Genomic DNA, 57,671 nt, shown 5'->3' with positions numbered 1-57,671 from the left:
ACGGAACACCTTTCTCCATTCCAGACATGATGGACGCGCCGCGACCATTGCCGGTCACCCCGGACACGAGCGCCGGGCCGGTGCTGGTGGCCTTGCCTCTGGAGCCTCCGGGAGGTGTCGGCTTCGATCCGGCACACGCAGCCGCCTCGGGAGCACGCTATCACGGGCGGGTCGTTTCGGTGCGTGACGCCGTCCAGGGCGGTTCAGATCCTGAAGAAATCGAGATCGCCCGTCCGCAGGCGCTGCTGCTTGCACCCGGCAAGTCGGTCGGTGGCTACACAGCCTTGCCGATAGCCGACCTCAAGGGGGTTCGAGCCGATGGTGGCGTCTCTCTGGACGAGACCTTCCTGCCGCCGACACTGATTACCGGCGCGGTGGCCTGGTATCGGCAATTGCTTCTGGAAGTTGTCACAGGCCTCGAGCAGATCGCCGAGGCGCATGGCAAGATGGTCATGGGCGGGCCTGGGCGCAGCGTCGAAGATCTGCTGATGCTCAATCTCGCCAATGCGGCGCGTCCGCGGCTCGCCCACATGCTGGCGCAGGATGTCTTCCATCCGGCCGAGCTTTACCTGGAACTTGCCGGGCTCGCTGGTTCGATGGCGACCTACGGATCGAGCGCGCGGCGCCTGGGCGAATTACCCGCTTACGATCACATGGCGCCAGGCCCCGCCTATTCGGCGCTGGCGGATGCGCTGCGCTCGCTCATCCTCAGCCTGCGTTACATCGAGCCTAAATCGCGTGCGCTGCCTGTCATGCGGCATTCGACCAATGTCTGGAAAATCCGCATCGACAACCCGAAGCTGCTGGTGGCCAGCCGGATCGTCATCCGGGTCGGTTCGGAGCTGTCGGAGGACGCGCTGCGCAAGATATTCGTCAATCAGGCGACTGTCGGCTCGGCCGACCAGTTCGAGGGCCTGTGGAAATCGCGATTGCCCGGCATTCCGCTGAAACCGCTTCATTCCCAGCCGCGCGAGATCCCCTACGATGGCGATCGGCTGTGCCTCGAGCTGGACCAGAAAAGCGAGCATTGGGCCTCGCTGCTCGATGCTCCCGGCTTTGTCATCGGCGTTTCGGGCGTGTTGCCAAGCGAGCCGCAGGTGGACTGCTATTCGGTGAACAGGTGAGATCATGAGCCGCGATGATCCGTTCGGACTGTCGGATGATCGCGAACGCACCCGCATACGACTGACCGGCGCGCCGATGCCGCGACCGATGGCGCCGCTGTTGCCGGGGGCGGTGGTAAAGCGGTCTCGGACCCACCCGAACGCGCTTGTCAACGCATTCGCACCCTTGCTCGAGTTCGCTCCCGAGCTCGAGAGTGCGCTGCCGCCGGAGAATCCGGAAACGTTGCGCACCCGATTGCTCGAAGAACTGGTTCGGGCACGCGACATGGCAATGTCGACGGGATCCTCGATGGAGAGGGCCGACCAGGCAGCCTGGATCGTGGCGGCGTTGCTCGATGATCTGGCTCTGAACACGCCCTGGGGTGGGGCCAGCGCCTGGCCTCGGCAGCCGCTTGTGGTCATGCTGCGTGGCGATGTCGATGCCGGCACGCAGTTCTTCACGCGTCTCGACGAACTGGAACGCCATCCCAACCGCGATCGCGAATTGCTGGAACTGCAGTATGATTGCATGGCGCTCGGTTTCCGCGGCAAATATCGCGTGCCTGGGCGATCAGGCGACCGTTCGCTCAATGCCGTTCGCGTGGCGGCGGCACGCTTCCTGCGCGATGCCGACGCTGAAGGCGCGCCACTGTCGCCAAACTGGAAGGGCGTGATCGCATCCGACGAGCCGCAGCGCTTCATCGTTCCGATCTGGGTCATGGCGCTCGGTGCGGCGGTTGTTTCCACAGCGATCCATATCGGGCTCTCGATGGGACTGAGCAGCCAGGCGGTCGAGCTTTCCGCACTTGTGCGCACCTTGCCGCCGCCTGCACGCGGCGACATCAGCCGTACGTCGCCCAAGGTCGAGGCCCCGCCGCCGGAGAAAGTGGATTTTGCGCTGTTGCCGGAATTTCAGGCCGGTGCACCGGCCGACCTCAGATCCGCCCTCAGCGGCACCGAGAGCGTCTCGCTGGCCAAGCTGATCATCCAGGCCTCCAACCCCGAACTGTTCCAGTCGTCGCGGCCACAACTGACCGAAGGCTTCGAGCCTCTGATCGGTTCGATCGCCAAGGTGATCCTCGCCAATCAGGAGCTGATCGGAAACATCACGGTGATCGGTCATACGGACGGCGTTCCTCTGCAAAAGACCAATCCGCTGTCGACCAACCAGCGGCTGTCCGAGGCTCGCGCCCAGACGATTGCCGACATGCTGGTCCAGAACGGAGTGCCACGGGACCGCGTCCATTCCGAGGGCCGCGCGGCCACCGATCCAGTGGCCAGCGACAGCACGCGCCAGGGGCGAGCCTTGAACCGCCGCGCCGAGGTGCTTGTCGAAAAGAGGCTGTGAGATGTTCATCCTGCGCTTCCTCTGGGCGGTTCTGACATCGCGCTGGCTGTGGACGCTGATCGGCATCACGCTGCTTTCCCTGGTCATCTGGGTGTTCGGTCCGATCGTCAGGGTCGGTGCCTACGAACCGTTCGCCTCTGAAAATGTGCGCATCGTCATCATCGCGCTGCTGGTCATCTTCTGGCTGATCTGGCTGATCGTCGCCCAGCGCCGGGCGATCCGCGCCAACCGCCTGTTCGTCGCCGACATTGCCGCGCCCGCGGTGGAAAAGCCGCTGAGCCCCGGCGAAGAGAACGTCGCTGCCGTGGGTGCCAAGTTCGCCGAGGTGATGGCCGAACTGAAGCGCCGCAAGCTGGGCGGCCGCAAGTTTCTGCGCGACATGCCGTGGTATGTGATCGTCGGGCCGCCGGCCACCGGCAAGACCACGGCTCTGCGGCAGTCCGGACTGAATTTTCCGATCGACCTCACCGACGACCTGCAAGGGGTCGGCGGCACCCGCAACTGCGACTGGTTCTTTTCCGAAAACGCGGTTCTGATCGATACCGCCGGCCGCTATGTGCAGCAGGAGAGCCAGCCCGATGTGGACGCGGCGGAATGGCTGGGCTTCCTCGACCTTTTGAAGAAGCATCGCGGCCGCCGCGCGCTCAACGGCGTCATCGTGGCGCTTTCGATCGACGTGCTTTCGGAGGGCGACGAAGCCATCAAGGCGCACGGCCGCAAGATCCGCCGCCGGTTGGCCGAGCTCAACGACCGGCTCGAAATCCGCCTTCCGGTCTATCTGATGCTGACCAAGGCCGATCTGATCAAGGGTTTCGAAGCCTTCTTCGGCGGTCTGTCCACCGCCTCGCGCGAGCAGGTGTGGGGAACGACCTTCGCGCTGGATGCGCGCGTGGATGCCAAGACCATCGAACGCGAAATTTCGACGCTGGCGACGGAGCTGGAGCGGCGGCTGGTGCCGCGCCTGGAGGATGAGGAAAAACTCGCCGCCCGTGCAGAGATCTTCCGGTTTCCTGCCCAACTCGCAAGCCTGTCCGAACCGATCCAGGTGCTGGTCGAGGCGATGTTCGGCGAAAGCCGGTATGAAGAGGCTGCATGGCTGCGCGGCCTCTACCTGACGTCGGCGACTCAGGAAGGGGCGCCTATCGACCGACTGACCGCGGCGCTGTCGTCGTCTTTCGGTCTTCCGCCACGGCGGGTCCTGCCCGCACCAAGGGTCGAGAAACGCAGCTTCTTCCTGAAGAACCTGCTCACCGAAGTCATCTTCAAGGAAGCAGGCCTGGGTACGTTCGACCCGCTGGCGCAACGCCGCCGCGCCTGGATCTGGCGGGGCGCGGCGGCTGCCTGTGCCACAGCGGGCTTGCTGGCCAGTGCGGTGTTTGCCTGGTCCTACTACGACAACCGCAATGCGATCTCGGCCCAGGCAAGCCAGTTCGAAGCGCTGCAGACGCCGTTGACCTCGGCTGCCGCAAACCCGGCATCGGTGCAGCAGCCTGCCATCGACGGCGCGCTCGAGGCAATGGACGCGGTCTCAAATGCCCGGACAGCACCGCCGGCCGCTGTCCAGGATCTGCTAGGGCCATCGGCCTCGGCGGAACTGGTGCGGGCTCAGACCGACACCTACGATCACGCCTTGCGCAACGTGCTTGAGCCGCACATGGTGGCCCTTCTCGAGGCCACCATGTGGCGGCAGATCCGCGATCCGGATTTCATGCTCGGCGCTCTCAAGACCTATCGTATGATGACGGGTCTGTCGCAGATGGATCCCGACTACACCCAGAACTGGTGGGTCAACAGCCTTCCCGAATTCGCGGCCGCAGCACCATTTCCAACCGCCGATGCCGAAGAGCATCAGCTTGCGGCCATCCGCCGGATGACGGTCGACGAAAGCTATATCGAGCCCGACCAGGCGCTGGTTGCCGAAGCGCTGAAAACGGTATGCACGATTTCATTGCCGGCGCGTGCCTACAAGCAATTGCTGGCCGATCCGGTAGTGGCCGGGCTCAAAGAATGGATTCCGGCGAATTTCGCCGGTCCCAACGGCGCCAAGGTTTTTGCGCGTCGCTCCGGCAAGACGCTTCGCGTCGGCATTTCGGGAGCATTCACCTATGCAGGCTTCCATGACGCCGTTCTCGACCGGATCGAGGATGTGGCAGCACAAGCGGCGCTGGATCGGGCGGTCTTCGCCGGGGGCTGCTCCGAGAACTCCGAAACGTCCGTGTCGGCGCTGTCCGAGGACATCCTGAAGCTCTACTACGACGACTATATCGCACAGTGGGACAGCTTCCTGCGCGATATGAGGCTGGCGCCGTTGAGCGACCTCAATGTCGCCAGTGAGAATCTGAAGGATCTTTCCAGCGCCGATTCAGCGCTGAAACGCCTGCTCACGGCGGTCGTTCAGGAGACCGAGCTTACCCGGTCCGATGAAGCGCCGGCCGACGACAAGGCGGCGGCCAAGGGCGGCTCGAAACTGCTCGGCAAACTCGGCAAGCTCGGCAAGATCGTCAAAACGGGGGCAAAGCTGCTTCCACGCGCGGGCTCAGCTGACGAGGTGGATCTTACCGGCAACCTGGTGGCCGAACACTTCAAGCCGCTCAAAGGTGCTATTGCCGAGGTCGACGGCCAGCCGCCAGCACTCGACGCCGCGGTGGTGGCTTTGACGGCGCTGTCCAACGTTTTGCAGACGGTCACGGCCAATCCCGATCCCCAGGATGCCATCAAGAAGCAAGGCGGCCTCGCCGAACTGACGGGGGCGGTCGCAAGGCAAGCGCAAATCCTGCCCGACCCGGTCGACGACTGGCTCGGCGGTGTCGCCGGCGACACCAGCGGGTTGACGCAAAAGGCGGTCACCTCGGAGCTCAACGCCATCTGGCGCGCCGACATCCTGCCCTTCTGCCAGGCGGCGCTCAACGACCGCTATCCGTTCAGTCCCGAAAGCGCGGTGGACGTCAATGTCCGCGACTTCGCCCGCCTGTTCGGACCGGCGGGCCTGATCGACGCGTTCACCAACGACCATTTGATCAGCTATGTCGACACCGCCAGCCAGCCGTGGAAATGGCGTGCCGATTTCGGCCTCGACCCTTCGGCGCTGGCGGCTTTCGAGCAGGCCAGGCGGATACGCGACGATCTCTTTCCCGGCGGTACAGGACCGGTGATGAGCTTCACGCTGGAACCCAAGGACCTGTCTCCGAACGTCACGCGCGTAACGCTCAATCTCGATGGCCAGACCCTCGTCTACTTCAACAACGCGACGCGGCCGCAACCGATGACCTGGCCCGGCAAGGACGGCACCGGGGTCATCTCGCTCGCCTTCCAGCCCATCGATGGTTCGCCCGAAATCATGCTCAACGAGACCGGCAGCTGGGCGTGGCTGAGGATGCTGCGCAGCGGCCGATTCACTGGAACCTCGCTGTCCGATGTCTACAGCCTGCGGCTGGGCACGAAAGGCATGTACGCCGATTTCGAGCTCAAGGCCGCCAGCGTCGAAAACCCTTACAACCTGCAAATGTTCAAGAAATTCTCATGTCCGCCGCAGATATGAGCACCGGCTTCTTCGGCAAGATTCCGGCGACCGGAGATTTTGTCGCCGCGAACTTGCCGCGAGCGTTCATCGACCGCTGGGACCGGTGGATGTCGATGGAACTGCGCGAGAGGCCAGACGAGGGGGAATTGGATTCGCGTGTCTGGCGCTTCATCGTCAAGGGCGGCATTTTCGGCGACCAGCCCTGTGCCGGCGTCTGGCGCATGAGCGAGGATCGCGTCGGCCGCCGTTATCCGTTCGCCATCGTCCGGCTTGGGGCCCCGCCGGAGCCGGGCGACCCGTGGTACGATGCAGTGGCCTCGCTTCTTCAGAACTGCGTCGACAACTACTGGGCGCAGACCCGGCTGGCCGAAAGCCTTCAGATTTTGCCACCTCCGGGCGCCGCCGCCGCGACCGACAAGATCGCATTCTGGAGCGACGACTGGGAGGTCAGGGAGTTCGGCTTCGCCGACATCCACGACCTTGCTCAAAATGCCCTGCCCGCGATGCGCGGCATCGCCGGAGACGGCGGGGTCCTGAGCCATGGGTAACACGGTCTACGCCGAAAAGATGGGCTTCTTCCACCAGGCAAGCGGCGGCAAGGGCGTCGCGCCGGGCGACGTCTGCCTCAGCCCGCCGCCGCCGCCAGCGGGACCGGTGCCGGTTCCATATGTCAACATGCTTTCGGCCAGCGATCTCATCAAAGGCAGCAAGAGCGTCAAGGTGCAGGGAACACCGACGGCGCTGGAGAACTCTTCCGAAGTGGCGCTGAGTACGGGCAACGAAGCGGCCACGCCTGGACTTGGCGCCGGCGTGGTCACCCATCGCATCAAGGGTAAGGGCTCGTTCAAGCTCTGGTCGTTCACGGTCAAGGTCGAGGGCAAGGGAGTCTGCCGCCACGGCGATCCGATGGAGCAGAATACCGCGAGCCCGCTGCCGAACACGGTCGACGTGTCCGCCATGGTCGACTTCTCGGTGGTGCTGGGCAAGGACGCGATGAAGGAAGACTGCCCGCGCGACTACAAGTACTCGGAGGACTATACCCCCACGACCGAGACCCAGCGCGCTTCCGTGCAGGGGCAGACCTGCTGGCAGTGCAAGAAGGACCGCGCCAACATCCTTCGTCGGGCTTCAGGCCCAGCCAAGGACAAGGCGCTGAAGGACATTGACAAGAAAATCAAAAGGCAGACTGACGGCAAGGTCACGATGATCGCCGATCACCAGCCGCCGCAGAAGACCGCGTGGGAGATGGGAGCGTGCCACGATCCGGGCAGCTTCGCCCAGCGGATGCGCGACCTTCCGTGCCAGCCGCATTGTCATGCTCACAGCATGGAGCAGTCCCAGGATATGCGCGCACTGGATCGCCGCGAGCTTTACGATGCGATGAACAAGCACATTGGCGGCCTGGGCATATAGAGATATGAAATGATCTCGATAACGTATCAAGACATCTATGATCGTTGGACAGACGAGTTGAAGATCGTCGTGCCACCATTGCTGGAATGGTGGCATGACCTTCGTGCGCAGGAAGTCAACAGGGAGCTTGTCGACGCCCGCTGGCCGGCGGGACCAGCGAGTCACCCTCGGGTCATTGCCCTGTTTCGGAAGTACTACTTCGAAACGACGCGACTGAACGACTTGCTTTCGGGCGGCGGGCCGGAGCCCGGGAGGAGCGAGATGTGGGGCTCCGAGGCCAAGCAGTTGTCCGAAGGGAGCGAGGGGGACGGGCCGGTCCCACCCGTGACGTTGCTCCTCTCCTGGCTGGGCGACACCGAGCCCGAGCTGGCGGACTTCATGAGGCCGTTCGACTTCATTCCCATCGGGGAAGATCCGGAATTCGAGGAGTCCTGAGCGATGGCACTGCTCGTCAACCACAACATCCAGAACGGGACCTACCGGCTGCTGCGCGCGCCCGGTGACGTCCGAGGCCGCGCGGAAGGGACGGCGCCGGGGACCGGCTCGGCTGGACATCGCAGCCTGTTCGCCGCCTATCTGCTCGATTTCGTGGACGTGTTCGCTGTCGCGTCCGAGACATGGAACGCGAGTGTCGAGGAGCGCATGGAGACCGGCCTGCCGATGGGCGAGGCAATCCTCCGAACGATCGAGGCCAAGGGGCTTGCCGGCCCCGCCGGCCACCCGAGGGTGGTCTGGCTCGTGCGCAAGTACTGGCTCGCGTGCGACAAGGAAAACCGGCGTTCCGCGTCGAGTGCGGTGCCTCCCGAAGTGTTACTTCTCGAGTGGCTGATCCAGGGCGGCCATGACGACTATGCGACGCTGCTGACCGCGATGCCCTACTGGCCGATCGGCCTCGACGAACACGGCAATTGGTGCTGAGCGATGGCGTTCGCGGTCGGGATCGAGAATCGCACGCCGTTCGCCACCGCAACACATGTGCAACTCGACGCCGACGGCCAGGAAGTCCTGGTCGTCATGTTCTCGGCAAGCTTCGATGCGCTCGACGGCGCACCGGCACTGGACGTCTGCGAAGACCAGATGCCGGTCGCGCTCTGGGATATCCCGTTCGGCGATCCAGCCAATTCCTCCAATCGCTACGAAGCCGATATTGCGCCGCATAAGCCGGCCGCCGAAATCCTTGTCAACGGTTCGGCGCACGCGCCGAACCGCCGTCCGGTGGCGGAGATGCAGGTCGGTTTCCGCGTCGGTGGCTTGCAAAAGGTGCTCAACGTTGTCGGAGACCGCATCTACGATGCCGGCGGCTACAGTGCGCCGGCCCTGTTCCGAACCATGCCGATCGTTTACGAGCGCGCCTATGGTGGGACGCTGCCAGATGGCCGGCTTGACCGACGCAACCCGGTCGGCGTCGGCTATCACCATGCCTCGTCCGCCGATCCGGCAGTGCGAACACAAGCCCCGAATGTCACCTACCCCGCCGAACCTTATCTCAGTCCCTCCGATCGGCCCAGACCGGCCAGCTTCGGCCCGCTCGGGCGGGGTTGGATGCCGAGACTGCCGCTCGCGGGCACCTACGACCAAGCCTGGATCGACACGCAGTGGCCACTGCCTCCCGGGGATTTCGATCCGCGCTACAATCTGTGCGCCCCGGCGGACCAGCACCTGCCGGCAATCCATGGCGGTGAGACTGTCACGATCATCGGCATGACACCGAACGGCCGCTGGGACTTCCGCCTGCCGCGCATCGTTGCGCCTGTGCGGCTGATCTATGACGACCGGGTCGAGGAACGTCCGTTTGCCGCGGACACGGTGATTGTCGAGCCGGATCTGTGGCGCGTCACACTGAAAGCGCGCTTTTCACACGTGACAAAACGGAACACGCCGGCGCTGCGGGAAATCGTCTTCGGCCATGTCACGCCCGCCTTTCTCGTGGCCCGGCGCAAGCGCAAGAGCTATCTCAGCCCGCGTGGCGGCGACGGCACAGTCGACCGCGCCGTGTGGCAGCCATGAAGCGGCCGCTCTACGTCGCCGGCGGCGGCGCCGTCACGCCCGCCGGGCTGAACGCGCGGCAAACGATCGCAGCCATTCGGGCGAGCCTTTCGGCCTTCGAGGAAATCACGCTCGCCGAACCGTTCGGAGTGCCACAGGTAGTCGCGCGCATACCCACTCACCGGCATCTGCGCCGCAACGAAGGCGAATGGCTGGTCAACATGGCCGCCCGCGCTATCAACGAAGCGCTCGGCGCGGGCGAGCCGGGGGTCGCGGCGGCCACCGCGCTGCTCATCACGACGCCGGAGAGCTTTCGCAACCATCCGGCTTTCGTTGATATTCCGGCGCGCGATTTCCTGGCCGCGGTTGTCGACGCAACAGGCCTGAGATTCCACCACGCCTCGTGCGTCATCGACGGCGGCGCGGCGGCAAGTGTGGGACTGATAGAACGGGCGCTTGCACTGATGGAGGATCAAGGCGCCGCACAAGTGCTGCTCGGTGGCGTCGACAGCCTCGTCAACCACACCGACCTCGGCCGGCTCAGCCGGACCGGACGTTTACAGGGCGCGGACAACGCCCAAGGACTGGTTCCTGGCGAGGCGGCCGTCTTCGTGCGGCTGCTGCGGGAACCTGGCCGCGAGCCTGTCGTGGCCGCTATCCATGGCATCGGCATGGCCCAGGAGACGGACAGCATCCTTTCCGAGCGCTACAGCCAGGGCCGCGCCATGCTCGGCGCGCTGCGCGACGCCGTTTCGGGATCGGGACCATCGGAACCCGACATCGACTTCGTCGTCTCGAACGGCAATGGCGAGCGCTATCATGGCTGGGAGATGCTGATTGCCCGACCGCGCTTCTATCGCACGCACCGCACCCTGATGGCGACGGCCTATCCGGCGATGACGGTCGGCGACACCGGCGCGGCCAGCGGCGCGCTGGCGCTGATGCTGGCCGCCGACAGTCTTGTCCAGAATTATGCGCCGGGATCGATTGCCATGTGCGAAGTCGCATCCGAGAACGGATTGCGCGCCGCCGCCGTCGTGGCGCGGGCGAACCGCCGATAGATTACATCCAGGCCGGGAACCGGCGCGTCCTGCGCCAATCGGTCAGCGGCGTATCGGTTGCCGCGATGGCCGCGCGCAACGCGTCGAGCCGCAACCGGCGCATCGAATGGAAAGGCGTGCGGCCGCGCCCGCCCCGTCCCTCGTCCCACCAAGCAGCAACGCGATCGGCGACAGGCAACGGGCTGTGGTTCAGAGATTCAAACGCCTTCCCCAAATCGGCCGGGTCTATCGTGAACAGGTCGGTGTCGTTGAAATCCACCTCGAACAGATCGCGCATCGCCAGCCCGGCGGCAAAGACAAGTTCCGGTTCGCGCATCTTCTCGATCAGCCAGGGCATCACCGACGGATCGCCAAACAGGCCGATCGACGCCGTTGCCGCCACGCGTAGCAGGGGCTGGCCGAGGCGCGTCTGCAACCAACCTTTCGCGGCCTTGGGCGGCGTTGTCAGCAGGCGTATCTCGATCGCCGCCTCCGCTTGGTCCGTCTCCGTCAGCACGATCTTGTCGATCACTGGGTGCGCGGACCGCGCCTCACCAAGCAGGCAAGCGGCGAAGGCGGCCGCAAGACGTTCTCTCGCCGTCTCGCCATCAAGGCCAGCCAGGACTGCCGGAAGCAGGTCGCGCCGCCCGAGCCCACCGGCGAGCCGAACGGCGCGCCGGCGGACGTTCGCGTCGGAATGGCTGGCCAGATCATGCAGGCGCGGTCCCGGATCGACGCGGTGATGCCAGAGCGCAGACAGCCCAAGGCAGCGTAGTCGCGCATCGCTTGTGTCCAGCCATTGCGCCACGAAGGGACGCAGGTTATCGCGCGGCGTGCGCGCGATCGCAGCGGACAAGCTTGAAAAGCCGGCTTCACCCACGCTTACGCCGGCGTCGATTGCGGAGGTTACCAGTTTGGCATCGCTCCAACGCATTGCCAGAGTGCCGAGCACGAAAAGTTCGCCTGGTTCGGCGTAGTCAGCAAAGCGCGCTTGAGCAGCTTCCCAACCGGCCTTGCCGGCTGCCATGAGCCCTTCAAGATTGGCTTCGAGACGCTGGTCTATGCGACCGATATCGGTTTCGTCGAGGATTGGACCGTCGATCTCCCGACGACGGCGCAGCCACAGGAAAGCCGCGTCCTCGGCATGCTGATCCACGATGGCGGCGATGGTCGCGACGCGGTGCATAGGCAACGCCTCAATTGAGATGCACGGCCCCACCGCGAATACGGTTGGTCCCGCTGGCCTGGCTCGTCAACTGGCTGCCGCGAATGGTCACGCGGCCATTCTTTTCCAGAATGATCGACGCCAGGCCGCAGCGCAGTTCTATGCGCTCGTCTCCGGTGATGACGACACGGTCGCCTTCGCGAGCGACTTTCAGCTCCCTGTTCTTGTGCGCCGGATCGACGATGCGTCCAACGACCAACGGCCGCGTTGGATCACCCTCCTCGAACAGAAGGGCCAGTTCTGAACCGATCGCCGAAATGTCCAGTTCAGTCAGGCTGCGCGCCGCAATCGCCGTCTCGCGCGGATTGCCAACGAAGACAACAAGCGGTGCCCCGCCCTCGAAACCGATCAGCAGGCCGATCACGACGCCGTCGATACGATCCAGCACTTCCATGATGACGCCCTCAGTTGTTGTTGATGGTGCTTCCCTTGACGATCACGTCGCCGTCGGCCTTGACGGTAATCTTGCCGCTGCCCTTGAGCGTTATGTCCTTGCCGTCGGCAACAATGGTGCCGTCCTTTTTCATCGTGATCGACGCCGAGCCGCATTTGAGTGTGATCGAGTCACCCGCCTCGATCACCAGGTTCTTGCCGACCTTGATCGAGCTGTCGTCCGCAATCTGGATTCCGCTGCCCTTGCCGACCTTGAGCGCGTGCCCGCCTCCGACATCGGTTGCGTCGTCAGCGCCGATTTTTGCCGACCTGCCTTTGCCGATTTGCGACGACTGCGCGCCGCCGATGGCGAAACTCTGGTCCGCGCCGATTTTCACGCTCTGCGCGGCCGCGATTGTCCAATTGTCCGCCGCTCCGATGGTGTGAGTCTGTCCGGCCCCCACTGTCATCGAGCGCGATGCGCCGATCTGATTCGTCTGGACGGCGCCAACGCTTCGGGTTTCCGCTGCGCCCACTGAATCCACTCGCGCCGCGCCCACGGTGATCGTCTGGATCAACCCGACGGTCTGCGTGTGATTGGACCCGATCGTCTCCGTCGAGTTCGCGCCGATGCCGATCGTCTCGTTCGAGCCAACCGTAAGCGAGCGGTTGACGCCCACCGTCTCGGTATCGTTCTTGCCGATGTCGGTTGTCTGGTCGACGCCGACCTTGACTGTCTTGTTGTTGCCGACGTCCTCGTCGAGGTTGTGGCCGACGGAATGCTTGGCGTCGTGGTCGATGCGGTCCGACTGATCGTGCTGCACCAGCTTGGTACGGTCATGCTTGATCAGAAGGTTGTGGTCCTTCTGCGCCTGGAAATTGACCAGTTCGGAGCCGGCCTTGTCCTCGAACATCAGCTCGTTGTAGCCGCCGCCGCCGAGCGAGGAGTCCGACTTCCAGCCGGATTGCGTGGCACTCGCCGGCAGCCCGTAGGGCGGCATCTGCGAGGCATTGTAGACCCGGCCGGTGATGATCGGCAGGTCAGGGTCGCCTTCGATAAAGTCGACGATCACCTCCTGGCCGATGCGCGGTATCTGGATGAAGCCCCAGCCGCTGCCGGCCCAGGTCTGTGAGACCCGCACGAAACAGGAGCTGTTCTCGTCCTTCTTGCCCAGGCGATCCCAGTGGAACTGCACCTTCACCCTGGCGTATTTGTCGGTGAATATTTCCTGGCCTGACGGACCGACCACGGTCGCCGTCTGCGGCCCACGCATGATCGGTCGGGGCGTGATCCGTGGCGGACGATAGGGCAAGGCGGTCGGCGCCACGCCCAGGATCACCTTGAAGTTCTCGCTGTCGACGTCGGCATGGCTTCTGTATCCCGGATCGAACAGCCTGTATTCGGCGCTGACCACCAGATACTCCTGGTTCTGGTCCTCGCGCGGAAAGCCATCGAGCTTGAACGTACAGCCCGAAAACAGGCCGCGCACGGTGCCGACCGCGGCGATACGCTGGTGGACGGCCTGGATCTCCTCGCGTCGGATCGCGGCCAGGTTGTCGCCCCGGCCGACTTCGAGATGCGCGCCGGGCTGGCGGTAGTTTTCGCCGGCGGCCAGCTTGTGACTGAACGGCTGGGCCGACTTGGCCATAAGGTCGGCGCCCGGCTTCTTGAAATCATAGTCGGTGTGGGCATAGGCGCCCGGACGCACCGAACTGCCCGGTATCCATTCGGTGATGTATTCGACATCGCGCCGGGAGCCCTGCCCTTCAAAATGATAAGGTACTTTCTCGTAGCCCGGCGCCGGCTTCAGCTTGCTCATCGCATCGGTCAGGACAAGCGTGTGTTTGCCCTCGTCATGCTCGAAAAAATACAGGATGCCTTCATGCTCGAGCAGCCGCTGGACGAAATCCAGATCGGTCTCGTCATATTGTACGCAGTATTCGCGCGGAGGGTAGGAACCCTGCAGACGCAGATCGAACTCCGCCGTGCTGTATTTCTTGAAGACGTCCTTGACGATGTCGACGACGCTCTTGTTCTGGAAAATACGGCAATCGGTGGTGTTGCCGAGGAACCAGAGCCACGGCCTGACGACCGCTTCGTAGTAGGCCAGCCGGTCTTCTATGCGGGTCAGGCGAAACTCGGACACAAGGCCGCTGAACCAACGTTTCGGATCGGATTCGCCTTCCACCGAAACGACACCCCCCAGCATCTTCAGCGGATCGATATCGGGGCTGGGGCTGACGAACCCTACCGTATAGGCCAAACAACGGCTGATCTCATCGCGACCGACAAGATGCGTGAAGGTCAACAGCTCGGCGCCAACCGGTGTTTGCACAACCGTGGCACGTTCGTTCGGCATGGGTCGTGCCCCTCCTGGACGCGGCCGCCGGCAGTGGGTTTGAAGTTCCCGCATCCAGGAACTTTTTGGCCCGCCGCACCAGGCTATGTTGAGCCTACCACATGTTGTCCGGCCGACCAAAGAGATGCACAGCGGAAAAACCTTACCCTGCCGATGCATTGGCTCGAAACGCCGCTGTCCTGTTGGATGTGCAAACTGCTAGAATGTGGAGTATCGATCAGCGTTCGACGGCGATCCTCGATGTATATCAGTCTGCAAATCAACAATGTCGACGCCTTGCCTGCGGGCATCTCGACCAGTTACGCGGCGCGTGATCGCGGCTTCGAAATCGGACGCGAGGCTTGTGATTGGACCTTGCCGGACCCCGACAAGTTCATCTCCGGCCGGCATTGCGAGGTTCGCTACGAGGCAGGCGCTTTCTGGCTGCACGATGTCTCGCGCAACGGAACCTACATCAACGGATCGAGCCAGCGCATGACCGGCCCGCATCGGCTGAGCCATGGCGACCGGGTGCTGATCGGCCGCCATGTCATCTTCGTATCGATCGACGACGAGCCCGCCACGACAGGCCATATCAGTTCGACACAACGAGAAATGCCGGCCGCGACAGGCCGGCCGCTCGAATTCGCCGCCGAGCCGTTCTTCACTCCTTCGGAGCAACATTCCGGGCAGCGGGTTCCGGCTCCGGCGTTCTCGTCGCAACCGCCTCTCCCCTCGACCAGAGACGAAGTGCTGCGGGAAATCGCGATCGCGGCCGGCATCTCGCCGGAATTGCTTCAATCGCGCGATCCGCATGAAGTTGCCGCCGAAATCGGCACGGTCCTGCGGACTGTGGTCGAGGAACTGACCATGCTTTTGAAAGCGCGCACGGCCGCGAAAATACTGGCCAAGAGCACACAACGGACGATGATCAGCGCCGCCGACAACAACCCCCTGAAGTTCGGCCCGGGAACCGACGACATCCTCGAAATCATGTTCGCCCGCCGCAGGGCCGGCTATCTGGATGCCAGGCGCAGCATCAAAGATGCATTCCGCGATCTCAAGACGCACGAATTCGCCACCTATGCCGCCATGCAAGCTGCGCTGTCGCGGCTGCTCGACGATCTGTCGCCCGAGGCGATCGGAAAGAAACTCCCCCCGACATCGTTCTCGTCTAAGAAAAGCCAGGCCTGGGACGCTTTTGTCGCGACCTGGCGAACCATGGAGGAAGCCCACGAGAACGGCATGCTGGACATATTCCTGGCCTATTTCAGCGAGGCCTATGCCAAGGCCGACAAGCAGAAATAGACAGGCCCAAAGGGGGATGCGAGGCTGAAGTCGACGAAGAAAACCTCTTTGGTGCGCGGCATCCGGTTCCAATCGAGAGTTTGTGAGATTACGATCGCATACGACAATTCGCTAAGCGGCTAAGGCTGATCGACCTGGGGGTCTGCGGCAAATGTCATCTTTCGGCGGGATAGTAAGATATAGCCTACCTTCCTCCGGACACTGTCAGGGTCGGCAGGGGTTGCGTTTCCTTCACCTGACGAGAAACCGTTTTGCGCCTGTCTCACCCAGTCGCGGGCACACCGCCTGCACGGACGATCGTCCATGAGTTCGAAGGACGATCCTTTCGGCCCGGCTGGCAAGACCGTCATTCGCGCCCCTCCACGGCGTGAGCGAAAACCGGCGCCGGTCCCTCAAGTGCCCGTCGCGGATGACGGGCAAACCTCGCAGATCAAGGATTCGACCGTATTCGATCCCGGCATCGGCCGGCATACACCGCCGGGCTGGGCATCCGGGACAGTGATTTATCAAGGAGCCCCTTCCGCTTCGGCAGGAAGCGGCGCTTCCGAGGCAGCTCTACGGCAGGAGACCCTGCTCAATGTCACGGACAGTGTCAGATATTCCGCGGCAAACCCGATCCTTGCCGCGGCCGCACCATTGCTGATGCTGTTCGGCCAGTTCAGGCTTATCCCCGTCGAGAGACAAGCCGAGCCGTTGGCCGAACATGTCACTGAGGCGATCGATAGGTTCGACAGGACAGTCGAGAAATCAGGTGTTGCCGAAGAGGATGCGCGGATTGCGAAATTCATCCTCTGCGAAACCGCCGACGATCTCGTCGGCAACCTGCCTTGGCCACAGAAAGATACTTGGGCGCAGCACAGCATGCTGTCGCAGTTCTTTCACGTCGAGCCCAGCGGCACAGGCTTCTTCGAAGCGCTGAACAAGGTCCTGGCCAGTCCCGAGGCACACTACGATCTGCTCGAACTGATGCATGTCTGCCTGTCGCTGGGGTTCGAGGGCCAGTACCGGGGCCTGACGCGCGAAGACAGCAATCTCGAACGCGTTCGGCGCGACGTCTACGAAACGCTTCGCTATTTCAGGGCACGCGCGGACGCGGACATCTCGCCCCACTGGCAGGGCTTGGCGTCGACCATGACGCAGCCGTCGACACGCCTGCCGCTCTGGGTCGTCGCGGCAGCCGTGTCGGCGCTGCTGACTGCTGCGTTCTTCGCACTGCGGGTCTTCATCACCAACGAAGGCGACGCTGCCGCCGGTGAATTGCTGGCGCTCAACCCATCGACGCCGATTACCATCGAACGGGCCAGCGTGGCGCCGTTGGCGGAGCCGGCGAAAATCGTCCCACCCGTCGCCACAACCACGCAGATCGATCGCATCCGTTCGGCACTGGCCAAGGAAGTCGAAGGCGGCGGGCTGACCATCGGCACGAAGGGCGACTTCATCGTTGTGGAAATCAACAATCTCCTGCTGTTCCAGTCCGGCAGGGCCGAGGCGAAGCCGGAGTTCCAGCCCATTGCCGCAGATATCGCCGCGGCTCTGGAACCCGAGCGCGGACCGATCAGGATTGTCGGCCATACGGACAATGTGAAGCCGCGGAAATCGAGCCCATTCAAGTCCAACTTCGATCTCTCCGTCGCCAGAGCGAAGGCCGTCGAAGCAATGATGGCACCGAAGTTCAGTGATCCTTCGCGACTAACGGTGGACGGCAAGGGCGAGGACGAACCGATCGCCGACAATGCGACGCCGGAAGGCCGCACCAAGAACCGCCGTGTCGATGTGATGATCGCCAAGGAGGAAACATTGTGAGCACGGCCAGTCGGGAGCGGCCATGACGCGTTGGCTGCTGCGGATATTCAGCATGATTGCGCTGGCCGGCTTTGCGGCGGCAGTGTGGTTTGCCGGACCCTTGATCCGCTTCGCCGATACCCGTCCTCTCGGGCCTGCCTGGCTGCGCGCGACTATCATCGGGGTGATCGTGGCAGCGCTCACGCTTTTCTACGGCCTGCGTTTCTGGCAAGCGAGAAAAGCGCAAAAAGCACTCGAAACCGTGGTCACACACAATGACGACCGCGATGACGACTCGCGGGTGCTCGAGGCCCGCGTGAATGAGGCCGTGGCGGCGCTCAAGCGGTCGAGCGGCAAACGCAATTTCCTTTATGAGATCCCCTGGTACATCGTCATCGGCCCGCCCGGTGCCGGCAAGACAACGGCGCTGGTCAATTCGGGTCTGAATTTTCCGCTGGCCGGTTCGGGTGATGCCCAGCCAGTTGCGGGCGTTGGCGGAACACGCTCCTGCGACTGGTGGTTTACCGACCAGGCCGTCCTGATCGACACAGCCGGACGCTACACGACGCAGGATTCCAATGCCGAGACCGACAAGAAGAGCTGGCTTGCCTTCTTGTCACTGCTCAAGAGAGCCCGCGCACGGCAACCGATAAACGGCGTCATCCTGGCCATCAGCCTCGCCGACCTCGTCAGCCTCGACGATCAGCAGCTTGACGCTCACGTCGTCGAGATACGCAGTCGTCTGCGGGAAATCCACGAGACGCTGAAAATCCAGTTTCCCGTGTACCTGCTGTTCACCAAGGCCGACCTGGTTTCAGGGTTCATGGATTACTTCGGCGGCTTCGACGAGCCGCGCCGGCGCAAGGTCTGGGGCGCGACATTCCAGACCACGGATCGCAACAAGAATATGGCCGCCGAGGCTCCGGCCGAATTCGATGCACTGGCAAGACGCTTGGTGGAGGAGATGCCTGACCGCCTCCAGGAAGAGGCCGATCCGGTCGCGCGTATATCCATCTTTGGCTTTCCGGCGCAGTTTGGCGCGCTGAAGGAGCGAATTACCAATTTCATCGCCAGCCTGTTCGATCCGACCCGCAGCCAGGTGAATGTCAGCTTGCGTGGACTCTACTTCTCTTCAGGCACGCAAGAGGGAACGCCAATCGATCAGGTGTTGGGCGCGATCGGTCGCAATTTCGGCAGCAGCCCCCGCGCCCATCTTTCCGGAACCGGCAAAAGCTTCTTTTTGCACGATCTGCTGACGGGCGTCATTTTTGCCGAATCCGGATGGGTTTCGTATGACAAATCAGCTGTAAGACGTGCAACGATCGCCAGGTTCGCCGGCCTTGGCGCCATCGCGTTGATCGCTGCGGCGGCCCTCGGCACCCTAGCCCTGAGCTTCACAGCCAACAGGTCGCTGATCGCCTCCACCACGCAGGCCATAAGCCAGTATCGCCAGACGGCGGACGCGTTGCTCAAAAGCACCGAGGTCACCGATGTCGACCTCGAAAACGTCATTGGCCCGCTCGACCAGTTGCGCAATCTGCCGGCTGGGTTCGAAACCGGCGACGTGCCGACACCGATCGAGGAGACGTTCGGCCTCAGCCAGCGGGAGAGACTTCTTTCGGCATCCAAGACGGCTTACCGGGAAGCGCTGGAACGAATGTTCCGATCGCGCCTGCTGATCCAGGCCGAGCGGACGATCCAGGCCAGGATGGCCGATCCCGCCGCGCTCTACGAGCCGTTGAAAATCTACCTGATGCTTGGCGGCAAGGCGCCGAAGGTCGACGACGCGTTGATCATTTCCTGGATGAAGCACGATTGGGAGCAGAACCGGTATCCAGGTGAAAACAACCGCGAAGGACGCGAGCATCTCGAAAAGCACCTGGGTGCCATGCTTGCCTTGGACGACGCCTACGATCCGGTTTTCGAACTCAACCAGCCGCTCGTCCAAGCCGCTCAACGGTCGCTCGGGCGCATGAGCCTTGCCGACCGTGCCTCGGCTTTGGTCAAATCCGCAGTATACGCGGCAGCTCTGGATGATTTTTCTGTTTCCCTGAAAAGCGGCCCGGAAGCCCCGTTACTGTTCGAGCGGGTCGATGGCGGCGATCTGTCAGGCCTTCGTGTTCCCGGCCTCTATACTTATGCCGGCTTCAACAGCTTCTATCTCGTGCAACTCTCGCGCATTGCCCAGACGCTCGTCGACGACCAGTGGGTCCTCGGTGGCGGCGGCGAGCAAGGCGGCATCGATCAGGAGTTGCCCAAGCTCGGTCCCGAACTTCTCGACCGCTATGGCAAGGAGTTCGCAACGGCGTGGAACAGCGTTCTCGACGGGTTGAAATTCAAGGCGATGCTGAAGGACAAGCCGCGCTATATCGCGCTTTCCGCCGTCGCCTCGCCAACCTCGCCGATCGAACTGCTGTTTACGGCGATCGCCGACGAAACCGCTCTGACGCGGGACGCTGCTTCCGGCAAGGACTCAGCCACCGGGGTTGAAGGCGGCGCGGGCCAGTTACAGGACGCAGCAAGCGTGGCCAAGGGTCTGGCTCGCATCGGCATACAAATCGCCACCGGAAAATCGCAAACCCGTGCCGGCACGGGATCCTTAAGCGCGCAAAACCAGAATCCCGGGGCCAACATCGAAGCGCAATTCAGGCCGTTCCAGGCCCTGGTGAGCGGTGCTGCCGGACACCGCCCGATCGATGCCTTCACCCAGAATTTCCGCGATATCTACCAGAGCCTGCAACTGGCGACCGACGTCCCCTCCCAGACGGAACGCGTCAACGCAAACCTGCAGCTCCAGATAGCCACCCTTCGCGCCAATGTCTCGCGACTGCCCAAGCAACTCGGCCGGATGGTCAATGCGACGGCAGACGAGTTTGAAGGCAACGTCACCGAGACCTCGGTGGCAAATTTGAACCAGATGCTCGACCAGACGGTCACACAGCCCTGCGAGGCGGCGGTCAACGGCCGTTATCCTTTCGCCCGCAATGGCACCGAGGACATCGCGATGGCGGATTTCGCCAAACTGTTCGCTCCGGGCGGGCTGATGGACCGGTTCTTCGCACAGAACCTCGCATCGCTGATCGATATGACCGGTCAGGACTGGAGCTGGAAACAGGATGCTCGCTTCGGCCGCGACCTGTCGAAGTCGACGCTGAAGAACTTCCAGCTGGCGGCCGAAATCCGTAGCGCCTTTTTTCCCCAGGGCGGTTCGGTGCCCTCGGTGAGCGTGACCTTCACGCCCTTCTCACTGCATGGCGATGCCGATGCGGCGGTGCTCGATGTCGACGGCCAGACCGTCCAGAGCAACCAAGCGGGCAACATGCCGAGCATAGTGACCTGGCCGAGCGGCGCGGCTTCCGGATCCGCCAGTCTGAGCCTGACGCCGGAGATGCCAGGCCGCGAATCCGCCATCAAGTTCGAAGGGCCGTGGGCCCTGAAGCGACTTCTGGACAAGGCTGCCGTCACCGGCCACGACAGCAACATGCAAGCACGCTTCGTGATTGGCGGACGCGACGTTACTTATACGCTCCAGACAGGTTCAGGCTCCAACCACTTCTTCCTCCCGGCCCTTTCCGGATTCAGCTGTCCCAAGGCGTTTTGAGATGGGTTTGATCTGCTGATCATGGCGCCGATCCGCTGACCAGAGTTCAAACCCCGGTTTTCCTTAGTTTTCGGTACTTTAATGTTCGAGCCTGTGGCAAAGTGGCGCCAGCGAGCGTCCAAAGGTGCGCCGCAGAAGGACGCTTGAAAAGCGCTTGGTGGCAATTTGAATACTGTCGCCCTTTCCATCGAAAGCTTCGGCGTGAGCCACAAAGGCTGTGTCCGTGAGCTCAATGAAGACAGCTATCTAGTCGAGCCACAAACTGGCCTCTGGGTGGTAGCCGACGGAATGGGTGGACATGACGCCGGAGAGGTCGCTTCCGCCAGTATCGTCGATCATCTGTCAACAATCGGCATCGCGAGCTCGGCACCCGATCTTCGGGCCCGCTTCGAGGACAGGCTGAGCCGGGCCAATGCCGAAATCCGCAGCATATCGGAATCGCGCGGCATCACCATCGGCTCCACGGTCGCCGCCCTGTTGGCGATGGACGGACGATTTGCCTGCCTGTGGGCGGGCGACAGCCGGGTTTATCTGATCCGCAACGCCGCGATCTCGCAGATTTCGAAAGACCACACCGAAGTGCAGGAACTCTTGGATCGAGGCATGATCAGCGCGGTCGAGGCGCTCACCTGGCCACGCCGCAATGTCATCACACATGCGATCGGGGTCAGTGACGACTTCGTCATCGATTTCCAGCAGGGCGAACTGATGCCGGGAGACATTTTCGTGCTGGCCACCGATGGGCTGACGGCACATGTCACCGACCCCGAGATCGAGGCCGCCGTCGTGTCGGCTACACCTCAGGCGGCCGGAGAAAACCTGCTGGAAACGGTTCTGGCGCGAGGCGGAACGGACAATGTCACCATTGTGCTGGTTAAGATTGGGAACGGGCGCAATGGACAATCGCTCCACCCTGATCTGTCCAGAGCGGAGGGCCGAGGCTGATGAGCGCCGATGACAAGACGCGAATATCGCCGCAAGTGGCCAACACCGCTGTCGGTACGCAGCTCAGCGGCATCTACGAACTTGACGAACGGATCGCATTCGGCGGCATGGGCGAGGTCTATCGCGGCCACAACATCCAGACCGGCGACCATGTCGCGATCAAGATCGTGCTGCCCGAATTTGCCCGTGACCAGACGATCTTGTCCTTGTTCCGCAAGGAGGCCTCGATCCTCAACCACCTGTCGCATGATGCGGTCGTGCGATACCACGTCTTCACCATCGATCCCGGGATCGGCCGTCCCTACCTTGCCATGGAATTCGTCGACGGCGAGTCGCTGTACGACATCATGCGACGTGGTCCGATGCCGACGGATGAGGTGCGCAAGCTCTGCCATCGCCTCGCATCCGGCCTGAGCGCCGTGCATCAAGCGGGAGCAATCCATCGCGACCTCTCGCCGGACAATATCATCCTGCCGGGGGGCCGGGTCGACCGCGCAAAGATCATCGATTTCGGTATAGCGCGATCGGCGACCGTGGGCGGGGAGACACTGATCGGCGGGAAGTTCGCGGGAAAGTACAACTACGTTTCGCCCGAACAGCTCGGGCTGTACAGCGGCGACGTCAGTGAACAGTCCGACATTTACAGCCTTGGGCTGGTGCTGGCTGCCGCTCTGCGCGGGAAACCGATCGACATGAGCGGATCGCAGTTCGAGATCATCGAAAAGCGCCGGGCCGTGCCTGACCTCTCTGATATCGACGACGATTTTCGTGACATTGTCGAAGCCATGCTGCAACCGGATCCGCGAGACCGGCCGGTCAGCATGGCTGATATCGCCAGGATGACGCGTGGCGAAGACGAAGGAACAACGCCGCCGACGTCCATCACACCCCGCAACCGGCCAGCCGGGCAAACCCTTACTCCTGATCCCAAGGGCGGCCAGGCATCCAATGTCGCGGGACGCAACGCGCCGACGGCAACGGGCCCGGGCGAGCAGCGCTTCGTCCCGCATGTCCGGCCCGCGCATTTGTCCGAACCGCTGCCTTCGCCGGTCGCCGGCCCTCCGCGCGCGGTCACTGCGGATATGCCCAAGAAATCCACAAAGACCCCAACTATCGCGATCGCTGCCCTGGCGACACTAGCTGTCGCCTCAGGCGCGGGCCTGTATCTGAGCGGCTTCATGACGCCGGCAACGCCGATTGCCGGCAAGACATCGCTTTCCGCGCCCGAACCGTCAAAGCCTACACCGGAAACTTCGGCGCCGACCCTCACGGACAAAGTCGCGAACGCCCCTGAGCCGGCAAAGCCAGTTCCGCCCGTGCAGCCGGAGGCCAGCGTACCGCCGGCTGAAAACCAGCCAGATGCCTCGGCGGCTCAAAAGCCGCAGCCGGCCAAGCCCGCCGAACTCCCTTCGCAGACCGAGGAATCTGAGAAACCGCCGGCAATGGAAGCGCAACCGCAATCAGAGGCGGGCGTGCCGCCGGCTGGAAGCCAGGCAGATGCCAAGGCAGTGCAAACGCCGGAGCCGGCCAAGCCCACTGTCCCCGCGCAAACCGCGGGCCCCCCGGAGTCATCGGCAACGGACGCGCAGCAGCCATCCGAAAAGACACCGCCGGCCCAGCCAGAGTTTGTGGAGAGCCCAAAGCCCAAACCGGAGCCGCAGATCAGCCAGCCGGCAGAACCCAAGGTTGCCGGGCCGGCGCCCAAACCCACTGCAAGCCAGACGGATGCCGCGAACGCCGAGAGCCAAAAGACTGTGCCACCGGCGGCCAAGCAGCCGGACCAACCTGTCGTCGCGTTGAACGTACCCAAACCGGCCATTCCTCCGGCCGTGGACGACATCGCGCAACGAGTCTCCTGGGTTCGCGACTTCGGCGGCGGCGACTGTTTCTATGCGACCATGAATTCGCCAACCGACACCGCAGCCGCGATCGAAGGATTTGGAACAGCGGTCCAGCCATTCGAACGCATGCTGGGCGATTTCCAGGCGAAATTCCATGTGGAGCCCGACATCAGCGTCCGCCTCATTGAGCCGAGCCAGTGCGAAGTCACCAATTTTCTGCGCTTTCTGGGACAGACCGCGGCCGACAAGCCGCAGCTTGTTCTCGACCGGACGTCGGTGCCGAACGGTACGCCGATCAGCGGCACGCTGGTGACGCGTGGCGGGCTCATTTCCAGCGTGTTGCTGATCGATCACAAGGGCATGGTGTTTAATCTCGACGATCGCATCGTCGCACAGTCGGACAAAGCCACCTTCAGCATCCCGATTGGCCTCGGCGCCGCCGACAAGGCCGCTGGAAAGGCCGTGCCGCAGATCATAATGGTGATCACGGGACCCCAGGATATTGAGGCGGCCGCATTCTCGGCGCCGACGCCAGCCTCGGCGCTGCTACCCAAAATTCTCGAGGAAATCGAGACCAACGGATCTCAGTTCTCAGCCACTGCCAAGTATTTCCGGCTCGGCGGATAGCATGGGCGCCCGATGGAACGCTGCTCGTGTTTGCCCCACTCGTCTGCCGACCTGCCCATAAAGCAGTGTGAACCGGTTCGCGCCCTGCTCGCCTTGGCGGGCCACATGAAGCTTGCGGTCATCGCGGGCGCCGCGCTGCTGGCTGTGCTGTCATCCGGCGAAGCGCGAGCCGAATTCACGGTCTGCAATCAGACACTCGACGTCGTCAATCTCGCAGTCGGCCAGAAGGTCGACAATGCCGATCAGACAGACGGCTGGTGGACCATCGGCGCCAATCAGTGCGTGAATGTCATTCGCGAGGAACTGACCAACCGCTACATCTACATCTACGCAACGGACGTCTTCGGCCACGCGATCCTGACGGGATCGACCGAAATGTGCATCGAGCGAAGGCGTTTCTCGACCCGCGGCATCGACGAATGCTGGCAACGCGGCCATATCGCGGCGCAATTTCTCGAAGTCGATACGCTCGAACAGGCGCGGTGGACGTTCTTCCTGACCGGAAACAGCCCGTGACGCACACTATCGACACGAGCTTCAGGCAGAAGAAGCAGGCGCGCCTTGCGCTTCGCAGACGCAGGCTCTGGCGCCGGCTGCTTGCCGGTCTTGCCGCGATCATCATGCTGTCGATCGCCGTGGGCTTCTACCTCACCGCCGATTATTGGTCGTTCGGCGACGAAGACGAAGAGCTTCACGCGGTCGAAGGGGTGGACGACGTGCCGGCCGATGCATCGGTCTATGTGCCTGCCATTATCGACCTTGCCGGGGACCCAATGTGGATCACCCTTGCCCCCGACGCCGACGCCACGTCGAGGGGCCGTTCGATCGCGAAGCCGGCGGATCTCGATCAGGCCGGGATTTCTCCGCAGATCGAAATCCTGTCGGATGTGATGCTCAGCGCCAGCGAAAAATTCATGACGACGATACCGTCGACGCAGGAAGACTTCGCATTCTTCCAGGCGCAACGGCAGACCGCCCCGCCGCCGTCCAACGATCTGCAGGACGATCTTCAGCCGCCGGCGGGGGATCTGCAGAACGATCTTCAGCCCTCGCCTGCCCCCAACGAGGCTCCGGCTGCTTCGGGGCAGCAGATGGGCACCGACGATCCCGAAGCCGGCTGGGGTGAAACAATCGATGCAGGCGAAGCAGCTTTGCCCGCATTCCAGAAGACACAGATCGAAAACAACACGAGTGTCGCAACCGTCACGAATGAGTATCAGCGGTTCGAGGCGACCGAAGACACGTTCGTGAAAATCCTCAACGACCGCAGCCTGGACAGCGTTGCGCTCGATGCGCATTTCTCCGTCGAGGACGCCAGGCGGGCGGGCGAAGCGCTGAAGGCGCTTTTCAACCGGGAAGGCCTGGAACCGGGTTATGTCGTCGCCATGCGTGGTTTCAGGCCGACGCGCGAGACGACAACAATGTCGCTCATGCAGGTGTCGATCTACGCCAAGAGCGTCTTTGTCGGCACGCTGACGCGCAACGCCGCGGGTGCATTCGTATCGGGTGTCGATCCCTGGGTCCGCGAAGATCTGTTCAACTATTCGGGTGCACCGGAAGAAGGCACGCACAAGCGGCAATATCGCCTGCTCGACGCAATCTATTCGACGGCGGCGCGCAACAAAGTTCCGACCGGCGTGATCGGCGAAGCGATCATGTACCTATCGAGAGGACGGGACCTGGACGCCTTCGCCAGCGAGGACCAGCGCCTTGTCCTGATCTATTCACAAACGCCGCGCGGCAAGGGCGAGACCGACGGACGCGTGCTGTATGTCGGCGTGCAGGGTGCTGAAAAGAGCTTCGAATGCTTCGTCTTCCAGCAGAGCGACGGTCAGTTTGCATGCGTTACCGGCGACGATCAGATCCGCTCGCTGACGGTCATCAACGGCATGGTCACGCCGGTCAACGGGGTCATGACGTCCACCTTCGGTCCACGCAAGCACCCAATTCTGGGCGTGGTTCGCATCCACAAGGGCGTCGATTGGGCGGCTCCGGTGGGTACGCCGATCGCGGCCGCTTTCGACGGCGAGGTCACCTTCCAGGGCGACGGCGGCGGTTATGGCAACCTGGTGAAGATTGCGCATGCCAACGGACGCGAGACGCGCTACGCGCATATGCAGAAATTCGCGATAGCAAGCGGTGTCGGCACAAAGGTGAAGGCCGGCGACATCATTGGCTATATCGGCACCACCGGCCTGTCGACCGGGCCGCATCTGCATTTCGAACTCTATCAGAATGGCGGGGCGATCGACCCGCTGGGCACGGTGACCGCCGCGGTCGCAACGAGCGATCCTGCTGTCGAAACACTGACCGACCGTATCGTTCATGTCGAAAGTGGTGGCAGCGCCCGCGCCAAGAACCCGCTTTCTTCAGCAACCGGTGCCGGCCAATTCATATCGAAGACCTGGATCAGGATGATGAACACCTACCGTCCCGAACTGGCGCGCACACTTTCAAATGCGGATCTCCTTGCTCTGCGCTACGACTACACGATCTCGCGCGAGATGGTGCGCAATCTTGCGCGCGAGGGTGAAGCCTATCTTCGGGCGCGAGGCCACCAGATCACAGCCGGCCGGCTCTATCTCTGCCATTTCCTGGGCATGGAAGGCGCCCATCAGGTATTGTCGGCGTCGAGTTCGGCGCAATTGAGCGCCGTGCTCGGGTCGGCCGTCATTCAGGCCAACCCGTTCCTCACCGGCAAGACCGCCGGCTATGTCGTGGACTGGGCCGAAAGGAAAATGGGCCGAAAGCTCAGCCCCGCGGGGACCGGCGCAGGCCAACCGGTATCGACCACGACGGAAGTGCGCCAGACGTCGCCAGAGTTCGAAGAATACAAGCAAGCCATCACGGCCGTCATAAGCTCGCTTCAGAATACCCTTTGAACCTGCCCTCGCGGTTCATGAGTTCACCGTCAGACCATTGGTGTTCCGGCTGCAAAGTGTTACTATGGACAACTTTTTTCGGGTCCTTTGTGAACCAAGACCGTGGTCAGGATCACATACGCCCAAGAGCCATTTTGGCATAAGCGACATTGTCGCTGACGAAATTGAGCATGCGCAGACATCAACAGTGCGCCCTGCTGGGCGGAGGGCTGGTCCATGAAAGCGTTCATCGTATTTCTGAGCGGATTTCTCCTTTTTATCCTTGCCGCGTTCAGCGCTGAGGCAGCCGCGCCCGACGCCAAGCGCGTCGCACTGGTCATCGGCAACAGCAAGTATGTTCATGCTGTCGCTTTGCCCAACCCCGCCAACGACGCGCACCTCATCGCCTCCACGCTGCGCAATGCCGGCTTCGAGGTGATCGAGGGGATGGATCAGGACAATGCCGGCATGCACAGCCTCATCAGCCGGTTCACAGAGCAGTCTTACGATGCCGACCTCGCCGTCATCTTTTATGCCGGGCACGGCATGCAGGTCGACGGCAAGAATTTCCTGATACCGGTCGACGCCGAGTTGACGTCGCCGGCCTATCTCAAGACCCGCACCATTCAGGTCGAAGACTTCCTGGCGGCGCTGCCGCCTGATCCGGCGGTCGGCGTCATCATACTCGATGCCTGCCGCGACAATCCACTCGCCAGGACGTTGGCCGCCTCGCTGCCGAAGTCGCGTTCGTTGGGGTCCGGTCTGGCACCGATCGAAGCAAGATCGGACGGCGTAGGCACGGGCGGCATCCTGATCGCCTATGCAACGGATCCGGGCGCCATCGCTTTCGACGGCAACGGCGTCAACAGCCCTTACTCCACGGCGCTCGCCAGGCACCTGACCGAACCCGGCATTGAGATCCAGAGCGCGCTGACGCGCGTGCGCGGCGAAGTGACCGAGACGACGCAAGGTCGCCAGAGGCCTTGGCACAACGCGTCGCTGGGGCGCGAGGTCTTCATTGGAAAACCCGTTGTCGTGGCGGCGCCTGAAGCACAGCCTGCCAATGCCGGGGCGGCAACCGCCCCCACGCTGGTGGTTGGTGACCCGCCTTCCTGGGAAGTCGAGCAGCGGCTCTGGGATGAAGCCTCCAAGCGCAACTCGGTGCCGTTCTACGAGGCCTATCTCGAGCAGTTCCCAAACGGCCGCTTCGCCACGGTGGCGCGGCTGAACATCGACGAATTGAACGACCCGGAAGCCCAGAACCGGCAGGTCGCGGCACTCGATACGGACCAGGCGAACGCCAGTTCCGGCTCCGCAGTGCGCACCTCGGTCGGCGTCCCCGACGAGGTGAAGCAAACACCGGGCACCGAGTTGACGGAAAATGCCATTGGCCTCGACCGCCAGGGTCGCATCGACTTGCAATTGCGCATCGAAGCGTTGGGCAACGAGCTTGGCCGCGTCGACGGAAACATAGGCCCACAGACCCGCCAGGCGATCGGTATCTGGCAGGTGGAGAACGGCCTGCCGCAGACCAGCTATCTGACACGCGAGCAACTTGCATTCCTCGTGATCCAGACTGATCCGATGATGGAAACCGTGCGCGCCAGATATGCTGCCGATCAGGCCCGTGCGACGCAGCCGAAAAAACAGGTGGTAAAGAAGGTCCGCACGCAGAGACCGGTGGCACAGAAACCCCGCAAACAACAGCAGGTCGTTCAGAAGCGGCGCAACCGGGACACAGTGGTGCGGCAGGATGATGATCTTCCGCCGCCCCGGGATAACAACGACTTCCTCACCAAGGCGCTGATCTTCGGCACCGGTGTGGCTGTGGGCGGCGTGCTCAAGAACTGACCGCCGGCGTTCCTGGAACAGTGGCACGCGGTAGGTGCTATTGCGTCTTTATCCGCATTTCCACGCGGCGGTTAGCCGGATCGTACGGGTTGGGGCTGCGCGGATTCTTTTCGCCCATGCCGATCGGGTTGATGCGGGCGGCCTCGACACCATTGGCCGTCAGGAAGGCTGCCACCGATTGCGCTCGCCGTTGCGACAGGCCCTCGTTGTAGTGGACCGTGCCGGTGGCATCGGTGTAGCCTTCGACAACGAAGTTGAATGTGCTCAGCCGCCTGTCCTTCAGGGCCTTGGCGAACTCGTCGAGTTCACTGCGCGCTGTCGCGTCGAGTTCGGCCGAATCCAACCCGAAATTGATCAGCATATCGAGGCTGGATTTTTCGGCCGGCGCGTCTTTTGCCTTGGTCTTGCTCTTGCACTCTTCCTCGGTTCCTACACAAATTCCTCGCGACTTGCCGAGGTCGGCGGCGCCGGCAAAAAACTTCACGATGTCTTCTGATTTCTGAACAGGGTCGGCGGAAGCGTGAGTCGAGAAAAACACGACTGCCAACACCAAGGCTGAACTGCCCCACTGCATAGCGGTTACTCCTGTTTGAGCATCCGATTTCGATGGTGGTGATCATACCAAATTCCGGGGCAATTGTCTGTCGATAAACGCCAGGGGATGCGGCGGTGCCGGCAGTTGTTGCAGCGTCACCGGTTGAGACTTGACCCGCGCCGCGCCTGGGGCTTGAGTGGTTGGAGCTTCTCGATGAAGGCGTGGCGGTCATGGCCAATGAGCTCCGATTCAAAACGGCACAGGATCTCTTCATGGCTTGTCCCGCTATTGCCCGGGACATGAGAGCCCTTCCAACCGAACAGCAATCGATCGAGTTTTGCCGCGACCTGCTCGCCGGGCGCGTTCCCGAAGAGGCGATCACGTTCTGTGCCTACCTGCTTCCCGACCGGGCTGCGGTCTGGTGGGCGCATGAATGCCTGAGCCATCTGAGCGAGTTGCTCGATGGAACTGATCACGAGTTGCTCGCCTATGTTCGCGACTGGGTCGGTGAACCGGACAGCCATCGCCCCGCGGTGAGCCAGGCAGAGGCAACGCCGCCAACAACGCCGGGAGCCTGGATTGCCCGGGCGGCGGGATGGCGTGACAATGGTTCCTTTATTGTCGGATCTGTTGTCGGCGCAGAAGCACCATCGGCCTTGCAGCCGTTTCCTGCCGCCCATGCAATCAATGCGGGTGTTCTGGCCGGGCTGGCGCGTGTCGCACTGGTGGACCGCTTTGCCGTTCTTTCCGCGTTTGTCGAAATGGGCATCCAGATGGCCGAGGTCGAGGCCCTGCGCCAATCGGCGGATGCTTACTTGCAGCCACCTTGAGCCCATTTGGCAAGCGCCACCTTGAAGCGCGTTCCAAGTGGATGTTGCAGGCGCAAAACAGAAGCATCGTTGGTGGCGAAATTTTTCGCCTGTTCGCATAGCCGTGCCTCGTCCCATTCATGGCAGCCGTCGCAATGTTTGTCCTCCCATACCGACTTGTCCAATCCCTCCACCGGGCTGAACAGGGGTTTGCCCTTGATCAGCTGGGCGATGCTCTTGCCATCGATTGCCGGATCACCGAAATCGATCGGATGGTCGAAAAAGATCGGATCGTCCGAAGCCAGCCTGGGGATCTTCTGACGCAGCACATCGAGCGCAAGCTGGTCGTCACTTTGGCCTGATGCGCCTGCAGCGCCGGTGTTGCTTGCGTCGGAGCCGCCTTCGGTTGGAGGTGCGCTCGCCTCGCCCACGATCAACGGCGCATTGAGATCGACCTTGTGCAGAACGACATCCGTTTTCAGCGAAACGTTGATCCAGGGACGCTGCTTGCCGGAGGTTGCCTTGAAGACGTCGCTGGTGACCCTGTTCATGGCGTCGGTGATGGAGACGTTGGATTCGCCGATACGCTTGAGGAGCGCCGAGGTGAAAGGCGAATGTTCGCCCGACCCGTCATAGGCAAGTTGATTGGGACTGGCGGCGAAAGCGACGAGCGTGCCGGTGCCACCATTCTCTACCGGGATCTCGGCAAGGCCGCTGCTGGCGCCGTTGACGCCCGCGGTCTTGGCCAGCACCTCGGCGAGGGGATTGTCGCGGCAAGCGTCGAGAAACACCAGACTGATGCTGGTCTCTCGCGACATCTGGCGCAAAACGAAATCAACCGACACGGCTTCGAAGTCGACGGAGGTTTCATCTTCCAGCGCAGCGTCGACTGGAAGCAGATAGTTCTTGCCCGAAACCTGCAGGCCGTGGCCGGCATAGAAAAACAGCGCGATGTCGGCACCGCGCACCTGTTTCGCGAACTGCACGATCGTCGCCTGTGTCTGCAGCTTGGTCAGGTCGAAGCCGGAAACGACCTCAAAATCGAGTTTCTTCAAGCGTTCGGCCATGGCCTGGGCGTCGCGCACCGGATTGGCGAGCGGCGCCGCGTGCTGGTACTGGGAATTGCCCAGAACCAGCGCGATGCGGCGCTCGGCACTGGCGGCTGTTACAGTCAAAAGCAAGGCAAGCGCGGCAAGCCCGGCGGCACGAAAGAGGCCACCGCAACAGGCGATCAGATCGGACCTCACCGGAACCTCAGTTCACGGGCTTGGTGGCGGAAAACTCGATCCGCCGATTGAGCGCCTTGTTCTTCGGCGTATCGTTGGCGGCAACCGGCCGCTCCTCGCCATAGCCGGCGGCGCTGACCTGATTGCGCGGAATACCCTCGGCAATCAAGGCGTCGGCAACCGCGTGGGCGCGCCGCTCCGACAACTGCTTGTTTGCGTCCGGCGATCCATCGGAATCGGTATAGCCGGAGATCTCGACCTTCAGGCTTGGGCATTTGCCAACGACACCTTCGACCTCCGTCAGCAATGGGCGGCTTTTCGCATCGAGCCGCGTGCTGGCCGGCCGGAAGTAGATGGCGCCGGTGCGTGAGAGCACGGCAAACCTGTTCAAGCATTCCTCATCGCTGAAGTTCGCCTTGGCGGCGTCGGTGGCAACGGGACCTACATCGGTCGAACTCGCCGCGGCGGTCTGGGTTGCAGCGGGCTTGCTGCCGTCGGCGGTGAAGACGAAATCGAACGACACCGACGCGGTGGGCACGATGTTGGTGACGTTGGCCGCCTGCTGGAGTTTGTCCACGTTCGGCAGCAAGCCGAAATCCTCCACGTGAACCGCGACGGGAGCTTCCGAAGCAACGGAGACCATGTCGTCACTGATCATGGTGACGACGATGCTGGCCTCGAGGTCCTTGTCGACGCCGTGCAGATTGAGACGGAAAGGCAGCGTCGACTTCACCCTGCGTTTTGTCGCGAGATCGGCGAATGCGGCGGGATCCACATTGGCCGTCAGCTCGGCCGTCGGGTATTTGAATGTCTCGAAAAACAGGAAGCGCATGCGGACATTGCGCAGGTCGACGCCGGTATCGACCGAATTGAGGTCGAAGGTGACCTTGGCATCACCCGCCGAGCTGAGCGTGCCGGTGATGTTCCTGATCTTGTTTGTCTCGACGATCGTGTTTTTCTTCACCGACTGGTAGGTGATCACCGAAGCCGTGGGATCAAGCGTCCAGTTCGGCGCTGCGTTGGCGGCTTGCGATGCGAGTAGCAGCAAGCCGGAAAGCGCGACGATCAGGCCAAGACCTCGTGTGGCGGGGCCTTTCAGCCTCGTCTTCCACCAGAATGCGACGACTTCGAACATGGAACGCCCCCTGACCAGGACCACCGTATCGACACGACACCTGGCGAGAGCATAGAGCACTTGCGGCTGGTTGGCGAGCAGTTGCAGCCGGTCTTCCGGTCAAGGTCCGGGGGCAGAGTTGGCGTGTCAAATGGTGGCAGGCGGCCTCGGCGAGCGGTGCCGCGAAACCCTGACCTGCTGTTAGCATTATCCCCAGCCGCCGCCTCCGCCACCAGTGCCACCGGTGCCGCCATTGCCGCCGCCCAAAGGTGGAACGACGACAGGTGCGGTTTCCTCAGTCGGTTCGACGAGTTTCTTGGCGATAGCCTTCTTCTGCCTGGTGATCTTTGGCGTGGTCGTCGTGCGAATGAGCTTCGGCCTGTGCTTTGTCGTCGTCACCGTCGGTTCGGCCTTGGGCGCGGGCGCAACGGACATGCAGCCCGCTACTGCCACCAGAGCGCCGGATAGAACTGTGGCGATCAATGCCTGCTTCACTGCCCTGCCCACGATTGCCTCCTCACTGATCAAAACAAGTCCCGACGCGGATTGGCTTGCTCCCAGACCGCTCTGGCCGCATTGACCAGTTGGTCGTCAAGCGAGCCCTTCGCCGGGATCTTCGACTTGAGTTCGCCACGCAATTGCTTGAGCGCGGCCGTTTTCGTCTTCACTTCGAATTTCGTCAGCGTCGTCTGGGCACCCGGCAATTCCTTGCGAAGATCAAGCGCGACCGCAAAGGCCAGATAGCGCACCGCTATCGTCTGGTCGGCATTGGCGCCCTTCTGCATTTCGAGCGCTGCGCGATCATATGCGCCGGACTGATCGCCGCGTGCCGTGGCCAACTCGAACAGTCTTTGCGCTTCGTCGAGGTTTTGCTCGACACCAACGCCATCCCGGTACATGCGCGCAAGGCTGGCCGGAGCGTAGGGCTGGCCCAGATCCATAGCCTTCTGGAATAGCCCCTGCGCCTGCTTGGGGTCCTTTTCGACACCCACGCCGGCCAGGTAGTTACGGCCGAGAAGGTTCATAGAATACATGTCCTGTCGCTGGACGCCGGCCTCCAGGAAGGCAACTGCACGGGCCGGGTCGGCGGTCACGCCGTTGCGGCCTTCCGTGAAGATCGCGGCGAGATCGTTCATGGCATAGGTGTGCCCCATCGCGGCCGCCTTGAGCAGCAGGTCCAGACCTTTGGCGGTATCAGGCTTGACGCCATAGCCATTGAACAAGGCGCGGCCCCACGACGTCATGCCGTAGGGATCGCCCTTGTCGGATGCCGCGGCGTAAAGCGCGTTGGCCTGCGTGCGGTCGATGACCAGACCGGTTCCCGTCGCATACATGTAGCCGAGTTCGAACACAGCACGCACATGTCCCTTCTTGGCGGCCTCCTCGATGGCTGTCTTCGCTTCCTCGACCTTGCCAGTTGCGAGCAGCGCGCGCCCCAGTTCGTAGCGGAAGCGTGGGACATCGGGATAAGCCTTCACAGCGGCTTCGCAAACCTCCACGGCGCCGGCGCCGATTTCGTTCGGCAGCAGGCCGGGAACGACGCCTTGCAGGTCCAGAGGCTCGCCGGCGGCGGAGTCGCACGGATCGACGGTTGGCGACAGTTTCATCGTGGCGGGCTTGGACGAACTGCTGTCCGCACGGATTTCGAAGCCGACCTCGACCGGCGCGGCTACGCCGATCTGAGGTTCGTAGCGCAGGCGGTCGACTTCAGCGGCCATCAGGCTGGACTGAGGTGACAGGGTTCTGTCGGGGAGCGAAAGGGTTCCTGTCGCGGGATATGCCGAAACTTTGAGACTGACCGCGGGATCGTCGGTCGGGAAATCCAGGTTAAGCGCAACCGGGCCCACGCCAACGGGAACATCAATGTCACGGTTTTCGATCGCCTCGGCGGCACCTGTGATATGAATGCCGCGCTCCACCACCTGTTGCTTTTGCTCGGCCGCGAGCGAGGCCATGACCTGTTCGCCATGGGCGCCTTCGCCGCTTTTGACCCGGAACACCAGGATGCCCTGGCTTTGACCGCCCCAATTGTCATGCGTGGCGTAGGCCAGCATATCCACCTCGTCCTGCGCGTCGACCCCCTTGGGCACATCCATCTGCAAACGCGGCAGGTCCTTGCCCTGGATCGGTTCGCCAACCTCGACAGGTTCGCCGTCCAGCATGAGGCGGCCGAGAGCAGGTGGTCTCTCGATGCTCACGGTGATCGTTCCGCCGTCGACATCGACCGGTTCCGGCAGGCCGAGATCGACTGGGCCCACTCCCGACAACACGATTTTCTCCAGCACCGGCGGCAGCGAGGGGCGGTTGCTGCGGCGCATCAGCACCACTTCGTCGATCAGCGACGAGTTCTCCCAGGGAACCTGCAGGCCTTTTGTTGCCTCCACCACATCCCGGCGCACCGCCGCCATGACCGTGCGGATCTCCTGGTTCGGGGCCAGCGCGCGACGGGAAAACGCCGCCGAAAACGGACTGAGGTCGCCGCTGCCGTCATAGGCCGCCGCCCCAGGCTCGGTGGCAAAGGCAATGAGCGTGTTCAGCGAGCTTCTGACCTGCGCGAGCCCGGCGTTGCCGGAGGTGATAAGCTGGTCTCTCAGCCAGTAATTCTTGCGCGGGAACGGATTGTTGCGGCAGGCATCGAGGACGATCACCTGGATCTTCGATTTCGAACGCATCTGTTCCAGGACATCGTTGAGCTTGATGGCCTGGACCTCGATGTCCGCCGCCTGCTTCAACGAGGCATCGACGGGAATCAGGAAGTTTTCGCCGCCGATCTGGAAACCGTGACCGGAATAGTAGACGACGGCGAGGTCGGCGCCATCGATCGCGGCAAGATAATTGCGGAACTGCTCTTCGAACTGCAGCTTGGTGAGATTGCTTGCAACGAAAACTTCGAACCCTGCCAGTCGAAACGTCTTGGAGACGTCCTCGGCATCCTTGACCGGGTTCTTCAGCGCCGGGAATTGCCGGTAGTCGGAATTGCCGATCACCAGGGCGACCCGTCGATCGGCCGACGCATCGAAGGTCGTAAGGGCCGCTACGAAGAAGACCGCGATGAATCCGCAAAGTCGGAGCATGGCCTGTTTCCACCGTCGCTACCTGATGACCACAAGCCCCCAAGGTTGCGGTATCAAGGCTGTTAAAGAGCTCACAATCAGCCGAGACAGGAACAGAAAACAAAAAACCGTCGCGACAGCAGGCACTTTCCCATCCGATCAGGATCTAAATTACCTCAGAGCCGAGCCATCCGCAATGAGTGTAAAACGGCGCCGGCATGGCTGTCTGGATCCGACGCACCCGCCAAGTCCCAATCCAACGACGGGTGCGCCTGATGCCATCCATCGGCTCCCACGGTGGACGGGAAGCGGTCCACCGAAGCCTTTCCGGTTCGATTTTCTTCGCCAAGAATCCTGCGGTTTCCGACAATGATCATCGCGTGTCGCAAAAAAGCTTTTTGGTATCAATCACTTCGCGTCGCTTCCGAGCGCACCCAGTTCCTATTTGTGATACACATTGTGAGACCTACTGTGATACAAATTATGTCCCAAAGGTAAACTTTTACAATAAATTCAATTACTTACTGGAAAACCGATGGTACCGTTGGCTGGGATCGAACCAGCGACCTCCGGATCCACAATCCGGCGCTCTAACCATCTGAGCTACAACGGCACGTTGCCCGAGCGGATCGAAACAGAAACTCATCCGCCCGCTCTGTCGTTCGGCGATGCGTCCTTACGGGCTTATGGATTCTAATTCAAGGCTTTTGGAAAGCAAAGGTCACTTCCCCACATCGACGCGGCATTTGCCTGGCAAGAAGACCAGGCGCCGGACAAAGAAAAAGGCCGGCGGGAGGAGGTGCCGGCCTTTTCCTGTTACGAGCCAGCGGGAGGAGGTGCTGGCTGGTCACCCCGGGGAGCAGAGGGAGGAGGTTCCACTCACCGGGTATTCCTTGATGGCTGCCATCATACACCCGATCGTTTTTAAGAAAATGCGACCTTTTGTTGCATCTTCCGATCATGCGCAAATGTTAGGCAACCTTGATTTCCTTCATCGCCTTCTCGAAGGCGGTCTTGATCGGCTTGGAGACGTCCTCGGCCGCCTTGGAGGCAACGGCCTGGAAGTCCTTGGCCTGCTCGACGGTCGATTCGACGCGCTTGCGCAGGAAGGCGGTCTGCAGCTCGACGACTTCCGACAGCGACTTGGCGCCGATCAGGGCCTCGAGGTGGGAAAAACCGGCCTCGGCATTGGCACGCAAAGCGGAGATGGTCTTGAGCGACAGGTCGTTGGAAACGGTCTTGGCGGTCTCGTAGGTCGACTCCAGAGCCTTCTGGGTCTCCTCGGCGCCGGTCTTCAGCTTGGCGTAGGCCTCTTTCGACTGCTCAACGCCCTTTTCGGCGAAAGCGCGGATCTGGTCGGTGGCCTTGGAAGCGTCGAAGCTCGGGAATTCAACGTTTTCGATCGTCTCGGCGGTCTTGGTCCTGGACATTTTCCATCCTTTTCAGCGGCAGCGGCTTTGACAGAAAGCCGTCTCGTTCATGTATGATGGCAATATAAAGGCAAATTTTGTGCATTGCAATATCTTTGTTGCAGTGCACCATAAATTTCTTTGGGCCGTTAACCAAGAGCCCAGATTCCGGCCTTTGCACGTTCTGGCTTGTGGACCTTCGCGCCTCCGGCTTTTATTAACAAAGCGTTAACTGAAAAATCGCCGCTCCGTGAGGTCCGCCAAGCGCATGCCGTCCGAATACTCCTTCCTCGATGTCGCCGTGCTCGACGCGGTCCGCCAGCGCTTTGCGGCAGGCGACGCGATCGCGATCCTGTCGGCGGATCTGGAGCAGGTGATCTGGGCCAACGGGCCAGGAGCCGCGATGTTCGGGTATCCCGACATCGAGGCGATCATCGGCGCCTCGGCGCAGTTGCCCGTAATCGCCAGGCGCCAGATCATGGCGACCAGCGGATTTCCCGAGATTGGCAGTGACCGCGCCATCATGGTGCGGCTGGCGACCGGAATGACCAGCCGCGCCGTCGGCTTCCTGGCCAGTGCGGTGACCATGCCGGACGCCGAAAAGGCGATCATGCTGGCAGTCCCGGCGGCTCAGACCGGGTCACGCAATGCCAGCGAAATCGCCGCGCGCGCCATTAGCGGCTTCACCGAGGATGGTCATTTCATCGCCTTTGTCGATGCCAGGGGCAGCGTCGAGGCGGCCTCGGAGGGATTTTCGGCACTGGGCATCCTGCCGGAGACGCTGGCGGCACTGGTTGCCGACGTCGCAGCCGAGAGCGACCGCATCGTCAAGCGCCTTGTCCCCGGCGGCACGGCCTCCTATCCGGCTGGGCTGGCAAGATTGACCGAGGAGCGGCATCTGCTGGTGGTGATCGACGAGGACCAGCTCGACGACACCGCCCCCGCGGGCGAACATCCTACACAAACCATTGCCGAGGGGGCACCTGCTGGCGATGCGGCTTCCCAGCCGGAACAGGGTCGCCAGACACCGACCGACGAACCAGGCGCCGCGTTGCCGACCGAGGACGTCGCCGGATCGCGGCCGCATGCGATCGCCGACGCGACCTTACAGACGCCGACAGCGGCCAATAGCGATCAGCCGGCATTGGAGCGCACGCCGGCGCAGCACGACCATTGGTACTTCAACGCCGGCGAGGACGGAGGGCAACAGGCGCCGCGACCCGCCGCGCCCGGACCTGAAGCTCCGGCCGAACCGGCGGCCCTGGAAATCCAGTCCACTTCCGCGGCCACGCCGGCGACCGTCTCGGCGATGGACCGCGCCGCGGCGCCGGTGCGTTTCGTCTGGCGCACCGATGCCGAAGGCAAGTTCAGCGCGCTGTCGCCGGAATTCGCCGACATCGTCGGCAAGCCGGCGGCCGCCGTGATCGGCCGCCGCTTCAGGGATGTCGCCGCTACATTCGGCCTCGACCCCTCCGGCGAGATATCGGGGCTTCTCGAACGGCGCGATACCTGGTCCGGGCGCTCCGTGCTGTGGCCGGTCGTCGGCACCGACCTGAAGATACCGGTCGACCTGGCGGCGCTGCCTGTCTATGGCCGCAGCCGCGCCTTCGAGGGTTTCCGCGGCTTCGGCGTCGCCCGCGCCAGCGACGCGGTCGTCGATCCGGAGGCCATCGGCATGGCGCTGGTGCCCAATAGCCAGGCGCCGGCAACGCCGGAACCACAAGCCATCCAACCCGCACCCGAACAGCCGAACGCTGAGGAGCCCAAGGCCGAGGACACGCAGGCATCGGATCCGTTCAAGGGCGAGGTGCCGGCGTTGACTATCGTGCCGAAACAGGAGCGGCGCTTTGCCGACAAGGTGATCCGGCTCGCCGAACACCGCCAGCCAGCCAATGACAAGGGTCTGTCGACCCTGGAACGCAGCGCGTTCCGCGAAATCGGCGAGCGGCTGAAGAAGGATAGTGCTCCGGTCGAGCCGCCTGAGGCTGAGACTGCGGAGGCGTCGACAGCGGAGGCCGAGGCTCCGGTCAAGCCGTCCGACGACCCGATGCACAGCGGCGTCATCCCTGCGTCAGGGCCAGAGAACGAACCGGTCGAGCCACCCGATGTCGATGCCGAAGACGAGCGGGATCTGGTACGGCTTGACGGTCACGCGGACGAAGCGGCTCGTGAAGCCCCCCCTGGGATGAATGTGACGGGCTCGTTGCTCGACTATGCCGGCCAAGATGACGAACGTGGCCCCGTGGCGGCGGAACCAGAGAACACCGCTGCCGTTTCGCCCGGCGAAGAGCCTGAAGCCACTGACGCGACACATGATGGCCTCGATGACGGCAGCATGACGTCAGCAGATTTTCGCGATGCCGAAGACAGTGAGGATTGGGCGCAGCCCGACGAGGAAGCCGCGCCGCCCGACGAGCAGGCGGTTGCCGAGGAAACCGTCAATGCAGGCGGCGACGCGGCGGAAATACGCGTCGAGCGCCCTCGCCTGCAGGTGCCGCCGCTCAAGGCCGAAGGGTTCGTACCGTCGGCGTTTTCCGCCGGAGATGAGCACAAGGCTCCGGACACGTCGCTGCTCGGCAAGCTGCCCGTGCCGCTGCTCATCCATTCCGGGGACCAGTTGCACTATGCGAATGAGGAATTCCTCAGCCTGACCGGCTACGAGGCGCTTGACGATCTGGCGGATGCCGGCGGCCTCGGCGCGTTGTTTGCCGACCCCTACGCCGATGACGGCGTTTCCGACGGCACCGATCGCGCGCTGCGGCTGAAGACGCGTGATGGACAGGAATTCCCGATCGAGGCCATTTTGCGCTCGGTTCCCTGGCGCGACGGCAAGGCGCTGATGCTGGTCGTGCGACGCTCCGGCGAGGATGATGCGCCGGCGAGCCTGCATGTGGTTGGGGACGAGCAGACGCAGCCGGACATTTCCGAGCTCAAGGCGCGCATCGCCGAGATGCGCACCATTATCGACACCGCCACCGACGGCGTCGTGCTGATCGGCCGTGACGGCACCATCCGATCGATCAGCCGGCCGGCCGAAGCGCTGTTCGGCTTCGACAGCGACGATGTGACCGGCAAGCCGTTCGCCTCGCTGTTTGCGATTGAAAGCCAGCGCGCGGCACGCGACTATCTCAATGGGCTGTCCGAGCCCGGCGTGGCGAGTGTCATGAACGACGGCCGCGAGGTGATCGGGCGCGAATCGCAAGGACGCTTCATTCCGCTGTTCATGACCATCGGCCGGCTGCCCAACGACAGCGGCTTCTGCGCCGTCGTTCGCGACATCACGCAGTGGAAGCGGGCCGAAGAGGACTTGACGCAGGCACGTGCGGTGGCCGAGCGCGCGTCCTCGCAGAAGACCGATTTTCTGGCCCGCATCAGCCACGAGATCCGCACCCCGCTCAATGCCATCATCGGTTTTTCGGAATTGATGGTCGACGAGAAATTCGGACCTGTCGCCAACGACCGCTACCGCGACTATCTGCGCGACATCAACCGCTCGGGCAATCATGTGCTCGACCTGGTCAACGACCTGCTCGACATCTCCAAGATCGAGGCTGGCCAGCAGGAGATGGCCTATGAGGCGGTGTCGCTCAACGACACGCTGGCCGAAACGGTGGCGATGATGCAGCCGCAGGCCAACCGCGAACGGGTCATCATCCGCTCCAGCTTCGCTTCGCGGCTGCCGGAAGTGGTGGCGGACCTGCGCAGCGTGCGCCAGATCGCGCTCAACATCCTGTCGAATGCCATCCGCTACACCCAGGCCGGCGGCCAGGTGATCGTCTCGACCGCCTATGAGACGTCGGGCGACGTCGTCATGCGGGTGCGCGACACCGGCATCGGCATGAGCCATGCCGAGATCGAGCAGGCGCTGAAGCCGTTCAAGCAGATCAACGCCCTGAAGCGCGGACGCGGCGACGGGACCGGGCTTGGACTGCCGTTGACCAAAGCGATGGTGGAAGCCAACCGTGCCCGGTTCACCATCAATTCGACACCGGGCGAAGGCACCCTGGTCGAGGTGGCTTTTCCGTCGACCCGTGTGCTCGCGGAATAGGTCAGCCCTCTACGGTCCCGATAAAAAGAAAAGGCGCCCAAAGGACGCCTTAAGAGATGGGATTGCTGTCACAACGGGGCTTGAGCGAATTCGGATCCTCGGGGCTGAGGAACGGGATTTCTCCCTCAAGTTACGTGCGACTATCGACGCCGGACCTTAACAACTCCTTACCGGGGCGCCGGAAAATTTACGAATGTGTACCACTCATGAAATCTAGGTAAATTCTAGCGAGATATTTCGTTAACCATGCCGGCTGCCAATTACTCGGCCAGCTGAGGCAGGTTCTTGAACAGCTCGAGCGCCTCTGGATTGGCGAGCGCCTCCTTGTTCTTGATGGCGCGGCCATGCACGACATCGCGCACCGCGAGTTCGGTGATCTTACCCGACTTGGTGCGGGGAATATCCGACACGGCAACGATCCTGGCCGGGACATGGCGGGGACTGGCGCCACTGCGGATCTTAGCGCGGATGCGTTTTTCCAGATCCTCGTCGAGCTGCACGCCGGCGGCTAGCCGCACGAACAGGATGACGCGCACGTCGTTGTCGAAGTCCTGTCCGATGCACAATGCTTCCAGGATCTCAGGCATCTGCTCGACCTGATTGTAGATCTCCGCCGTGCCGATCCTCACCCCGCCCGGGTTGAGCGTGGCGTCGGAGCGGCCATGGATGATGAGGCCGCCATGCTCGGTCCATTCGGCGAAATCGCCATGACACCAGACATTGTCGAAGCGCTCAAAATAGGCCGCCCGGTACCTCTTGCCATCGGGGTCGTTCCAGAAGCCGATCGGCATAGCCGGAAAGGCTTTTGCGCAGACCAGCTCACCCTTTTCCTGCCGGACCGGCCTGCCGTCGTCGTCCCAGACATCGACTGCCAGGCCGAGGCCGGGTCCCTGGATCTCGCCGGTCCAGACCGGCTGCGTCGGCACGCCGAGCACGAAGCAGGAGACGATGTCGGTGCCGCCGGAGACCGAGGCCAGGTGCACGTCCTTCTTGATGCCGTCATAGACGAAGCGAAAATCTTCCGGCGACAGCGGCGAGCCGGTGGAGGAGATTGCCCGCACCGTGGCCAGATCATGCGTGCGGATCGGCTTGAGACCAGCCTTGCGCACAGAATCGATGAATTTGGCCGAGGTGCCGAAAAAGGTCATCTTCTCGGCATCGGCGAAATCGAACAGCACATTGCCGTCGGGATAGAAGGGCGAACCGTCATAGAGCAGCAGCGTGGCACCCGAAGCGAGCCCCGACACCAGCCAGTTCCACATCATCCAGCCGCAGGTGGTGAAGTAGAAGAAGCGGTCGCCATCGGTGAGACCGGCATGCAGCCGGTGTTCCTTGACATGCTGGATCAGCGTGCCGCCGGCCGAATGGACGATGCATTTGGGAATGCCGGTCGTTCCCGACGAAAACAGGATGTAGAGCGGATGCGAAAACGGCAGCGGCTCGAAAGTGACAGGCTTGCCGGCGAAGGGCGACAGCGCCTCTTCCAGCGCTACCGCCTTGTCGATGGTCCCGGCGACATCGCTCGATGTGCCGAGATAGTTGACGACCAGGATCTTGCGGACAGTGCCGAGCTTGGCCGCGACCGCGGCGATCTTGTCGGCGACTTCGATCGCCTTGCCATTGTACCAATAACCATCCGGCGCGATGAAGACGACGGGCTCGATCTGGCCGAACCTGTCGAACACGCCCTGCTCGCCGAAATCGGGAGAGCAGGACGACCAGACGGCACCGATCGAGGCGGCGGCCAGCATGGCGGCGACGGTCTCCGGCATGTTGGGCATCATGGCGGCAATGCGGTCGCCCTTCTTCACCTTGAGCGACAGGAAAAGCTGCTGCAGCCGCGAGGTCAGCGCGTGCAACTCGTTCCAGGACAGCCGGCGCTCGACCTTGTCTTCGCCGCGAAACACGATTGCGTCGCCTGAGCCGGTCTTCTTCAGCAGATTCTCGGCGAAATTCAGTGTCGCATCGGGAAAGAAAGAAGCGCCGGGCATCTTGTCGCCGTCGACGAGCAGGTTATCGCCCTTGTCGCCGACGATGCCGCAGAAATCCCAGATCAGGCTCCAGAACCCTTCACGGTCCTCGACCGACCAGGCGTGAAGCTGCGAATACGAGGAAAACGCTACGCCGGCTTTCACTCCGGCGGCCTTGGTGAAGGCGGTCAAGGGTGCTGCGTCAATCTGGTCTTGCGTCGGGGTCCAGAGCGGTTGTCCGGCAGCCATAATCGTTCCTCCACGGTCGCCATCGCTTATGCATATCGCAGCGCAGCAGAGCAAGATTTTGTTCGGCTGATGCGACCAGATGTGCGCAAATGCCATCGCCGGGCCATAAAGACTTGAAATGCCTCAGCCCTAAGTCGTAGTGACAACTTGAAGTCGTGGTGGCGGCCGGAAGTGTGGTCACGACTGCAGTCGTAGTGACGACTGGGGGTCGTGGTGACGACTGGGTTACACCCGTCGGGCGATTTGTCGGAATGGAAGCATACGGGGCCATATGCCATCATCTATGATCCGGCGCGGAATATGGGCGATCGGCGCTGCCGTGATCGTCATCGCGCTGGTCGTTGCCGCCCTGCCGCTGATCGCCTCCACCCGTATCGTGCGCGACCGCATCGCCTGGGAAATGAGCGCGTGGAGCGGCTTCCGGGTCGCCATCGACGGTTCGCCGCGCATCGAGGTCTGGCCGACATTCCGGGCAATCCTGACCGATGTGACGCTTTCACAATGGACCGACACCGAGGCGCCGCCTGTGGTCGAGGCAGAACGGGTCGAGGTCGACCTTTCCGCCATGGCGGCGCTGCGCGGCGACGTGGTGTTTTCGACGGCGCGGCTGGTGCGGCCGACGATCCGGGTCCAGCGCACACCTGCCGGCCTTTTCCTGCCCGCTGTCCCCACCGGCGGGCGCATCACGCGTTCCATCGACACGGCGCGCGGCGTGGTCAATGCCGACCCCGCCAAGCCGGACCTCGACAAGCTGCCTACCGACACCTTCGGCACGGTCGAGTTTCGCGACGGCCGTATGGTCGCCTCCATCGGCGGCAAGGACGTCGAGATCCTGAGCAGTTTGAACGGTCAGGCGAATTGGGCGGCGATGAACAGCAATGCGACGCTGTCGGCAACAGGGATCTGGCGGGGCGAAAGCGTCGCGCTGGACGTCGCCTCGGCCAGACCGCTTGTGCTGTTTGCCGGCGGCACGGCGCCGCTGACGCTGTCCTTCAAGGCGGCACCCGCCACCTTCTCGTTCGACGGCACGGCCAGCATGTCTGAAAATACCTATTTCGACGGTCAGGCGAAGTTCTCGGCACCCTCGCTGCGGCGTGTCCTGGAATGGTCGCAGGCCGGCATCGCTCCGGGTGCGGCGATCGGCTCGGTCAGCATTTCGAGCAAGATCACCGCGACCGGCGGGCGCGTCAAGTTCGACAACACGGCGATTGCGCTCGACAACAATCCGGGGATGGGTGCACTGGACCTCTCGCTTGGTGAAGCACAACCGGTAATCTCCGGCACGCTCGCCTTCGACACGCTCGACCTCAGATCGTTTCTGTCAGCCTTCACCCCGCTGGTGCCGACCGGAGGGGCGGGGCCCGGCGAAATCGACACAAGTTTCGCCGACAAGATCAATCTCGATCTCAGGCTGTCGGCGGCGCACGCCACGGCGGGGCCGATCCAGCTCGCCGACGTCGCCGCCACCGCCCAGGTCAAGGATGGTCTGTCCGTCTTCGACATCTCCGATGCCTCGGCCTTCGGCGGCAACATCCAGACCAGCCTTCGCTTCGATCGCAAGCCGGAAGGCTCGCAGGTCGAAATCCGCCTTCTGGCGTCCGACATCGACGGCGGTGCTTTCGGTACGGCGGCAGGGATGACGCGGCTGGTGCCGGTCGGCACGGGCACCGTCTCGGTGATCCTCAAGGGGCCGGGCAGAACCTGGGATTCCATCTTCGACAATGCCGACGGCTCGGTCTCGGCGACCTTCGGGCCGGGTGCGTTGAGCAAGCTCAACCTGCCGGCCTTCCTCAAACATACCGAACAGGGCGGCTTCTTCGCGCTCGACGATGTCTCTGACGGAACATTGCCGATCGACGGCGCCGAGATCAAGGCCACCATTTCGAAGGGCGTGGCGCGGATCGACAAGGCCGAGGCCAATTCAGCGAAGTACAAGATCTGGCTGTCCGGCATCGCGTCCTACGCCGGGCGCGGACTGGCCTTGTCCGGCGGCGTCATTCAGCCTGAGCAGGCGGCAACGCAGGCCAACGGCCAGCAAGGTCCCAACCAGTCGTCGTTCTTCGTCGGCGGGACATGGAGCACGCCGTTCATTTCCCCGATCAGCCGCGGCGTTTCGGGGGAATAGGCCGCCACCGCGCCTCCTATCTTTCACCCGCGCTGCGCGGCCTGCTCGTCGAGCTGGCGCTGCACCTCACGCCGTTTGTTGGCAAGCGAGGCGATGATGACGCCAATCGCCACGACGGCGATCAGAATGGTACAGGCGGCGTTGATTTCTGGCGTCACGCCGAGGCGAACCTGGCTGTAAATCTTCATCGGCAGCGTCGTCGCGCCCGGCCCGGAGGTGAAGCTGGCGATGACCAGATCGTCGAGCGAAAGGGTGAAAGCCAGCATCCAGCCGGAGACGATCGCCGGCATGATAACCGGCAATGTGATCTGGAAGAAGGTCTTCACCGGCGTTGCGCCAAGATCCATCGCGGCTTCTTCCAGCGAGCGGTCGAAGGTCATGAGGCGCGACTGCACGACCACGGCGACGAAGCACATGGTCAGCGTGATGTGGGCGAGCGTCACGGTGAGGAAGCCGCGGTCGAGCCCGACGGCGACAAAGAGCAGCAGCAGCGACAGGCCGGTGATGACTTCCGGCATGACCAGCGGCGCAAAGACCATGCCGGAGAATAGCACCCTGCCCTTGAAGCGCGTGTAGCGGGTCAAGGTGAGTGCCGCCAGGGTGCCCAGCACCGTCGCAACCGTGGCCGAGATCAGGCCAACACGCGCCGTCACCCAGGTCGCGTCCATGAGGCCTTGGTTGTGGAACAGCGAGACGTACCATTTGGTCGAGAAACCGCCCCAGACCGTGACCAGTTTCGATTCGTTGAACGAGAAGACGATGAGCAGCACGATCGGCAGATAGAGAAAGGCAAATCCAAGCACGATCGAGGTGATGTTGAAGCGGCTCCAGGTGGCGTTCATGAGGTCACCTGTCCATTTCCTGAGCGCGCGCCTGGGCCCGCTGGAAGAGCATGATCGGCACGATCAGCAGCAACAGCAGGATGACGGCGACGGCCGACGATACCGGCCAGTCGCGATTGGCGAAGAACTCGTTCCACAACGTCTTGCCGATCATCAGCGTCTGCGATCCGCCGAGCAGATCGGGAATGACGAACTCGCCGACGGCCGGAATGAACACCAGCAGACAGCCCGCGATGACGCCGGGCAGCGATAGCGGGAAGGTGATCTTCCAGAACGCGCTGGTCGGCGGACAGCCGAGATCCTTGGCTGCCTCGATCAGCGAATAGTCCATCTTCTCAAGCGCGGAATAGAGCGGCAGCACCATGAACGGCAGGTAGGAATAGACGATGCCGATGAAGATCGCCGTATAGGTGTTGAGGATGATCAGCGGCTGGTGGATGACGCCGGTGGCGAGCAGCAGCTGATTGAGCAGCCCTTCGGGCTTGAGAATGCCGATCCAGGCGTAGACGCGGATCAGGAACGAGGTCCAGAACGGCAGGATCACCAGCATCAGCAAGGTTGGGCGGATCGTCGCCGGCGCGCGCGCCATGCCGTAGGCGATGGGATAGCCGACGAGCAGTGTCAGGACCGTCGAGACCGCGGCGATGATGACGCTGGTCACATAGGCGTTGAAGTAGAGCGCGTCCTGCGTCAGCCAGGCGTAGTTGTCGAGGCTGAGTTGTTTCAGCTGGGCGAGGAACCCGGAAACTCCGCCGCTGAAATCGAGCGCCGGCGTATAGGGCGGAATGGCGATCGCCGTCTGCGACAGCGAGATCTTGAAGACGATGACGAACGGAATGAGGAAGAAGAACAGCAGCCAAACATAAGGGATGATGATGACCAGTCGGCCAACGAAGGCAGCACCCAGCCTGGCGAGGATGGATTTGCCGGCATTGGTCGTCGGAGAGGCTGATGCGGTGGTGACGGCGGCGCTCGACATGGTCGCCCCTACCGCGTCAGCACGACGCCGGCGTCGGGCCGGAAGGAAACCCAGGCGCGGTCGTTCCAGCTCAACGGATCCTCGGTGATGCGGGCCGCGTTCATGGTGCTGGCGCGCACCACCTGGCCGTCGTCCAGCCTGACATGATAGACGGTCATGTCGCCGAGATAGGCGATGTCGTAGACCTCGCCCTCGATGGCGTTGACCGCCTCGGCCGGTTTCTTCGACGACACCTTGATCTTTTCGGGCCTGATGGCGAAGGTGACGGCCGTCCCGGCGCCGGCGGTGCCGGCATTGTCGGTGCGGATGGTGATGCCGTTGCCGGCATCGATGCTGGCGCTGCCGGCCTCGCCACGCGCGATCTTGCCCTCGAACATGTTCACATTGCCGACGAAGCCGGCGACGAAGCGGGACCCCGGCGCCTCGTAGACTTCGGCCGGCGTTGCCACCTGCATCACCTCGCCCTTGTCGATGATGGCGATGCGATCGGCCATGGTCATCGCCTCTTCCTGGTCGTGGGTGACGACGACGAAGGTGAGGCCGAGGTTCTGCTGCAGGTCCATCAGTTCGAACTGCGTCTCCTCGCGCAGCTTCTTGTCGAGAGCGCCAAGCGGCTCGTCGAGCAGCAGCACTTTCGGCCGTTTGGCGACCGAACGGGCGAGCGCGACGCGCTGGCGCTGGCCGCCGGACAGCTGATGCGGCTTGCGCTTGGCGAACTGCTCGAGCTTGACCAACTTCAGCATCTCGGCAACGCGCGACGCGATCTCGGGCTTCGGCATGCCGTCCTGCTTGAGGCCGAAGGCGATGTTGTTCTCGACCGTCATGTGCGGGAACAGCGCGTAGGACTGGAACATCATGTTGACCGGCCGCCGGTAGGGCGGGATGCCGCGCAGATCCTGGCCATCGAGCAGGATGCGGCCGGCTGTCGGCTCCTCGAAGCCGGCGAGCATCCTGAGCAGCGTCGATTTTCCACAACCAGAGGCGCCGAGCAGGGCGAAGAACTCGCGCTCGAAGATGGTCAGCGACAGATTGTTGACGGCGGTGAAGTCACCGAACTTCTTGGTGACGTTGTCGAACTGGATGTACGGCTTGGCATTCGGGTCGTTCCACGGTGCAAAATCCCTGCGGATGCTGCCAAGCGATTTCATGTCCCACTCCGTCCTGATTCTTGCTTCTTACCCCAGGTAGAAACGGTCCCGGCAGGTGGCTGCCGGGACCGTGTCGGATTGCTTACTGGCCAGTGACGATCTTGGTCCAGGTGCGCGTGATGACGCGCTGGGTCTTGGGATCGTATGGCGAGACGGTGTAGAGCTTCTTTATGGTCTCGGCATCGGGATAAACCGAAGGATCCTCCAACAGTGCCTTGTCGACGAATTGCTGCGAGGCCTTGTTGCCGTTTGCGTAGAGCACGTAGTTCGACGACTTGGCGATAACTTCCGGCTTCATCATGTAGTTGATGAACTCGAGCGCCTCCGCGACATGCGGCGCGTCGGCAGGGATCGCCATCTGGTCGAACCACATCTGCGCGCCCTCCTTCGGCACGGAATAGCCGATTTCGACGCCCTGCTTGGCCTCGACCGCGCGGTTGCGGGCCTGGAACACGTCACCCGACCAGCCGACCGCCAGGCAGATATCGCCGTTGGCAAGCGCGTTGATGTATTCGGAGGAGTGGAACTTCCTGATGTAAGGCCGGACCTTGAGCAAGGTCTCCTCGGCCTTGGCGATATCATCGGGTGACGTGCTGTTCGGGTCGAGGTCGAGATATTTCAACGCCGCCGGGATGATGTCTGCCGGCGAGTCCAGCACGTAGACGCCGCAGTCCTTCAATTTCGCCAGGCTGTCGGGATTGAAGAAGACATCCCAGCTGTCGATCTTGTCGGTGCCGAGTGCCGCCTGCACCTTCTTGATGTTGTAGCCGATGCCAACCGTGCCCCACATGTAGTTGACCGAGTATTCGTTGCCGGGGTCGTACTTGGCGGTGCGCTCGGTTACCGTATCCCACATGTTGGAAATGTTGGGCAGTTTCGACTTGTCGAGCTTCTGGAACACACCGGCCTGGATCTGGCGCGCGAGGAAATTGCCGCTGGGCACGACGACGTCGTAGCCGCTGCCGCCGGCAAGCAGCTTGGTCTCCAGGATTTCGTTGGAATCGAAGGTGTCGTAGACAACCTTGATGCCGGTTTCCTTGGTGAAATCGTCGATGATCGAACTGTCGATGTAGTCGGACCAGTTGAAGACGTTGACGACACGATCCTCGGCGTGACCGCCGACGGTGAACAATGTCAGGAATGCCGAGGTTGCCGAAAGCCAGAGCGCTTTGCGGATCATGCTATTCTCCTTTGATGAGTGTTCCTTCACCGGCTCGTCGCGATATCAGCGCGACCGGCATTTTCTTCAGACTATTGAGCTTTCCAAGGGGCGACAAGCGCGAACTGCCGAGACCATGCAGGCGGTTCGATGAGATGGCTCGATGCCCCTGAGGCGGCCTGGGAGGCATACCGTCATAGGCTTTCGCCGTGGCGCGGGCAGAGATACGACGATATGGTCCGGTCTCGATCGGACCGGCTGGGAGACTTGGCAAGATACGCCTGTCTTGTTGTTGCCGTATTCCCAGCCTGCCCGTGCTGCAGCGACGTTGTCAATGGCAAAGCTGCAGGCCGCTTCAATTAGGCGACGGCACCCCGGTGACCCCGGCGCGTTCGGGCCGTGCCTGGCGCTTGAATTCGAGCCCGATATGGACGAGCAGCGCCGTGACAACCACCGCGCCACCGATGATGGTGCGCCCCGACGGCACCTCGGAATGGATGAGCCAGACCCATATCGGACCGAGGATCGGTTCGAACGTGCCGAGCAGCGCCGCGATGGCCGCCGGTATCAGCCGCGCGCCGGTGGCGAAGAAGGCGAGGCCGAGACCGAGATTGACCACGCCGAAGGCAAACAGAAAGCCCATGTCGCTGACCGACACGGCGAAGGTCGATGCCTGCGAGACGGCAAAGCCGGCCGCGAGCATGGTGCCGAGGCACGTCGCCGGCGTCATGCGCACGCCGGAAAACCGCCGGGTGATGACGGTGGCGACCGAGAACATGACCGCGATCAACAGCGCCAGCCCATCGCCTATGGGCGAGACGGCGCCATCAAGCGATTCCGACACCATGGTGGCGACGCCGGCAATGACGGCGGCAATCGCCACCCAGGTCGCGGCACCAACCCTTTCGCGGAACAATGCCCAGGCAAACAGCGCCGCCAGAAGCGGCACGCCGGCCTGCATCAACAGGATGTTGGCGACGGTGGTGTAGGCCAGCGCCACGACGAAGGCGGTCGATGCGGTGGCAAAGCAGATCCCGACGGCAAGGCCGGGCAGACCCATGTCGCGGAACAGCTTCAGCGTGCCACGCCAGCCGTCGCGCCAGACCATGAAGCAGACCAGGAAGGCGGCTGCCCAGACGGAGCGCCAGAAAATGACCGTCCAGCTGTCACCGACAGTGATGAAGCGGGCGATGGTGCCGCCGAAACTCCACATCAGCGCCGACAGGAAGACCAAAAGCATGCCGACGCGTTCCTCGCGCGGCGAGACGGCTGGCGATGCGACGATCGGCGATGCGGTATCGATCATGAGCGCGACTGTCGGGCTTTTGTGGACGGGACGATGCGCAAGGGACGACAAAAAGATGCTCTGTTCGCGTAACGCAAAGGCGCAGGCCGGAACTGAGCCAGCGGCCGGCGACAATTGTGGCACCTTGCTCCTATTTCAGAGGAACACGGCTACTGGAAATCGAAGGCACTCAGGCCCGTCACCATCTCGTCGAGGCCGAGCGGGCGCGTCACCGGCGGCTCGGCGCGCGCCAGGCAGCCGACGCGTTCGCAAAGCCGGCAGGCAGGCCCGACCGGCGTCGCCGCGATACTGCCGGCCTTTGCGGTGATTGCCGCACCGGGTAATGCCGCGCCATAGACGATGTCGTCACGAAAGCCGATGTCGCAGCCAAGCAGCAATGCGGTGCGGCGCGGGCGTTCCGAGAACGCGCCTTGCGGCCCTTCCAGTGTGCGGGCGATGCACAGGAACTCGGCGCCGTCGGGCATTTCCACCGTCTCGACAAATATCTGGCCGGGTTGGGTGAAGGCAACATGCACGGGCAGCTTGGGACAGCCGCCGCCAAAGCGGCTTTGTGGAAACCCCTGGCTGCCGGCCTTGCGGAAGCGGTTGCCTGCATTGTCGACCTCCAGCATGAAGAACGGCACGCCGGAGACACCCTGCCGCTGCAGCATGGTCAGCCGGTTGGCTGCCTGTTCGAAGGAGACCCCGAAGCGCGAACGCAGGACATCGATGTCGTAGCGGGCGCGCACGGCAGCCGCATGAAAGGCCTGATAGGGCATCATCAGCGCATGCGCCGCATAACGGCCAAGTTCGAAGCGGGCCAGGCGGCGCGCCTCGTCGGTGCTCAGCTTGAGCGCCTGGATCTCGCCGGCGACCGCGACCGTCATGCGGATCAGGCAGGCCTCCATAGCGACTTCGCGCAACTGGTCGAACGGCGACAGCCGTTCGGACAGGAACAGGCGCTGCGAATGACGATCATAACGGCGGCGCCAGTTCGGCATGGTCGCGACCGGCAGCACCTTGACCACGATGCCATATTCGCGCTTCAGCCAGGCCTTCAGCGCGCCGAACAGATCGTCGCCGGGATCGAGCACCGAGGTGAACGCCGCGGCCTCCTCCTCGAGGGCAGCAAAATGGTTCGGCCGGCGCTCGAAAATCTCGTGCACCTCGTCGATCGGCAGGCGGGCGCCGGAAAGCGCCGTCGCCCGACCTTCGCGCGCCAAAAGCTCGTTGAGATCGGACAGGCGCTCGGCCTGCTCGCGATAGGCGCGGAACAGTTTTATCACCGCCGCGGACGCATTGGGCGCCGCCTCGGCAAGCTCGATCAGTTCCTGATCACCCGGCAACTCGCCGACCAGCAGAGGGTCGGTGAACACTTCCTTCAAGGCAGCGACAGATCCCCTCGCCTCGCCCTGCAGCTCGTGTGGATCGACCTTGTAGACGGAGGCCAGCCTGAGGATCAGCTGCACCGTCAGCGGCCGCTGGTTGCGCTCGATCAGATTGAGATAGGATGGCGAAATGCCAAGACCCTCGGCCATCGCCGTCTGGGTCAGGCCCTTGGCGTTGCGGATGCGGCGGATGCGCGGCCCGGCGAAGATCTTCTGGTCAGCCACGGACTGTCCTTTACAGCATTTACACGAATTTTTTGGGCTTTGGCCTTTTACAACAATGACAAATTTACAATGCACCTCTGTCAAACACAACACAGGTTTTCTCTTATATTCTGCCGGCTTTGTGGATTTATGTGGCTGATTTCGCGCAGAAATGTAAATCCAGTCATACCCAACGACCCCAAATTCTTGACGCCTTGACACAGATCAGCAATCCCTCGGAGTGACCAATGACTGATTTTTACAACCTCGTCCCATCGGCTCCGGAAGGTCGCTTCGACGGTATCGAACGGCCCTACTCCGCGGCGGATGTGAAGCGCCTGCGCGGTTCGGTGCAGATCCGCCAGAGCCTCGCCGAAATGGGCGCCAACCGGCTGTGGAAGCTGATCCACGAGGAGGACTTCGTCAACGCGCTCGGCGCCATGTCCGGCAATCAGGCGATGCAGCAGGTGCGCGCCGGGCTGAAGGCGATCTACCTGTCGGGCTGGCAGGTTGCCGCCGACGCCAACACGGCTGGTGCGATGTATCCGGACCAATCGCTCTACCCGGCCAATGCGGCGCCCGAACTGGTCAAGCGCATAAACCGCACGCTGCAGCGCGCCGACCAGATCGAGACCTCCGAAGGCAACGGGCTTTCGGTCGAGACCTGGTTCGCGCCGATCGTTGCCGACGCGGAAGCCGGCTTCGGCGGACCGCTCAACGCCTTCGAAATCATGAAGGCCTTCATCGAGGCGGGCGCCGCCGGCGTCCACTATGAGGATCAGCTTGCGTCGGAAAAGAAATGCGGCCATCTCGGCGGCAAGGTGCTGATCCCGACCGCGGCGCACATCCGCAACCTCAATGCCGCGCGCCTGGCGGCGGACGTGATGGGCACGCCGACCCTGGTCGTCGCGCGCACCGATGCGGAAGCCGCCAAGCTGCTCACCTCCGACATCGACGAACGCGACCAGCCTTTCGTCGACTACGACGCCGGGCGCACGGTGGAAGGTTTCTACCATGTCAGGAACGGCATCGAGCCCTGCATCGCCCGCGCCATCGCCTATGCGCCTTACGCGGATCTGATCTGGTGCGAGACCTCGAAACCCGACCTGGCACAGGCCAGGAGATTCGCTGAGGGCGTGCGCAAGCATCATCCCGACAAGCTGCTCGCCTACAATTGCTCGCCCTCGTTCAACTGGAAGAAGAACCTCGACGACGCGACGATCGCCAGATTCCAGAAGGAGCTCGGCGCCATGGGCTACAAGTTCCAGTTCATCACGCTCGCCGGCTTCCACCAGCTCAACTATGGCATGTTCGAGCTGGCGCGCGGCTACAAGGCACGGCAGATGGCGGCCTATTCCGAGTTGCAGGAAGCGGAGTTCGCGGCCGAGGCCAATGGCTACACCGCGACCAAGCACCAGCGCGAGGTCGGCACCGGCTATTTCGACGCCGTGTCTATGGCGATCACCGGCGGCAAGTCGTCGACCACCGCCATGCATGAATCGACCGAGCACGCGCAGTTCAAACCAGCCGCGGAATAGCGGACCGCAGAAATACAGAGGGAACGCCCAACAGGGCTTGGAACACAAGGAGAAGACCAATGGCATCGATAAGCCGCGTCAAGGAACGCGCCGAGGAACAGTCGACGACGATGAGCGTCGACCAGCAGGCGACGATCCGCATGCTGGCCAACGACCTGCACCGCCTCAACCAGTCGGTGATGAAGGCGGTCGAGGCGGGCGTCTCGGTCGAGCTCGTGCGCTCGGCACGACATCACGGCGGCGACGGCAACTGGGGCGATCTGCTGATCCCGGTCATCGTCACGCAGCAGAGCCACGGCTGACCGAATCCATGCAACCGACCCTTCACCTGCGCAGCCTCTGCGCAGGTGAATTTTCTTTTCATCAAGCTCACGTGTGGACAGTTGAGTACAGTAGCGTTGCTTGAAATTCACTGCTCCCGGCGATGATTTAGGGTACTTTATTTCAACTTGACATAGGCTCCGATCTCACGCCAATTGCGCTCCGGATTCAACTCTGCATTGAAATAGGGGCGAGCTTCTTGGCCGACTTGTGTGCCCGGTGAACCGCCAAGGCGAGACTCCAAGACATCCGAATCTGGCGACCCGTGACTCGAGCGCCGAGGCGATCCGTGATCCGTCGCAGGTGCTTGTCGTCGGGAAATCGCCAATCAATCGCGTGGTGATTTCAAAGATCGTCGAGCGATCCGGGCTCAAGCCGATTTCGGAATCTCCCGACACGGCGGCAAGGATCTTGCGGTCCCTCATTCCCGGTGTGGTTGTCCTTGACGGCGGCGCCGACAACAAGGACTGCGAGAACCTGATGTCCAGCATCGCCGCGTTGCGCCGCGCCTCGGGCAAATCGCTGCCACCGGTAATCCTGCTGTCAACCAAGAATGGCGCGACGGAAAGTCTGGGCCTGTCTGGTATCATCGACGTGGTGGTCGCCAAGCCGATCACGCCCGAACGGTTGCAACCGGTGATCGATTGCCTCATCGGCCGCTAAGCTAATTGCGGGAAAGTGTGTAACGGTTTTCCGTCCGGAATTGAGCAAATTAGGTAAGGCCCGGCAATCACGGATCGATGATGCTTTCGATCAATCCGGGCAGTTGTCCGAGATCGGATATCTGGCGGAACCTCGATTCGGTTACCGGCGCTTCGACATGCTCCAGCACCCAGGTCAGTTCGTGCGGCACATGGACACCCCAGCCGCCGGCCTCGATGGCCGGCACCACATCCGACTTCAGCGAGTTGCCGACCATCATGCTTTTCGCGGCACCATCGCCGTGGCGGCTGAAGATCCTCCTATAGGTGGCGGCATTCTTGTCGCTGACGATCTCGACCGCGTCGAACAGATCGCCAAGGCCAGAGCCAGCCAGCTTGCGCTCCTGATCGAAGAGGTCGCCCTTGGTGATCAACACAAGCCGGAATGCGCCGGCAAGCTTTTCGACCGTCTCGCGGGCGTGCGGCAAGGCCTCGATCGGATGACTCAGCATTTCGCGGCCGGCATCGAGAATCTCTGCTATGACCGAGGCCGGTACGCGGCCTTGCGTGACCTCGATCGCCGTCTCGATCATCGACAGGGTAAATCCCTTGATGCCGAAGCCATAGACGGCGAGGTTGCGCCTTTCGGCCTCCAGCAATCGTGCCGAGATATGCTCGGCTTCGCCATGGTCGACGAGCATGGCGGCAAAGCGCTTTTCCGTCAGCCGGAAGAACTGCTCGTTCTGCCACAGCGTGTCGTCGGCATCGAATCCGATCGTCGTCAGTTTGCCGTTGGGCCGCATTCAATTTCTCGATTAAGATTTGGGCCTCGATTGGAATTGCGACGGCCGAAACTAGGCCGATTGGCGTGATTTTCAACCGCACCGGCCAATGCCCGACGCGGCTCCCCTTCCCTTCCACAGGGGGGCACGGCTATACTCCACAATCCGCAACCCAATCTGGTGAATGATGCCGCCTGCAAAAAAGGAAGTCCGTCCGTCGAGCCGCGGAGGACGTGTCCGTACGCCTGCCTTCGTGAAAAACCAACGGGGCGTCAAGAACTGGAAGGAAGTCAGCGCCTGGCTGGAGTGGCGCGGCATCGAGGATATCGAGTGCATCACGCCTGATCAGGCCGGCGTCGCGCGTGGCAAGATGATGCCGTCGAAGAAATTCACCTCCAACACCTCGCTGGCGCTGCCGTCGGCAGTTTTCATGACAACGATTTCCGGCGGCTACCCCGAGGATGGCAACGGCTTCCATTACCCGGAAGACGACGGCGACCTCAAACTGATGCCGGACCTGTCGACGCTGACGGTGGTGCCCTGGGAAGAAGACCCGACGGCCGCGGTCATCTGCGATCTCGTCCACCAGGACGGACGCTCAGTCGAGTTCACGCCGCGCAACGTGTTGAAGCGTGTGGTGGCTGCCTATGACAAGCTCGGCCTGAAGCCAGTGGTGGCGCCCGAGATCGAGTTCTACCTGGTGCGCAAGAATCCCGATCCGGACTATCCGCTGACCCCGCCTGTCGGCCGGTCGGGACGCGCGATCGGCGGCGGCGCCGGCTATTCGATCGCCGGCGTCAACGAATTCGACGAACTGATCGACGACATCTACCATTTCTCCGAAAGCCAGGGCCTGGAGATCGATACGCTGATACACGAGGAAGGCGCCGGCCAGTTGGAGATCAATCTGCGCCACGGCGACCCGATCGAACTGGCCGACCAGGTGTTCATGTTCAAGCGCACCATTCGCGAGGCGGCGCTGAAGCACGAGATCTACGCCACCTTCATGGCCAAGCCGATCCAGGGGCAACCCGGCTCCGCCATGCATATCCATCAGTCGATCATCGACAAGAAGACTGGACAGAACATCTTTTCGGCCGCTGACGGCTCGGAAACCGACGATTTTTTCCACTTTATCGGCGGCATGCAGAAGCATGTGCCGAACGCGCTGGTGATGTTCGCGCCCTACGTCAATTCCTACCGCCGGCTGACACAGGCGGCGTCGGCGCCGGTCAACAACAAATGGGGCTATGACAACCGCACCACGGCATTTCGCGTGCCACGTTCGGATCCGGCGGCTCGGCGCGTCGAAAACCGCATCCCGTCCTCCGATGCCAACCCCTATCTAGCGCTTGCGGCATCGCTTGCCTGTGGGCTGATCGGCATCACCAACAAGATCAAGGCCGAGCCTCCCGTGCTGACCACCGCCAATGCCGACGAGATCGACCTGCCGCGCGGCCTGCTCGAAGCCGTCGACCTGTTCGAGGGCGACGAGGAACTCTGCGCGCATCTGGGCAAGTCCTTCGCCGCCACCTATGCGGCGATCAAACGGGCGGAGTTCGAGACCTTCATGGAAGTGATCAGCCCGTGGGAGCGGGAGTATCTGCTGCTGAATGTTTAGGGGAGTAGGGGAGTAGGGGAGTAGGGGAGTAGGGGAGTAGGGGAGTAGGGGAGTAGGAACGAA

The 57,671-nt window shown here is 62.6% G+C and carries 41 protein-coding genes and 1 tRNA gene (1 of these 42 running past the window's edge); 24 read left to right on the top strand and 18 right to left on the bottom strand.

The annotated features are described in order from the left end of the window. The 9 genes in view from tssK to NKI99_RS04765 are tightly spaced (at most 19 nt apart) and all read left to right on the top strand, a layout consistent with a single transcriptional unit that may run on beyond the window. Nucleotides 1-1,124, top strand: the 3' portion of a protein-coding gene (tssK, locus tag NKI99_RS04805) for a type VI secretion system baseplate subunit TssK (RefSeq protein ID WP_023809148.1). 211 nt of this gene lie to the left of the window's left edge; only the last 1,124 of its 1,335 coding nucleotides appear in the window; the start codon falls outside the window, past its left edge; the stop codon is at nucleotides 1,122-1,124. 4 nt (nucleotides 1,125-1,128) lie between these two features. Further along, on the top strand, nucleotides 1,129-2,451 hold the full coding sequence (icmH, locus tag NKI99_RS04800; protein WP_023809149.1) for a type IVB secretion system protein IcmH/DotU: 1,323 nt from the start codon (nucleotides 1,129-1,131) through the stop codon (nucleotides 2,449-2,451). Nucleotide 2,452: 1 nt separating this feature from the next. Next, nucleotides 2,453-5,989: a type VI secretion system membrane subunit TssM gene (gene tssM / locus NKI99_RS04795; protein WP_352440780.1), complete on the top strand. Its 3,537-nt coding sequence runs from the start codon at nucleotides 2,453-2,455 to the stop codon at nucleotides 5,987-5,989. After that, the gene (tagF, locus tag NKI99_RS04790) at nucleotides 5,971-6,519 is read left to right on the top strand and encodes a type VI secretion system-associated protein TagF (protein WP_023809151.1); all 549 of its coding nucleotides are present in this window, start codon (nucleotides 5,971-5,973) and stop codon (nucleotides 6,517-6,519) included. Before tssM (NKI99_RS04795) ends, tagF begins: the two co-directional genes overlap by 19 nt. A 19-nt stretch (nucleotides 6,520-6,538) precedes the next feature. After that, entirely contained in the window at nucleotides 6,539-7,384 is an 846-nt protein-coding gene (locus NKI99_RS04785) for a DUF4150 domain-containing protein (protein WP_196815287.1), read from the top strand. A 9-nt stretch (nucleotides 7,385-7,393) separates the two neighbouring features. Then, nucleotides 7,394-7,819 (top strand): hypothetical protein, encoded by a 426-nt coding sequence (locus tag NKI99_RS04780; protein ID WP_023809153.1) that lies wholly within the window; start codon nucleotides 7,394-7,396, stop codon nucleotides 7,817-7,819. 3 nt (nucleotides 7,820-7,822) lie between these two features. Next, nucleotides 7,823-8,302, top strand: a complete 480-nt coding sequence (locus NKI99_RS04775; RefSeq protein WP_023809154.1) for a hypothetical protein — start codon at nucleotides 7,823-7,825, stop codon at nucleotides 8,300-8,302. A 3-nt stretch (nucleotides 8,303-8,305) separates the two neighbouring features. After that, nucleotides 8,306-9,391, top strand: a complete 1,086-nt coding sequence (locus NKI99_RS04770) for a DUF2169 family type VI secretion system accessory protein (protein ID WP_050592625.1) — start codon at nucleotides 8,306-8,308, stop codon at nucleotides 9,389-9,391. Further along, nucleotides 9,388-10,431: a hypothetical protein gene (locus NKI99_RS04765; protein WP_023809156.1), complete on the top strand. Its 1,044-nt coding sequence runs from the start codon at nucleotides 9,388-9,390 to the stop codon at nucleotides 10,429-10,431. The genes NKI99_RS04770 and NKI99_RS04765 overlap by 4 nt, the downstream gene beginning before the upstream one ends. Before the next feature lies 1 nt (nucleotide 10,432). On the opposite strand, the gene NKI99_RS04760 is transcribed toward NKI99_RS04765, so the two are convergent. The 3 genes from NKI99_RS04760 to NKI99_RS04750 are packed head-to-tail and all read right to left on the bottom strand — an operon-like array spanning nucleotide 10,433 to nucleotide 14,367. Beyond that, nucleotides 10,433-11,596 carry a hypothetical protein gene (locus NKI99_RS04760; protein WP_023809157.1) on the bottom strand — a complete coding sequence of 388 codons (1,164 nt, stop codon included), beginning with the start codon at nucleotides 11,594-11,596 and terminating at the stop codon, nucleotides 10,433-10,435. 10 nt (nucleotides 11,597-11,606) lie between these two features. Beyond that, the gene (locus NKI99_RS04755; protein WP_378978123.1) at nucleotides 11,607-12,029 is read right to left on the bottom strand and encodes a DUF6484 domain-containing protein; all 423 of its coding nucleotides are present in this window, start codon (nucleotides 12,027-12,029) and stop codon (nucleotides 11,607-11,609) included. A gap of 10 nt (nucleotides 12,030-12,039) precedes the next feature. Further along, nucleotides 12,040-14,367, bottom strand: coding sequence for a type VI secretion system Vgr family protein (locus tag NKI99_RS04750; RefSeq protein WP_023809159.1), 2,328 nt, complete (start codon nucleotides 14,365-14,367; stop codon nucleotides 12,040-12,042). A gap of 240 nt (nucleotides 14,368-14,607) precedes the next feature. On the opposite strand from NKI99_RS04750, the gene tagH reads away from it, so the two are divergent. The 8 genes from tagH to NKI99_RS04710 all read left to right on the top strand — a co-directional run bounded on the left by tagH (nucleotide 14,608) and on the right by NKI99_RS04710 (nucleotide 29,162). Then, a complete protein-coding gene (gene tagH / locus NKI99_RS04745; protein ID WP_352609940.1) occupies nucleotides 14,608-15,654 on the top strand; it encodes a type VI secretion system-associated FHA domain protein TagH in 1,047 nt (348 codons plus the stop codon). A 303-nt stretch (nucleotides 15,655-15,957) separates the two neighbouring features. Next, on the top strand, nucleotides 15,958-17,457 hold the full coding sequence (tssL, locus tag NKI99_RS04740; protein WP_023809161.1) for a type VI secretion system protein TssL, long form: 1,500 nt from the start codon (nucleotides 15,958-15,960) through the stop codon (nucleotides 17,455-17,457). Between the two features lie 22 nt (nucleotides 17,458-17,479). Further along, nucleotides 17,480-21,037, top strand: coding sequence for a type VI secretion system membrane subunit TssM (gene tssM, locus NKI99_RS04735; protein WP_352609939.1), 3,558 nt, complete (start codon nucleotides 17,480-17,482; stop codon nucleotides 21,035-21,037). A gap of 165 nt (nucleotides 21,038-21,202) precedes the next feature. Beyond that, complete coding sequence (locus NKI99_RS04730) at nucleotides 21,203-21,982, top strand: PP2C family protein-serine/threonine phosphatase (RefSeq protein ID WP_023809163.1); 780 nt, start codon at nucleotides 21,203-21,205, stop codon at nucleotides 21,980-21,982. Continuing rightward, on the top strand, nucleotides 21,982-24,450 hold the full coding sequence (locus tag NKI99_RS04725) for a serine/threonine-protein kinase (protein WP_352609937.1): 2,469 nt from the start codon (nucleotides 21,982-21,984) through the stop codon (nucleotides 24,448-24,450). The genes NKI99_RS04730 and NKI99_RS04725 overlap by 1 nt, the downstream gene beginning before the upstream one ends. A 105-nt stretch (nucleotides 24,451-24,555) precedes the next feature. Then, entirely contained in the window at nucleotides 24,556-24,966 is a 411-nt protein-coding gene (locus tag NKI99_RS04720; RefSeq protein ID WP_023809165.1) for a DUF1036 domain-containing protein, read from the top strand. Further along, nucleotides 24,963-27,332 (top strand): M23 family metallopeptidase, encoded by a 2,370-nt coding sequence (locus NKI99_RS04715; RefSeq protein WP_023809166.1) that lies wholly within the window; start codon nucleotides 24,963-24,965, stop codon nucleotides 27,330-27,332. The genes NKI99_RS04720 and NKI99_RS04715 overlap by 4 nt, the downstream gene beginning before the upstream one ends. Nucleotides 27,333-27,548: 216 nt before the next feature. Further along, on the top strand, nucleotides 27,549-29,162 hold the full coding sequence (locus NKI99_RS04710; protein ID WP_023809167.1) for a caspase family protein: 1,614 nt from the start codon (nucleotides 27,549-27,551) through the stop codon (nucleotides 29,160-29,162). A 37-nt stretch (nucleotides 29,163-29,199) separates the two neighbouring features. Here the strand turns inward: NKI99_RS04710 and NKI99_RS04705 are convergent, their stop codons facing one another. After that, entirely contained in the window at nucleotides 29,200-29,736 is a 537-nt protein-coding gene (locus tag NKI99_RS04705; RefSeq protein ID WP_127321072.1) for an OmpA family protein, read from the bottom strand. A 161-nt stretch (nucleotides 29,737-29,897) separates the two neighbouring features. Here NKI99_RS04705 and NKI99_RS04700 point away from each other — a divergent pair, with 161 nt between their 5' ends. Continuing rightward, the gene (locus NKI99_RS04700; RefSeq protein WP_352609936.1) at nucleotides 29,898-30,527 is read left to right on the top strand and encodes a DUF6931 family protein; all 630 of its coding nucleotides are present in this window, start codon (nucleotides 29,898-29,900) and stop codon (nucleotides 30,525-30,527) included. Here NKI99_RS04700 and NKI99_RS04695 read toward each other — a convergent pair. From NKI99_RS04695 to NKI99_RS04670, 6 genes are all read right to left on the bottom strand, one after another. Beyond that, nucleotides 30,509-31,753, bottom strand: coding sequence for a caspase family protein (locus NKI99_RS04695; protein WP_352440785.1), 1,245 nt, complete (start codon nucleotides 31,751-31,753; stop codon nucleotides 30,509-30,511). The two genes, NKI99_RS04700 and NKI99_RS04695, sit on opposite strands and share 19 nt — an antisense overlap. Before the next feature lie 7 nt (nucleotides 31,754-31,760). Further along, a complete protein-coding gene (locus tag NKI99_RS04690) occupies nucleotides 31,761-32,867 on the bottom strand; it encodes an OmpA family protein (protein ID WP_352609935.1) in 1,107 nt (368 codons plus the stop codon). 186 nt (nucleotides 32,868-33,053) lie between these two features. After that, nucleotides 33,054-33,353: a hypothetical protein gene (locus NKI99_RS04685; protein ID WP_245273064.1), complete on the bottom strand. Its 300-nt coding sequence runs from the start codon at nucleotides 33,351-33,353 to the stop codon at nucleotides 33,054-33,056. A 17-nt stretch (nucleotides 33,354-33,370) separates the two neighbouring features. Next, a complete protein-coding gene (locus NKI99_RS04680) occupies nucleotides 33,371-35,920 on the bottom strand; it encodes a caspase family protein (RefSeq protein ID WP_023809172.1) in 2,550 nt (849 codons plus the stop codon). 515 nt (nucleotides 35,921-36,435) lie between these two features. After that, nucleotides 36,436-36,512 (bottom strand) — tRNA-His (locus tag NKI99_RS04675). A gap of 358 nt (nucleotides 36,513-36,870) precedes the next feature. Then, the gene (locus NKI99_RS04670; RefSeq protein ID WP_013530255.1) at nucleotides 36,871-37,329 is read right to left on the bottom strand and encodes a phasin; all 459 of its coding nucleotides are present in this window, start codon (nucleotides 37,327-37,329) and stop codon (nucleotides 36,871-36,873) included. A gap of 247 nt (nucleotides 37,330-37,576) precedes the next feature. Here NKI99_RS04670 and NKI99_RS04665 point away from each other — a divergent pair, with 247 nt between their 5' ends. Further along, nucleotides 37,577-41,356, top strand: coding sequence for a PAS domain S-box protein (locus NKI99_RS04665; protein ID WP_352610101.1), 3,780 nt, complete (start codon nucleotides 37,577-37,579; stop codon nucleotides 41,354-41,356). Nucleotides 41,357-41,616: 260 nt separating this feature from the next. On the opposite strand, the gene NKI99_RS04660 is transcribed toward NKI99_RS04665, so the two are convergent. Further along, nucleotides 41,617-43,575 (bottom strand): acetoacetate--CoA ligase, encoded by a 1,959-nt coding sequence (locus tag NKI99_RS04660; protein ID WP_352440787.1) that lies wholly within the window; start codon nucleotides 43,573-43,575, stop codon nucleotides 41,617-41,619. 271 nt (nucleotides 43,576-43,846) lie between these two features. On the opposite strand from NKI99_RS04660, the gene NKI99_RS04655 reads away from it, so the two are divergent. Beyond that, on the top strand, nucleotides 43,847-45,700 hold the full coding sequence (locus tag NKI99_RS04655; protein WP_352440788.1) for an AsmA family protein: 1,854 nt from the start codon (nucleotides 43,847-43,849) through the stop codon (nucleotides 45,698-45,700). Nucleotides 45,701-45,723: 23 nt separating this feature from the next. Here the strand turns inward: NKI99_RS04655 and NKI99_RS04650 are convergent, their stop codons facing one another. The 6 genes from NKI99_RS04650 to NKI99_RS04625 all read right to left on the bottom strand — a co-directional run bounded on the left by NKI99_RS04650 (nucleotide 45,724) and on the right by NKI99_RS04625 (nucleotide 52,726). Further along, nucleotides 45,724-46,542: an ABC transporter permease gene (locus NKI99_RS04650; RefSeq protein WP_013530251.1), complete on the bottom strand. Its 819-nt coding sequence runs from the start codon at nucleotides 46,540-46,542 to the stop codon at nucleotides 45,724-45,726. A gap of 4 nt (nucleotides 46,543-46,546) precedes the next feature. Continuing rightward, nucleotides 46,547-47,521, bottom strand: coding sequence for an ABC transporter permease subunit (locus NKI99_RS04645; protein ID WP_023809176.1), 975 nt, complete (start codon nucleotides 47,519-47,521; stop codon nucleotides 46,547-46,549). A gap of 8 nt (nucleotides 47,522-47,529) precedes the next feature. Beyond that, a complete protein-coding gene (locus NKI99_RS04640; protein WP_013530249.1) occupies nucleotides 47,530-48,669 on the bottom strand; it encodes an ABC transporter ATP-binding protein in 1,140 nt (379 codons plus the stop codon). A gap of 82 nt (nucleotides 48,670-48,751) precedes the next feature. Then, a complete protein-coding gene (locus tag NKI99_RS04635; protein WP_352440789.1) occupies nucleotides 48,752-49,849 on the bottom strand; it encodes a polyamine ABC transporter substrate-binding protein in 1,098 nt (365 codons plus the stop codon). Nucleotides 49,850-50,183: 334 nt separating this feature from the next. Next, nucleotides 50,184-51,134, bottom strand: coding sequence for a DMT family transporter (locus tag NKI99_RS04630; RefSeq protein ID WP_352609933.1), 951 nt, complete (start codon nucleotides 51,132-51,134; stop codon nucleotides 50,184-50,186). A 149-nt stretch (nucleotides 51,135-51,283) separates the two neighbouring features. Continuing rightward, nucleotides 51,284-52,726 carry a helix-turn-helix domain-containing protein gene (locus NKI99_RS04625; RefSeq protein ID WP_023809179.1) on the bottom strand — a complete coding sequence of 481 codons (1,443 nt, stop codon included), beginning with the start codon at nucleotides 52,724-52,726 and terminating at the stop codon, nucleotides 51,284-51,286. A 227-nt stretch (nucleotides 52,727-52,953) separates the two neighbouring features. Here NKI99_RS04625 and aceA point away from each other — a divergent pair, with 227 nt between their 5' ends. From aceA to NKI99_RS04610, 3 genes are all read left to right on the top strand, one after another. After that, nucleotides 52,954-54,243 (top strand): isocitrate lyase, encoded by a 1,290-nt coding sequence (aceA, locus tag NKI99_RS04620; protein WP_023809180.1) that lies wholly within the window; start codon nucleotides 52,954-52,956, stop codon nucleotides 54,241-54,243. Nucleotides 54,244-54,302: 59 nt separating this feature from the next. Then, entirely contained in the window at nucleotides 54,303-54,545 is a 243-nt protein-coding gene (locus NKI99_RS04615) for an SMc00767 family acetate metabolism repressor (protein ID WP_006202762.1), read from the top strand. A 229-nt stretch (nucleotides 54,546-54,774) separates the two neighbouring features. Continuing rightward, a complete protein-coding gene (locus NKI99_RS04610; RefSeq protein ID WP_352461268.1) occupies nucleotides 54,775-55,227 on the top strand; it encodes a PleD family two-component system response regulator in 453 nt (150 codons plus the stop codon). A 67-nt stretch (nucleotides 55,228-55,294) separates the two neighbouring features. Here the strand turns inward: NKI99_RS04610 and NKI99_RS04605 are convergent, their stop codons facing one another. Next, nucleotides 55,295-56,008 carry an HAD family hydrolase gene (locus tag NKI99_RS04605; RefSeq protein ID WP_023809182.1) on the bottom strand — a complete coding sequence of 238 codons (714 nt, stop codon included), beginning with the start codon at nucleotides 56,006-56,008 and terminating at the stop codon, nucleotides 55,295-55,297. A gap of 163 nt (nucleotides 56,009-56,171) precedes the next feature. Between NKI99_RS04605 and NKI99_RS04600 the strand changes: the two genes are divergently transcribed. After that, nucleotides 56,172-57,608, top strand: coding sequence for a glutamine synthetase family protein (locus tag NKI99_RS04600; protein WP_023809183.1), 1,437 nt, complete (start codon nucleotides 56,172-56,174; stop codon nucleotides 57,606-57,608). Nucleotides 57,609-57,671: the final 63 nt, after the last annotated feature.

This window comes from Mesorhizobium sp. M0239, from assembly GCF_040321815.1.
Taxonomy (GTDB): Bacteria; Pseudomonadota; Alphaproteobacteria; order Rhizobiales; family Rhizobiaceae; genus Mesorhizobium.
This window is presented reverse-complemented; position numbering and strand designations above follow the sequence as displayed.

What these genes read in the sequence shown, in the direction of transcription:
- NKI99_RS04615 (WP_006202762.1), top strand. Translation starts at nt 54,303, where the DNA reads ATGGCATCGATAAGCCGCGTCAAGGAACGCGCCGAGGAACAGTCGACG.
- tagH (WP_352609940.1), top strand. Translation starts at nt 14,608, where the DNA reads ATGTATATCAGTCTGCAAATCAACAATGTCGACGCCTTGCCTGCGGGC.
- NKI99_RS04775 (WP_023809154.1), top strand. Translation starts at nt 7,823, where the DNA reads ATGGCACTGCTCGTCAACCACAACATCCAGAACGGGACCTACCGGCTG.
- NKI99_RS04655 (WP_352440788.1), top strand. Translation starts at nt 43,847, where the DNA reads ATGCCATCATCTATGATCCGGCGCGGAATATGGGCGATCGGCGCTGCC.
- NKI99_RS04680 (WP_023809172.1), bottom strand. Translation starts at nt 35,920, where the DNA reads ATGCTCCGACTTTGCGGATTCATCGCGGTCTTCTTCGTAGCGGCCCTT.
- tssL (WP_023809161.1), top strand. Translation starts at nt 15,958, where the DNA reads ATGAGTTCGAAGGACGATCCTTTCGGCCCGGCTGGCAAGACCGTCATT.
- NKI99_RS04600 (WP_023809183.1), top strand. Translation starts at nt 56,172, where the DNA reads ATGATGCCGCCTGCAAAAAAGGAAGTCCGTCCGTCGAGCCGCGGAGGA.
- NKI99_RS04630 (WP_352609933.1), bottom strand. Translation starts at nt 51,134, where the DNA reads ATGATCGATACCGCATCGCCGATCGTCGCATCGCCAGCCGTCTCGCCG.
- NKI99_RS04635 (WP_352440789.1), bottom strand. Translation starts at nt 49,849, where the DNA reads ATGATCCGCAAAGCGCTCTGGCTTTCGGCAACCTCGGCATTCCTGACA.
- NKI99_RS04750 (WP_023809159.1), bottom strand. Translation starts at nt 14,367, where the DNA reads ATGCCGAACGAACGTGCCACGGTTGTGCAAACACCGGTTGGCGCCGAG.
- tagF (WP_023809151.1), top strand. Translation starts at nt 5,971, where the DNA reads ATGTCCGCCGCAGATATGAGCACCGGCTTCTTCGGCAAGATTCCGGCG.
- NKI99_RS04690 (WP_352609935.1), bottom strand. Translation starts at nt 32,867, where the DNA reads ATGTTCGAAGTCGTCGCATTCTGGTGGAAGACGAGGCTGAAAGGCCCC.
- NKI99_RS04760 (WP_023809157.1), bottom strand. Translation starts at nt 11,596, where the DNA reads ATGCACCGCGTCGCGACCATCGCCGCCATCGTGGATCAGCATGCCGAG.
- NKI99_RS04720 (WP_023809165.1), top strand. Translation starts at nt 24,556, where the DNA reads ATGAAGCTTGCGGTCATCGCGGGCGCCGCGCTGCTGGCTGTGCTGTCA.
- tssM (WP_352440780.1), top strand. Translation starts at nt 2,453, where the DNA reads ATGTTCATCCTGCGCTTCCTCTGGGCGGTTCTGACATCGCGCTGGCTG.
- NKI99_RS04605 (WP_023809182.1), bottom strand. Translation starts at nt 56,008, where the DNA reads ATGCGGCCCAACGGCAAACTGACGACGATCGGATTCGATGCCGACGAC.
- NKI99_RS04705 (WP_127321072.1), bottom strand. Translation starts at nt 29,736, where the DNA reads ATGCAGTGGGGCAGTTCAGCCTTGGTGTTGGCAGTCGTGTTTTTCTCG.
- NKI99_RS04755 (WP_378978123.1), bottom strand. Translation starts at nt 12,029, where the DNA reads ATGGAAGTGCTGGATCGTATCGACGGCGTCGTGATCGGCCTGCTGATC.
- NKI99_RS04645 (WP_023809176.1), bottom strand. Translation starts at nt 47,521, where the DNA reads ATGTCGAGCGCCGCCGTCACCACCGCATCAGCCTCTCCGACGACCAAT.
- NKI99_RS04640 (WP_013530249.1), bottom strand. Translation starts at nt 48,669, where the DNA reads ATGAAATCGCTTGGCAGCATCCGCAGGGATTTTGCACCGTGGAACGAC.
- NKI99_RS04650 (WP_013530251.1), bottom strand. Translation starts at nt 46,542, where the DNA reads ATGAACGCCACCTGGAGCCGCTTCAACATCACCTCGATCGTGCTTGGA.
- NKI99_RS04780 (WP_023809153.1), top strand. Translation starts at nt 7,394, where the DNA reads ATGATCTCGATAACGTATCAAGACATCTATGATCGTTGGACAGACGAG.
- NKI99_RS04770 (WP_050592625.1), top strand. Translation starts at nt 8,306, where the DNA reads ATGGCGTTCGCGGTCGGGATCGAGAATCGCACGCCGTTCGCCACCGCA.
- NKI99_RS04660 (WP_352440787.1), bottom strand. Translation starts at nt 43,575, where the DNA reads ATGGCTGCCGGACAACCGCTCTGGACCCCGACGCAAGACCAGATTGAC.
- NKI99_RS04785 (WP_196815287.1), top strand. Translation starts at nt 6,539, where the DNA reads ATGGGCTTCTTCCACCAGGCAAGCGGCGGCAAGGGCGTCGCGCCGGGC.
- NKI99_RS04670 (WP_013530255.1), bottom strand. Translation starts at nt 37,329, where the DNA reads ATGTCCAGGACCAAGACCGCCGAGACGATCGAAAACGTTGAATTCCCG.
- NKI99_RS04710 (WP_023809167.1), top strand. Translation starts at nt 27,549, where the DNA reads ATGAAAGCGTTCATCGTATTTCTGAGCGGATTTCTCCTTTTTATCCTT.
- icmH (WP_023809149.1), top strand. Translation starts at nt 1,129, where the DNA reads ATGAGCCGCGATGATCCGTTCGGACTGTCGGATGATCGCGAACGCACC.
- NKI99_RS04725 (WP_352609937.1), top strand. Translation starts at nt 21,982, where the DNA reads ATGAGCGCCGATGACAAGACGCGAATATCGCCGCAAGTGGCCAACACC.
- aceA (WP_023809180.1), top strand. Translation starts at nt 52,954, where the DNA reads ATGACTGATTTTTACAACCTCGTCCCATCGGCTCCGGAAGGTCGCTTC.
- NKI99_RS04665 (WP_352610101.1), top strand. Translation starts at nt 37,577, where the DNA reads ATGCCGTCCGAATACTCCTTCCTCGATGTCGCCGTGCTCGACGCGGTC.
- tssM (WP_352609939.1), top strand. Translation starts at nt 17,480, where the DNA reads ATGACGCGTTGGCTGCTGCGGATATTCAGCATGATTGCGCTGGCCGGC.
- NKI99_RS04765 (WP_023809156.1), top strand. Translation starts at nt 9,388, where the DNA reads ATGAAGCGGCCGCTCTACGTCGCCGGCGGCGGCGCCGTCACGCCCGCC.